The organism is Streptomyces asiaticus (genome assembly GCF_018138715.1).
Taxonomy (GTDB): domain Bacteria; phylum Actinomycetota; class Actinomycetes; order Streptomycetales; family Streptomycetaceae; genus Streptomyces; species Streptomyces asiaticus.
Genome location: NZ_JAGSHX010000006.1, coordinates 9,549,284 through 9,604,951 on the forward strand (window position 1 = coordinate 9,549,284; position 55,668 = coordinate 9,604,951).

General features: G+C 71.6%; 51 protein-coding genes, 4 pseudogenes and 1 riboswitch (2 of these 56 only partly in view). Of the genes and pseudogenes, 25 read left to right on the top strand and 30 right to left on the bottom strand.

All coding sequences use genetic code 11. The features are described from left to right. A protein-coding gene (locus KHP12_RS47815; RefSeq protein ID WP_210608908.1) for a carbohydrate-binding protein crosses the window boundary here: on the bottom strand, positions 1–705 show its 5' portion. 1,977 nt of this gene lie to the left of the window's left edge; the window shows 705 of its 2,682 coding nt (coding positions 1–705); it begins with the start codon at positions 703–705; its stop codon lies beyond the left edge, outside the window. Positions 706–1,086: 381 nt separating this feature from the next. Between KHP12_RS47815 and KHP12_RS47820 the strand changes: the two genes are divergently transcribed. The 3 genes and pseudogenes from KHP12_RS47820 to KHP12_RS47830 form a co-directional block, all read left to right on the top strand. Next, positions 1,087–1,704: a TetR/AcrR family transcriptional regulator gene (locus tag KHP12_RS47820; RefSeq protein ID WP_210610326.1), complete on the top strand. Its 618-nt coding sequence runs from the start codon at positions 1,087–1,089 to the stop codon at positions 1,702–1,704. Then, a pseudogene (locus KHP12_RS47825) lies at positions 1,701–1,906 on the top strand (ferredoxin). The gene KHP12_RS47820 and the pseudogene KHP12_RS47825 overlap by 4 nt, the downstream one beginning before the upstream one ends. A 52-nt stretch (positions 1,907–1,958) precedes the next feature. Then, positions 1,959–2,105, top strand: a pseudogene (locus KHP12_RS47830) (cytochrome P450); the annotation flags it as partial. Here KHP12_RS47830 and KHP12_RS47835 read toward each other — a convergent pair. Genes KHP12_RS47835 through KHP12_RS47845 form a run of 3 tightly spaced genes read right to left on the bottom strand, consistent with a single transcriptional unit; the run spans position 2,072 to position 4,478 of the window. After that, the gene (locus KHP12_RS47835) at positions 2,072–2,374 is read right to left on the bottom strand and encodes a non-oxidative hydroxyarylic acid decarboxylases subunit D (RefSeq protein WP_210608906.1); all 303 of its coding nucleotides are present in this window, start codon (positions 2,372–2,374) and stop codon (positions 2,072–2,074) included. The pseudogene KHP12_RS47830 and the gene KHP12_RS47835 overlap by 34 nt on opposite strands. Positions 2,375–2,428: 54 nt before the next feature. After that, positions 2,429–3,853: a non-oxidative hydroxyarylic acid decarboxylases subunit C gene (locus KHP12_RS47840; protein WP_211834683.1), complete on the bottom strand. Its 1,425-nt coding sequence runs from the start codon at positions 3,851–3,853 to the stop codon at positions 2,429–2,431. A 31-nt stretch (positions 3,854–3,884) separates the two neighbouring features. Further along, a complete protein-coding gene (locus KHP12_RS47845) occupies positions 3,885–4,478 on the bottom strand; it encodes a non-oxidative hydroxyarylic acid decarboxylases subunit B (protein ID WP_086883726.1) in 594 nt (197 codons plus the stop codon). Between the two features lie 151 nt (positions 4,479–4,629). On the opposite strand from KHP12_RS47845, the gene KHP12_RS47850 reads away from it, so the two are divergent. Beyond that, positions 4,630–5,520: a helix-turn-helix transcriptional regulator gene (locus KHP12_RS47850; protein ID WP_211834684.1), complete on the top strand. Its 891-nt coding sequence runs from the start codon at positions 4,630–4,632 to the stop codon at positions 5,518–5,520. 118 nt (positions 5,521–5,638) lie between these two features. Here KHP12_RS47850 and KHP12_RS47855 read toward each other — a convergent pair whose 3' ends face one another. Next, positions 5,639–7,699: a phosphocholine-specific phospholipase C gene (locus KHP12_RS47855; RefSeq protein WP_211834685.1), complete on the bottom strand. Its 2,061-nt coding sequence runs from the start codon at positions 7,697–7,699 to the stop codon at positions 5,639–5,641. A 395-nt stretch (positions 7,700–8,094) separates the two neighbouring features. On the opposite strand from KHP12_RS47855, the gene KHP12_RS47860 reads away from it, so the two are divergent. Beyond that, on the top strand, positions 8,095–8,913 hold the full coding sequence (locus tag KHP12_RS47860) for a SigB/SigF/SigG family RNA polymerase sigma factor (protein WP_086883729.1): 819 nt from the start codon (positions 8,095–8,097) through the stop codon (positions 8,911–8,913). Between the two features lie 87 nt (positions 8,914–9,000). Then, positions 9,001–10,113: a CapA family protein gene (locus KHP12_RS47865; RefSeq protein WP_086883730.1), complete on the top strand. Its 1,113-nt coding sequence runs from the start codon at positions 9,001–9,003 to the stop codon at positions 10,111–10,113. 37 nt (positions 10,114–10,150) lie between these two features. On the opposite strand, the gene KHP12_RS47870 is transcribed toward KHP12_RS47865, so the two are convergent. Genes KHP12_RS47870 through KHP12_RS47890 form a run of 5 tightly spaced genes read right to left on the bottom strand, consistent with a single transcriptional unit; the run spans position 10,151 to position 15,341 of the window. Next, on the bottom strand, positions 10,151–11,158 hold the full coding sequence (locus tag KHP12_RS47870; RefSeq protein ID WP_245010016.1) for a lysylphosphatidylglycerol synthase transmembrane domain-containing protein: 1,008 nt from the start codon (positions 11,156–11,158) through the stop codon (positions 10,151–10,153). 21 nt (positions 11,159–11,179) lie between these two features. Then, entirely contained in the window at positions 11,180–12,397 is a 1,218-nt protein-coding gene (locus KHP12_RS47875) for a glycosyltransferase 87 family protein (protein ID WP_086885518.1), read from the bottom strand. Further along, on the bottom strand, positions 12,394–13,884 hold the full coding sequence (gene mptB, locus KHP12_RS47880) for a polyprenol phosphomannose-dependent alpha 1,6 mannosyltransferase MptB (RefSeq protein ID WP_244203346.1): 1,491 nt from the start codon (positions 13,882–13,884) through the stop codon (positions 12,394–12,396). Before mptB ends, KHP12_RS47875 begins: the two co-directional genes overlap by 4 nt. A 21-nt stretch (positions 13,885–13,905) precedes the next feature. Then, positions 13,906–15,147: an NAD(P)/FAD-dependent oxidoreductase gene (locus tag KHP12_RS47885; RefSeq protein ID WP_208653235.1), complete on the bottom strand. Its 1,242-nt coding sequence runs from the start codon at positions 15,145–15,147 to the stop codon at positions 13,906–13,908. Further along, positions 15,144–15,341 (bottom strand): ferredoxin, encoded by a 198-nt coding sequence (locus tag KHP12_RS47890; RefSeq protein WP_086885529.1) that lies wholly within the window; start codon positions 15,339–15,341, stop codon positions 15,144–15,146. Before KHP12_RS47890 ends, KHP12_RS47885 begins: the two co-directional genes overlap by 4 nt. A gap of 349 nt (positions 15,342–15,690) precedes the next feature. Here KHP12_RS47890 and KHP12_RS47895 point away from each other — a divergent pair, with 349 nt between their 5' ends. Continuing rightward, positions 15,691–17,619 (top strand): FUSC family protein, encoded by a 1,929-nt coding sequence (locus tag KHP12_RS47895; RefSeq protein WP_211834686.1) that lies wholly within the window; start codon positions 15,691–15,693, stop codon positions 17,617–17,619. 38 nt (positions 17,620–17,657) lie between these two features. Here KHP12_RS47895 and KHP12_RS47900 read toward each other — a convergent pair whose 3' ends face one another. Beyond that, positions 17,658–18,737, bottom strand: a complete 1,080-nt coding sequence (locus KHP12_RS47900; protein ID WP_211834687.1) for an NlpC/P60 family protein — start codon at positions 18,735–18,737, stop codon at positions 17,658–17,660. A gap of 60 nt (positions 18,738–18,797) precedes the next feature. Next, positions 18,798–20,303, bottom strand: coding sequence for an AlkA N-terminal domain-containing protein (locus tag KHP12_RS47905; protein ID WP_211834688.1), 1,506 nt, complete (start codon positions 20,301–20,303; stop codon positions 18,798–18,800). A gap of 351 nt (positions 20,304–20,654) precedes the next feature. Between KHP12_RS47905 and KHP12_RS47910 the strand changes: the two genes are divergently transcribed. Together KHP12_RS47910 and KHP12_RS47915 are read left to right on the top strand one after the other, a co-directional pair. Continuing rightward, complete coding sequence (locus KHP12_RS47910; RefSeq protein WP_086885522.1) at positions 20,655–21,083, top strand: VOC family protein; 429 nt, start codon at positions 20,655–20,657, stop codon at positions 21,081–21,083. Positions 21,084–21,238: 155 nt separating this feature from the next. Continuing rightward, on the top strand, positions 21,239–22,144 hold the full coding sequence (locus tag KHP12_RS47915) for a hypothetical protein (protein ID WP_211834689.1): 906 nt from the start codon (positions 21,239–21,241) through the stop codon (positions 22,142–22,144). Positions 22,145–22,148: 4 nt separating this feature from the next. Here KHP12_RS47915 and KHP12_RS47920 read toward each other — a convergent pair whose 3' ends face one another. After that, positions 22,149–23,000 carry a bifunctional 5,10-methylenetetrahydrofolate dehydrogenase/5,10-methenyltetrahydrofolate cyclohydrolase gene (locus KHP12_RS47920; protein ID WP_211835009.1) on the bottom strand — a complete coding sequence of 284 codons (852 nt, stop codon included), beginning with the start codon at positions 22,998–23,000 and terminating at the stop codon, positions 22,149–22,151. Between the two features lie 49 nt (positions 23,001–23,049). Further along, a riboswitch (ZMP/ZTP riboswitch) is annotated at positions 23,050–23,136 on the bottom strand. Between the two features lie 165 nt (positions 23,137–23,301). Between KHP12_RS47920 and KHP12_RS47925 the strand changes: the two genes are divergently transcribed. Then, positions 23,302–23,538: a hypothetical protein gene (locus KHP12_RS47925; RefSeq protein WP_086885525.1), complete on the top strand. Its 237-nt coding sequence runs from the start codon at positions 23,302–23,304 to the stop codon at positions 23,536–23,538. Positions 23,539–23,609: 71 nt separating this feature from the next. On the opposite strand, the gene KHP12_RS47930 is transcribed toward KHP12_RS47925, so the two are convergent. Continuing rightward, complete coding sequence (locus KHP12_RS47930; RefSeq protein WP_211835010.1) at positions 23,610–24,545, bottom strand: LysR substrate-binding domain-containing protein; 936 nt, start codon at positions 24,543–24,545, stop codon at positions 23,610–23,612. A 140-nt stretch (positions 24,546–24,685) separates the two neighbouring features. Between KHP12_RS47930 and KHP12_RS47935 the strand changes: the two genes are divergently transcribed. After that, on the top strand, positions 24,686–25,804 hold the full coding sequence (locus tag KHP12_RS47935) for a diaminopropionate ammonia-lyase (RefSeq protein ID WP_308016672.1): 1,119 nt from the start codon (positions 24,686–24,688) through the stop codon (positions 25,802–25,804). Between the two features lie 35 nt (positions 25,805–25,839). Next, positions 25,840–26,847, top strand: a complete 1,008-nt coding sequence (locus KHP12_RS47940) for a hydantoinase/carbamoylase family amidase (protein ID WP_086884135.1) — start codon at positions 25,840–25,842, stop codon at positions 26,845–26,847. Positions 26,848–26,859: 12 nt separating this feature from the next. Here the strand turns inward: KHP12_RS47940 and KHP12_RS47945 are convergent, their stop codons facing one another. Together KHP12_RS47945 and KHP12_RS47950 are read right to left on the bottom strand one after the other, a co-directional pair. Beyond that, entirely contained in the window at positions 26,860–27,600 is a 741-nt protein-coding gene (locus tag KHP12_RS47945) for a type 1 glutamine amidotransferase domain-containing protein (protein ID WP_037957674.1), read from the bottom strand. Positions 27,601–27,679: 79 nt separating this feature from the next. Further along, on the bottom strand, positions 27,680–28,507 hold the full coding sequence (locus KHP12_RS47950; RefSeq protein WP_086884134.1) for an endonuclease I family protein: 828 nt from the start codon (positions 28,505–28,507) through the stop codon (positions 27,680–27,682). Positions 28,508–28,733: 226 nt separating this feature from the next. Here KHP12_RS47950 and KHP12_RS47955 point away from each other — a divergent pair, with 226 nt between their 5' ends. After that, positions 28,734–29,441 (top strand): ribonuclease H family protein, encoded by a 708-nt coding sequence (locus tag KHP12_RS47955; RefSeq protein WP_086884133.1) that lies wholly within the window; start codon positions 28,734–28,736, stop codon positions 29,439–29,441. Between the two features lie 13 nt (positions 29,442–29,454). Here KHP12_RS47955 and KHP12_RS47960 read toward each other — a convergent pair whose 3' ends face one another. After that, positions 29,455–30,303: a maleylpyruvate isomerase family mycothiol-dependent enzyme gene (locus KHP12_RS47960; protein ID WP_308016671.1), complete on the bottom strand. Its 849-nt coding sequence runs from the start codon at positions 30,301–30,303 to the stop codon at positions 29,455–29,457. Between the two features lie 86 nt (positions 30,304–30,389). Further along, the gene (locus KHP12_RS47965) at positions 30,390–31,352 is read right to left on the bottom strand and encodes a zinc-dependent alcohol dehydrogenase family protein (protein ID WP_211834691.1); all 963 of its coding nucleotides are present in this window, start codon (positions 31,350–31,352) and stop codon (positions 30,390–30,392) included. Positions 31,353–31,491: 139 nt separating this feature from the next. On the opposite strand from KHP12_RS47965, the gene KHP12_RS47970 reads away from it, so the two are divergent. Together KHP12_RS47970 and KHP12_RS47975 are read left to right on the top strand one after the other, a co-directional pair. Further along, positions 31,492–32,127, top strand: a complete 636-nt coding sequence (locus tag KHP12_RS47970) for a TetR/AcrR family transcriptional regulator (RefSeq protein WP_208653153.1) — start codon at positions 31,492–31,494, stop codon at positions 32,125–32,127. A 93-nt stretch (positions 32,128–32,220) separates the two neighbouring features. Beyond that, positions 32,221–32,886: a squalene/phytoene synthase family protein gene (locus tag KHP12_RS47975; RefSeq protein ID WP_167442659.1), complete on the top strand. Its 666-nt coding sequence runs from the start codon at positions 32,221–32,223 to the stop codon at positions 32,884–32,886. Positions 32,887–32,931: 45 nt separating this feature from the next. Here the strand turns inward: KHP12_RS47975 and KHP12_RS47980 are convergent, their stop codons facing one another. Continuing rightward, the gene (locus KHP12_RS47980; protein ID WP_167442658.1) at positions 32,932–33,585 is read right to left on the bottom strand and encodes a hypothetical protein; all 654 of its coding nucleotides are present in this window, start codon (positions 33,583–33,585) and stop codon (positions 32,932–32,934) included. Between the two features lie 202 nt (positions 33,586–33,787). Here KHP12_RS47980 and KHP12_RS47985 point away from each other — a divergent pair, with 202 nt between their 5' ends. The 3 genes from KHP12_RS47985 to KHP12_RS47995 all read left to right on the top strand — a co-directional run bounded on the left by KHP12_RS47985 (position 33,788) and on the right by KHP12_RS47995 (position 36,988). Further along, positions 33,788–35,023 carry a cytochrome P450 gene (locus tag KHP12_RS47985; RefSeq protein WP_086884127.1) on the top strand — a complete coding sequence of 412 codons (1,236 nt, stop codon included), beginning with the start codon at positions 33,788–33,790 and terminating at the stop codon, positions 35,021–35,023. A gap of 79 nt (positions 35,024–35,102) precedes the next feature. Further along, positions 35,103–35,750, top strand: a complete 648-nt coding sequence (locus tag KHP12_RS47990) for a TetR/AcrR family transcriptional regulator (RefSeq protein WP_244203144.1) — start codon at positions 35,103–35,105, stop codon at positions 35,748–35,750. Positions 35,751–35,878: 128 nt separating this feature from the next. Next, positions 35,879–36,988, top strand: coding sequence for a zinc-binding dehydrogenase (locus KHP12_RS47995; protein WP_208653152.1), 1,110 nt, complete (start codon positions 35,879–35,881; stop codon positions 36,986–36,988). 50 nt (positions 36,989–37,038) lie between these two features. Here KHP12_RS47995 and KHP12_RS48000 read toward each other — a convergent pair whose 3' ends face one another. Beyond that, complete coding sequence (locus KHP12_RS48000) at positions 37,039–37,830, bottom strand: aminoglycoside adenylyltransferase domain-containing protein (RefSeq protein ID WP_211835011.1); 792 nt, start codon at positions 37,828–37,830, stop codon at positions 37,039–37,041. Positions 37,831–37,929: 99 nt separating this feature from the next. Between KHP12_RS48000 and KHP12_RS48005 the strand changes: the two genes are divergently transcribed. Then, on the top strand, positions 37,930–39,324 hold the full coding sequence (locus KHP12_RS48005) for an MFS transporter (protein ID WP_308289542.1): 1,395 nt from the start codon (positions 37,930–37,932) through the stop codon (positions 39,322–39,324). A 38-nt stretch (positions 39,325–39,362) separates the two neighbouring features. Here KHP12_RS48005 and KHP12_RS48010 read toward each other — a convergent pair whose 3' ends face one another. The 4 genes from KHP12_RS48010 to KHP12_RS48025 are packed head-to-tail and all read right to left on the bottom strand — an operon-like array spanning position 39,363 to position 43,970. Further along, complete coding sequence (locus KHP12_RS48010; protein ID WP_211834692.1) at positions 39,363–40,130, bottom strand: hypothetical protein; 768 nt, start codon at positions 40,128–40,130, stop codon at positions 39,363–39,365. 52 nt (positions 40,131–40,182) lie between these two features. Then, positions 40,183–42,411: a xanthine dehydrogenase family protein molybdopterin-binding subunit gene (locus KHP12_RS48015; RefSeq protein WP_086880356.1), complete on the bottom strand. Its 2,229-nt coding sequence runs from the start codon at positions 42,409–42,411 to the stop codon at positions 40,183–40,185. Between the two features lie 9 nt (positions 42,412–42,420). Beyond that, positions 42,421–43,404 carry an FAD binding domain-containing protein gene (locus KHP12_RS48020; protein ID WP_086880357.1) on the bottom strand — a complete coding sequence of 328 codons (984 nt, stop codon included), beginning with the start codon at positions 43,402–43,404 and terminating at the stop codon, positions 42,421–42,423. Next, positions 43,401–43,970, bottom strand: a complete 570-nt coding sequence (locus KHP12_RS48025; protein ID WP_086880358.1) for a 2Fe-2S iron-sulfur cluster-binding protein — start codon at positions 43,968–43,970, stop codon at positions 43,401–43,403. Before KHP12_RS48025 ends, KHP12_RS48020 begins: the two co-directional genes overlap by 4 nt. Positions 43,971–44,277: 307 nt before the next feature. On the opposite strand from KHP12_RS48025, the gene KHP12_RS48030 reads away from it, so the two are divergent. Then, entirely contained in the window at positions 44,278–46,827 is a 2,550-nt protein-coding gene (locus tag KHP12_RS48030) for an ATP-dependent Clp protease ATP-binding subunit (RefSeq protein WP_211834693.1), read from the top strand. A gap of 291 nt (positions 46,828–47,118) precedes the next feature. Continuing rightward, the gene (locus KHP12_RS53710; RefSeq protein WP_167442385.1) at positions 47,119–47,295 is read left to right on the top strand and encodes a DUF6480 family protein; all 177 of its coding nucleotides are present in this window, start codon (positions 47,119–47,121) and stop codon (positions 47,293–47,295) included. 148 nt (positions 47,296–47,443) lie between these two features. On the opposite strand, the gene KHP12_RS48040 is transcribed toward KHP12_RS53710, so the two are convergent. Then, on the bottom strand, positions 47,444–47,677 hold the full coding sequence (locus KHP12_RS48040; RefSeq protein WP_086880360.1) for a hypothetical protein: 234 nt from the start codon (positions 47,675–47,677) through the stop codon (positions 47,444–47,446). 153 nt (positions 47,678–47,830) lie between these two features. Between KHP12_RS48040 and KHP12_RS48045 the strand changes: the two genes are divergently transcribed. Both KHP12_RS48045 and KHP12_RS48050 read left to right on the top strand, forming a co-directional pair. After that, positions 47,831–48,346 carry a DUF6328 family protein gene (locus tag KHP12_RS48045; RefSeq protein ID WP_086880387.1) on the top strand — a complete coding sequence of 172 codons (516 nt, stop codon included), beginning with the start codon at positions 47,831–47,833 and terminating at the stop codon, positions 48,344–48,346. A 40-nt stretch (positions 48,347–48,386) separates the two neighbouring features. Beyond that, positions 48,387–49,865 carry an aminotransferase class I/II-fold pyridoxal phosphate-dependent enzyme gene (locus KHP12_RS48050; RefSeq protein WP_211834694.1) on the top strand — a complete coding sequence of 493 codons (1,479 nt, stop codon included), beginning with the start codon at positions 48,387–48,389 and terminating at the stop codon, positions 49,863–49,865. Between the two features lie 78 nt (positions 49,866–49,943). Here KHP12_RS48050 and KHP12_RS48055 read toward each other — a convergent pair whose 3' ends face one another. Further along, positions 49,944–50,966 (bottom strand): NAD-dependent formate dehydrogenase, encoded by a 1,023-nt coding sequence (locus tag KHP12_RS48055; protein ID WP_211834695.1) that lies wholly within the window; start codon positions 50,964–50,966, stop codon positions 49,944–49,946. A gap of 309 nt (positions 50,967–51,275) precedes the next feature. On the opposite strand from KHP12_RS48055, the gene KHP12_RS48060 reads away from it, so the two are divergent. After that, entirely contained in the window at positions 51,276–52,253 is a 978-nt protein-coding gene (locus tag KHP12_RS48060; RefSeq protein WP_211835013.1) for an iron-containing redox enzyme family protein, read from the top strand. Between the two features lie 223 nt (positions 52,254–52,476). Continuing rightward, on the top strand, positions 52,477–53,529 hold the full coding sequence (locus KHP12_RS48065) for an acyl-CoA dehydrogenase family protein (RefSeq protein WP_211834696.1): 1,053 nt from the start codon (positions 52,477–52,479) through the stop codon (positions 53,527–53,529). Positions 53,530–53,538: 9 nt separating this feature from the next. Here KHP12_RS48065 and KHP12_RS48070 read toward each other — a convergent pair whose 3' ends face one another. From KHP12_RS48070 to KHP12_RS48080, 4 genes and pseudogenes are all read right to left on the bottom strand, one after another. Continuing rightward, on the bottom strand, positions 53,539–54,063 hold the full coding sequence (locus tag KHP12_RS48070) for a hypothetical protein (RefSeq protein ID WP_246648948.1): 525 nt from the start codon (positions 54,061–54,063) through the stop codon (positions 53,539–53,541). Positions 54,064–54,168: 105 nt separating this feature from the next. Continuing rightward, positions 54,169–55,035 carry a sugar phosphate isomerase/epimerase family protein gene (locus KHP12_RS48075; protein ID WP_086880364.1) on the bottom strand — a complete coding sequence of 289 codons (867 nt, stop codon included), beginning with the start codon at positions 55,033–55,035 and terminating at the stop codon, positions 54,169–54,171. Further along, a pseudogene (locus KHP12_RS52045) lies at positions 55,032–55,271 on the bottom strand (inositol 2-dehydrogenase); the annotation flags it as partial. The pseudogene KHP12_RS52045 and the gene KHP12_RS48075, both read right to left, overlap by 4 nt. 15 nt (positions 55,272–55,286) lie before the next feature. Next, positions 55,287–55,668, bottom strand: a pseudogene (locus tag KHP12_RS48080) (2-keto-myo-inositol dehydratase) (its annotated part continues 33 nt past the right edge of the window); the annotation flags it as partial.

Here is a 55,668-nt window from a genome sequence, read left to right on the forward strand (position 1 = left end):
CAGGTAGTAGTTGCGGTAGTTCTGGTCGCCCATGCACAGCGGGGTGCAGCGGTAGTTGCCGCCCGTGAAGTCGAGGGCGCCGTCCGAGGTGGCGGTCACCGTGCCGGTCTGCTGGCTCCATGGATTGGAACCGGCCCACAGATGGACGGTGGCGCCGGTGAAGTCGCCGTCCGGCAGATCCGGGTCGTCGATGTGCTGATCGGTGGAGGAGCGCTCGGCCACCGCCCAGGACGGATTGAGCGGATCGGAGCCGGAGTTGGGCCAGCGGCCCTCCATGGCGCGCTCGCCGTCCAGGAACAGCGCGTTCTCGCTGCGGTCGAGCGGGAGGTCCACATCGGCGGCCACCAGACCGCCGCCCGCGTCCTTCCACCCGGTCACCGCCCGCGTCCCGTCGACGGTGACCGGCCCGTCCCCGTACGCCGCCAGGGTGACCGGGGCGTCGGCGCGGCCCGAGGGCGGGGCGACCCGCTCGCGGTAGTTCCCCCGGTGGATCACACAGGTGTCGCCGGGCCCGACCTGCTCGGTGCAGCGGCCGATGGTGCGGAACGGATGGCGCGAGCTGCCGCTGTCGTGGTCGGTGCCCCAGGTGGCGACGTGATACGTACGCCCCTCGGGCCGTCCCTCGGCCGATGCGGCGCCCGGCAGCGCGGTCAGGACCGCCGCTGCGGCGGCGACCACGGATATGCGCCTGAGCGCGGGTCTCATCTACAGCCTCCCCGGTTGAGATTCGACCGCAACGTAGGAGAAACATCGGATGAGGTCAACGGCTGGGGAGGGAATGGCCGGAGGAGCACCCTGGGACTAGGGGATATTTATGGGCGTAGTGGCCGCTATCCCATCGGGGGTTCAGTGACAGATCCGATGTCTCCGCGCTTCGATGAAACCCCGGAGGTGCGCCTCTCCCCGAGGGCCGGCTGATCGCCGTTTTCCCGAGGGCCCGGCCACCCGCCGCCGCTCTTCAATCAGTTGCTTTATTTAATTCACGCGCTTTAGGGTGGCCGCGACAGCTCACAGGAACCACGGAGACTGGAGGCCACGGTGACCGACGCACGCACCGTCCGCTCCGCCGGGACCCGCGAGGCCATCATGGCCGCGGCGGAGCGGCTCTACGCCGAGCACGGCCTGGTCGCGGTGTCGAACCGGCAGATCAGCGAGGCGGCCGGACAGGGCAATGTCGCCGCGGTCGGCTATCACTTCGGCACCAGGGCGGATCTGGTCCGCGCCATCATGCGCAAGCACTCCGAGGCGATCGAGGAGATCCGGCGGCGGATGGCGGAGGAGACCCGCGGCAGTGAGGAGGTCCGGGACTGGGTCGCCTGCCTGGTGCGCCCCGCCACCGAGCACCTGGCCACCCTGGGCGTCCCCTCCTGGTACGCCCGGTTCGCCGTCCAGGTGATGACCGACCCCGTGCTGCGGGCGATCGTCACCGACGAGGCCCTCACCCGGGAGCCGCTGCGGGAGACCCTCCACGGCCTGGGCGGCTGCCTGGACGCCCTGCCCGCCGAGGTACGGGCCGAACGCGGCGACATGGCCCGCCAGTTGATCACCCACACCTGTGCCGAACGGGAGCGCGCCCTCGCCGAGGGGACCAGTACGCGCCAGCCGTCCTGGTACGACACGGCCGGTGCGCTCACCGACGCCATCACCGGTCTGCTCCTCGCCCCCGTCACCCGCCGTTCCCCAGCCAAGGAGGCCCGGACATGAAGATCACCGTCGACGAGGAGAAGTGCTGCGGCGCGGGCCAGTGTGTGCTCATCGCGCCCGAGGTGTTCGACCAGCGCGAGGAGGACGGCGCATCGTCCTGCTGCTCGACGCCGAGCCCGCCGACGGGCAGCACACGGCCGTCCGGGAGGCCGCGAGTGTCTGCCCGGCGGCCGCGATCCAGCTGAGCGAGTCTCGGGACTGATCAACGGGGGCCCACTCCCGACCGGCCCTCGGAGGAAGACCGTGACCACCTCCCGCTGGCCCGGATGGAGCTCCAGGTGGTCTACCCCGCCCTGTTCCGCCGCGTCCCCACCCTGCGGATGGCGGCGGACCTGGCGGACATCCCGTTCACGTACGACGCGGTGATCTACGGAGTGTACGCACTCCCGGTCACCTGGTAGCCGTTCCGGCCTCGGGCCCTGAGCAGCGGCGGAACGGCCGGGACCTCCGGCGCGGCACCGATGTCCTCGGGCGTCAGCATGAACTCCTCCGGGTAGGCGTCGCGCCGGGTGCGCCGTGCGGGCTCGCTGGTGCGCCACATGTACAGGCACCGTGCGCACTGGAGCACCTCCCAGACGCCGGGGACGGGGGAGCCGGTGATGTGCTCGATCGTCTCGTGGGCACAGCGCGGGCACGGGGAGGCCGGGCGCGGGGGAGTGGTGTCGGACATCCGAAGTCCTTCCGTGAGGTGGGGTTGGGGTGGGATGGGGTGTCGGTGGTGTGGTCAGCGGGTGGCGGCGAGCTGCCGCAGCCGGGTCAGCCACTCGGCCGTCTCGGGTAGATCGCGCACCTGGGTGCCGTAGTTGCCGCGGTTGTCGGGGGCGACGGGGGTGGTGGCGTCGATGATGAGCTTGTCGGTGATACCGGGCGTGCTGGCCTGCGGGGCCAGCTCCAGCACCGACAGATTGGGGATCCGCACCAGATCGCCCGCCGGGTTCATCTTCGTGGACAGCGCCCACATCACCTGGGGGAGGTCGAACGGGTCGACGTCCTCGTCCACCACGATCACGGTGGCGGCGTAACCGAGGCCGTGCGGAGTGGTCAGCACCCGCATGCCGACCGCCTTGGCGAAACCGCCGTAGCGCTTCTTGGTGGACACGATGACCACCAGCCCGTGGGTGTACATCGCGTTGACCGCCTGGACCTCGGGGAAGTCGCGGCGCAGCTGCTTGTACAGCGGCACACAGGTGTTGGCGGCGATCAGATAGTCCACCTCGGTCCACGGCATGCCGAGGTAGAGGTGCTCGAAGATCGGGGCGGTGCGGTAGGAGATCCGGTCGATACGGATCACGGGCATGTTCCGGCCGCCGGAGTAGTGGCCGGTGAACTCGCCGAACGGCCCCTCGATCTCCCGCCTCCGGCCTTCGATGACGCCCTCGATGACCACCTCGCTGCCCCACGGCACGGGCAGCCCGGTGAGCGGGGCCCGGGAGACCGGGGCGGGGGCGCCGCGCAGGGCGCCGGCCAGCTCGTACTCGTTCTGCTCGTACTCCATCGGGGTGGAGGCCACGATGGAGATCACCGGCTCGTTGCCGAGCGCGATGGCCACGGGCAGGTCCTCGCCCCGCTCCTCGGCGGTGTGCAGATGCTGGGCGATGTCATGCATCGGCACCGGTTGGATGGCGAGCGTGCGCCTGCCCTTGACCTCGATGCGGTAGATGCCGACGTTCTGCTTGCCGCTGTGCTGGGGGTCGGCGGGGTCCTTGGAGATCACGGCCGCCTTGTCGATGTAGAAGCCGCCGTCGCCGTCGTTGAGCCGGATCAGCGGAAGCACCCGGAAGATGTCGGCGTCCTCGCCCTCCAGGGTGTTCTCGGCCCACACCGGGTTCTCGCGCCACTCGGGGGTCACCGGGAAGGTGTCCCAGCGGCGGATGAACTCCTCCACCTGCTCCTTGGTGCCGGTCTCCTTGGGCAGGCCGAGCGCGAGCGCGTGATTGGCCCAGGAGCCGTGCACATTGAGCGCGATCCGCGCGTCGGTGAAGCCCTTGACGCGGTCGAAGTACAGCGCGGGGGCGTGGCCGCCCAGGCGCGGGGCCGCGTTCGCGGCTGCGGCGATGTCCGGCTCCGGCATCACCTCGTCGTCGATGTGCAGCAGCTGACCCTCCTTCCGGAGGGCGTCGAGGAAGCCGCGGAAGTCGTCGTAGGCCATGGGAACTCCAAGTAGGCGAGGGGCGGGGGAATCAGGCGGCGGTGGGCTTCGGGCCGCGCGCGGCGCGCATGCCCGCCCACCGCTTGGCGGCGGGCGCGGGCAGGTCGAACTGGTCCAGGAGGCGGGCCGTGAGGTGGTCGACGATGTCGTCCACCGACCGGGGGTGGTTGTAGAAGGCGGGCATGGGCGGGACCATCCGCACGCCCATCCGGGAGAGCGCCAGCATGTTCTCCAGGTGGATCTCGCTGAGCGGGGTCTCCCTCGGTACCAGGACGAGCCGGCGCCGCTCCTTGAGGACCACGTCCGCGGCGCGGCCCACCAGCCCGTCGGCGTATCCGGCCCGGATCCCGGCGAGGGTCTTCATCGAGCACGGCGCGATGATCATGCCGTCGGTGCGGAAGGAGCCGGAGGAGATGGTGGCGCCCTGGTCCTCGGGGGAGTGGGTCACATCGGCGAGCCCGGCCACCTCACGGGCGGACCGGCCGGTCTCCAGCTCGATCGTGGTGCGCGCCCAGCGGCTGAGCACCAGATGGGTCTCCACCCCGGGCAGCTCGGCCAGCGTCTCCAGCAGCCGGACGCCGAACACGGCACCCGTTGCTCCTGTCATGCCCACGATCAATCGCACGGTGGCGCGCTCCCTCGGCTGCTTCGGGTGGAATGCTCTCGATGGAAGGGGAAGCGGTGACCACGGGGACTCTTTCGGTCACCCGTTCACCACAACGCACTCCACGCTAGATGCGGACCAGGGGACACCAGCCGTACACTGAAGACGCGCTATGGACAGAAACGGACACCGTGATGTCACCGAGGTTCCGTTCCGGCCCTCCGTGGGAGCCCCGCCGGGAGCGGTCGTGCTGGACTTCCCCGGGCTCGCCGCCCGCGCCCGGAGCCATGGCCTCGATGTCCACGCCCCGATGCGGCTCGCCTTCCACCAGCTGATCACCGTACGCTCCGGGACGCTGCGCTGCTCGGTGGACTTCACCGAGCACGAGCTGACCGAGGGCGGCTGGATGTGGGTGCGCCCCGGGCAGATCCACCAGTTCCGGTCCGCCCTCGGCGCGGCGGACGGTGCCGCCGTGCTCTTCCCGCCCGGCTATCTCGGCGCCGCCACCGCCGCGGTCGCCCGGCTGGACCGGCCCGCGTCCCGGTCCCCGCTGGTGGTGCCCGAGGGCGCCGACGCCGAGGCCGTCCGGGGCGTCCTGGATCTGCTGGAGAGCGAGTACCGGACGGTGTCCGGGCCGCTGGAGGCGCATGTCGAGGTGGTGCGCCACCTCGTCGCCGTCCTCGTGCTGCGGCTGGCCCATCTGCCCGGCGCCCGGAGCGCGGACACGGCAGGCAGTGCGGCGTTCCGCCGCTTCCAGCAGGCCGTGGAGCGCGACTACACCCGCACCCACCGGGTCGAGGACTACGCGGACCGGCTGGGCTACAGCGTCCGCACCCTGACCCGGGCCACCCGCGCCACCGTCGGATGCGGCGCCAAGCGGTTCATCGACGACCGGGTGCTGCTCGAGGCCAAGCGGCTGCTGGTGCACACCGATCTGTCCGCCACGGCCATCGGCGAGCGGCTCGGCTTCCCGGACGCCACCGTCTTCACCAAGTTCTTCCGGCGGCGCTCGGGCGAGACCCCGGCCGGGTTCCGCACCCGCGCCTCGGGCGCGCGGCGCTGACGGCCCGAGCGTCATATCTGAGGCTGACGGCCCGAGCGATGGGCGAGGGGGAGAAGCACCGCGCGCCCGCCCGGCGGGGAGCCGGACGGGCGCGCGACGAGGGACCGGTGGCGGAGGCTCAGTCCGCCGAGAGCGCGGGGTCGCTCATCCCCGCACGGCCGGTCTCCACATGCCCGGCCAGCCGGCGCAGATAGCCACTGTCGTGGTCGGAGACCACCGACACGTCGTACCACTGGTGGCTGCGTCCGGTGCGGGCGGTGTGCACCACCCGCGCGCCCGGCCGGAGCCGGTAGTTCACCGGCTTCTCCTTGTGGTAGCCGTCCGTGACGGTGAGCCGCACCGTCGCGTCGCCCTGGTTGACGAGGGTCAGCTTGACCTCCCCGGTCGCCCGGTCGTGACGGGCGCTCACCTCGGGGCCCTCGCCGCCGGCGTGACCGGTGAAGTGACGCAGGAAACCGGCCGGACCGTGCACCTGGAGGTCATAGGCGCCGTTGTCCGCCGAGGAGCGCTGCCAGCTGCCGGACAGCCGGTTGCCCGCCTCGACGGTGTAGCCCCACGGCCCGCCCTCATGGCTCGCGGAGGTCACGTGGAAGTGCGCGGCGGTGCCCTTGCCGTGGTGGACGAAGTCGACCCGCAGACCGCCGTCGGCGCCGGTCGTGGCATCGGCCGACAGGTCGTACGGCAGCGGCCTGGCCGGGCGGAGCCCGGACTCCTGCCGGGGCAGCGAGGGGTTCGCCGGGAGCGCCGGCACATAGTCCGGGTGCCGCTCGTTGTCCTTGGGCCGGTAGCCGCTGGTGTCCGGCAGGGCCGGGACCTTCACATCGGTCCGGGAGAAGTCGAAGGCCTCGGTCAGATCGCCGCACACCGCCCGCCGCCACGGCGAGATGTTCGGCTCCTCGACGCCGAAGCGCTGCTCCATGAGCCGGATGACCGAGGTGTGGTCCAGCGTCTGCGAGCACACCCAGCCGCCCTTGCTCCACGGCGACACCACCAGCATCGGCACCCGCTGCCCCAGCCCGTACGGGCCCGCGGGCTGCGAGGAGGAGCCGGCGTACAGCTCCCCGGTGGTGTCCACGGTCGAGGCGCCCCGCTTGGCGGCGGGCGCGTACGGCGGCACCACGTGGTCGAAGAAGCCGTCGTTCTCGTCGTAGGTGAGGAGCAGCGCGGTCCTGCTCCACACCTCGGGGTCGGAGGTGAGCGCGTCCAGCACCTGGGCGATGTACCAGGCGCCGTAGTTGGCGGGCCAGTTGGGGTGCTCGGTGAAGGCTTCGGGGGCCGCGATCCAGGAGATCTGCGGCAGCTTGCCGGCCTTCACATCGGCCCGCAGGACGTCGAAGAAGCCGTCGCCGTTCTTGGCGTCGGTACCGGTGCGGGCCTTGTCGTACAGCGGGTCGCCGGGCTTGGCGTCGCGGTACTGGTTGAAGTACAGCAGCGAGTTGTCGCCGTAGTTGCCGCGGTAGGCGTCGTCGATCCAGCCCCAGCCGCCCTTGGCGTCGAGCCCGTCGCCGATGTCCTGGTAGACCTTCCAGGAGATCCCGGCCTTCTCCAGGCGCTCGGGGTAGGTGGTCCAGCCGTAGCCGGCCTCCGCGTTGTCCAGCACCGGGCCGCCGCCCTTGCCGTCGTTCCCGGTGTAACCGGACCACAGGTAGTAGCGGTTGGGGTCCGTGGAGCCGATGAACGAGCAGTGGTAGGCGTCGCAGATGGTGAAGGCGTCGGCCAGCGCGTAGTGGAACGGAATGTCCTCGCGGGTCAGATACGCCATGGTGGTGGCCGACTTCGAGGGCACCCACTTGTCGTACGCGCCGTCGTTGAACGCCACATGGCCGTCGCCCCAGCCGTGCGGCAGGTCCTGGAGGAACTGGAGCCCGAGGTCGTTCACCTCGGGGCGGAACGGCAGGACCTCCTTGGAGCCGTCGGACTGGTGCCACACCGGCTTGCCGCTGGGCAGCCGCACCGGTCGCGGATCGCCGAATCCCCGTACCCCGCGCAGGCTGCCGAAGTAGTGGTCGAACGAGCGGTTCTCCTGCATCAGCACGACGATGTGCTCGATGTCCCGCAGGCTTCCGGTCCGGCGGTTCGCCGGAATCTCCGCGGCGCGGGCGATGCTGGCGGAGAGGAGGGACATGGCCGTGCCGGTGCCGGCAAGTTGCATGAATCTTCGACGGTCTATGGAGGTCATGACGCTCCGGTCTCCTGTGGCGTTCGAAGGGAAGCGGGGGAACCGGTGCAGTCTCTTCCGCCAAGCCGGTACGGACAACGGCACATGGGCGAAACGGCGGGAAAGGCTGCGTAAATCTTGGCCGCGGGCCGCAACCTTGTCGCGACCCCTCCCACATGCCCGTACGGGCCGCGCACCGGACCGATGTGACGCATAACGCACCCTATGGACCCGCATCCATGGGGGCGAACTCCGTTTCGCTGTGCCGAGGAGGGGCACGCGCACAGTGTGCTTCGGACCGGAGGCACGCCATGGGAGCAGCCCGGCTGCGCAAGGCGTGTTCACGGTCGCCCGAGTTGTCCGGATTGTCAGAGCCTGTGGTGACACCGATACGACAGCCCAAGGGAGACCAGCCCATGACGTCCGCACGAGCACACCCCCGAGCACACCCCCGAGCACACTCCAAGCACGCACACGACGACGCCCCCGACACCTCCGCCGACTTCCGCCGGATCGCCGATCTGCCGGACGGTCAGGAGAAGGAGACCCTGCGGCAGGATGTCGTCCGGGCCTGGATGCCGATGGCCGAGCGCATCGCCTCACAGTTCCGCAACCGCGGTGAAAGCTCCGAGGATCTGCGGCAGGTGGCCATGGTCGGCCTGGTCAAGGCGGTCAAGCGCTATGAGCCGGACCGGGGTTCGGCCTTCGAGAGCTACGCCGTCCCGACCGTGGTCGGCGAGGTCAAGCGGCACTTCCGCGACCATATGTGGGGTCTGCACGTCCCGCGCCGGGTCCAGGAGCTGCGCAACCGGGTCCGCACCGCCATCCAGGAGCTGACCCGTTCACCGGACGACCGCTCGCCCAGCGTCAAGGACATCGCCCGGCACACCGGCATGACCGAGGAGGACGTCCTCGTCGGCATGGAGGCGCTCGACAGCTTCCGCACGCTGTCGCTGGACGCCGCACTGCGCGGCGCGGACGACGGCTACGCGCTGGTGGACACCCTCGGCGCCACCGAGTCCTCCTATGAGCGGGTGGTCCAGCGCGAATCCCTCAAGCCGTGCCTGCGCAGGCTTCCCGAGCGCGAGCGGGAAATTCTCTACCTGCGGTTCTTCTGCGACGAGACCCAGAGCCGGATCGCCGATCGGCTCGGCATCTCCCAGATGCATGTCTCCCGGCTCATCAACCGCACCTGCGCCCGTCTGGGGCAGGAGGTCGGAGCCCGTGCCGCGTGACGCCCACGCCCTCGGCCCTGACGCCGCCCCTCCGGGTCCCCACCCCGGGCACGATCACTCATGGCGACGCGCGCCTATCGTTGAGGTATGCACGACACGGCGGTGACGCTGTTCCTCTGCGGCGACGTGATGCTCGCCCGCGGGGTCGACCAGATCCTGCCGCATCCGGGCGATCCGGAGCTCCATGAGCCCTACATCCGTGACTCCCGTGCCTATGTGGAGCTGGCCGAGGAGGCCAACGGCCCGATCCCGCGCCCGGTGGACTTCTCCTGGCCCTGGGGCGACGCCCTGGCGGTGCTGGACGAGGAGGCGCCCGGGGTGCGGGTGATCAACCTGGAGACGAGCGTCACCCGCAGTGATGAGTTCGCCCCGGGGAAGGACGTCCACTACCGGATGAGCCCGGACAACCTCCCCTGTCTGACCGCGGTCCGGCCCGATGTCTGCGTCCTGGCCAACAACCATGTGCTCGACGCCGGCAGGCGCGGGCTCGACGAGACGCTCGACTCCCTGGCCGCCGCCGGGCTCCGGGTGGCCGGAGCGGGCCGTGACGCGGCCGCCGCGCGGCGCCCCGCCGCCGTCCCGGCCGGGGACCACCGCCGGGTGCTGGTCTTCTCGTTCGGCGCGGCCTCCAGCGGCATTCCGGGCCGGTGGGCCGCGACGGAGGGGCGGTCCGGGGTCGACTTCCTGCCCGAGCTGTCGGACGCCCGCGCGCACGCGATCACCGTCCGCGTACGGCAGCTCAAGCGCCCCGGCGACCTCGCCGTCGCCTCGGTGCACTGGGGCGGCAACTGGGGGTACGGCGTCTCACCGGACCAGGTCCACTTCGCCCACGCCCTGATCGACGGCGGTGTAGACCTCGTCCACGGCCACTCCTCCCACCACCCCCGCCCCCTCGAGGTGTACCGCGGCAAGCTGGTCCTCTACGGCTGCGGCGACATGGTCGACGACTACGAGGGCATCGGCGGCTACGAGCGGTACCGCGACGATCTGCGGCTGCTCTACTTCCCCGAGCTGGACCCGGACACCGGCCGTCTGCTGAACCTGCGCATGGTGCCCCTGCGGTCACGGCGGATGCGGCTGGAGCGCCCCGGCCACGAGGACGCCGCATGGCTGGGCGGAACCCTCGACCGGGTCGGGGCCTTCCTCGGCTCGCACATCGACGTCCGGCCCGATGACGTCCTCACCCTGCGCGGGCCCTGACCCCGCCGGACCCTGCGCGGGCCCTGACCCCGCCGGGTCAGACGATCTTCCAGCGGACCAGTCCGCCCAGCACCAGCGCCCCGGGGATCAGCGGCAGCCACACCGTGATGAAGCGGTACGCCAGCACCGTGGACGTGGCCGACTCGACCGGCGCCCCCGCCGCCACCAGCGCGATGACCAGCGCCGCGTCGACCGAGCCGATACCACCGGGGGCGGGGACGACGGCGGCCACCGCCGTGGCGGCCAGATACGCGAGCATCACATGGGCCGGCCGCACCTCGAGCTCCAGCGCCAGCGCGACCGCCACCAGCCCCGTCGCCTGGAGCAGCGGAAACGCCAGCGAACCACCCCACAGCGCCAGCGCCCTGGACGGCCGCATATGCAGCGAACGGGCGTCGGCCAGCGCGGTGCGCAGGAACGTCACCACGAGCCGGCGCACCGGACGGATCAGCGCCACCCCGGCCACCAGCACCCCGGCCGCCGCCACCACCCCGGCCACCACCGTCCCGCTCACCGACTCCGGGAGCAGCGGGCCCAGCCGCAGCGCCTCGGGAAACGCCACCAGCAGCACCAGCAGCAACCCCACCCGGGCCGTGGCCTCCGCCAGGAAGTACAGGGCGAGCGCCGCCGAGGAGCGGGCGGGCGGCAGCCCGCAGCCCGTCATGAACCGGATGTTGACCGCGCTGGCGCCGATCCCCGACGGCAGCAGGTGGTTGGCCGCCCCCGCGGCGAACTGGGTGGCGAACAGCCGCCTGGCCGGCAGCCGCTCCAGCACCGTGCCCTGCCGGGCGAACGACACCGCCACCCAGCCCAGCCCGGTGGTCGCCACCGCCGTCAGCAGCCAGTACGGATTGGCGGTGAACATCTGACGGGCTCCGGAGCCGATCAGCGACCGGTGCTGGACCACCCAGACGGCCACGACGAGCAGCGGCAGCAGACACAGGATCTGGCGCAGCGGCAGCCGCCGGTACAGAGGCCGGCGCCCCGCCTGCTCCGCGGGCCGGTCCAGGGGCTGCTCCGCGGGGCGCGGCATCGCTTCAGGCATCGGTCCGGACACTCCTGTCGGTCATGGGATACGTGCCGGATATGGCTCTTGACCCAGCATCGTCGCGGAACGCGCACCGCGCAGCGGGAGCGCGATCAGCAGGCCGAGGCAGATCCACACATAGGTGTTGCTGCCGAGGAAGCCGTCCACCCCGGTGGAGTCGAACCGCCACAGCCACACCACACTGCTGCACAGCAGCACGTACACCACCGCACCGACCTGGAGCAGCAGCCTGCGCCGGGCCGGTGGCGCGTCCGGCCGCAGCCCGCTGTCGACCAGCACCGCCAGGGCCGGAATCAGCCACACCAGATGGTGCACCCAGGTGATCGGGCTGATCAGACAGGCGGTCACCCCGGTCAGCGCGAACCCGGCCCGCTCGTCCCCGACGGCCACCGCGCAGCGCACCCGGTGCGCCCAGACGGCCAGCACCGCGAGCACCCCGAGCGCCCACACCACCCCGCTCGGCGGCACCGGATCGAACAGCCGGGCCAGCACCCCTTCCCACGACTGGTTGGAGACGTAGGAGAGCACCCCGATCCGGTCGGTGTCCCACAGCGCCTCGGTCCAGTAGACCCGTGAGGCCCCGGGCGCCACCGCCAGGGCCAGCAGGGTGGCGGCCGCGGCGGTGCCCGTGGCGGTCGCGGCGGCACGCCACCGCCGGGTGATCAGCAGATAGCCGATGAAGATCGCCGGGGTGAGCTTGATGGCGGCGGCGAGCCCGATGCCGCAGCCGGCGAACCGGCCATGCCCCGTGGACAGCAGCCAGGCGTCGAAGAACACCAGCACCAGCAGCAGCAGATTGACCTGCCCGAAGCTGAAGGTGTCCCGCACCGGCTCCAGCAGGACGAACAGGCAGGCCGCCACCACGAAGGCGAACCACTTGTTCCAGCCGTGCCGCCGGACGATCGGCCCGATCAGCCAGGTGAGCAGGATGGCCGAGGCGGCCACGTTGAGCACCATGCTCAGGGTGATCGCGGCCGGCCAGGTGAACAGGGCCATCGGCAGCATGCACAGCGCGGCGAAGGGCGGATAGGTGAAGCCGTAGTCCGCCCCGTCCGCGCCGGGGATGGTGAAGTCGTAGATACGGCCGTCCCGCAGCCAGTGGCCCACGGCGTCGTAGTAGACGTTGAGGTCGAACCAGTGCCGGTGCAGCGGGACGAAGGCCAGGAACAGCGCCACCGCCACGGTCAGGGCGAGCGCCAGGACCAGCCGTCCACGCGATGTGGTGGGCCCCGTCATGCCGAACGCTCCGATCGGTGGCCGCCGGAGACGGCGGGCAGCGCGTTGCCGGTGGCGAACCCCGGCGTATGCCGTACGCACCACAGCGCGCACACCGCCAGCGCACCCCCGCACACGGCGTACGTCAGCTGCCGCGAATCCGGCGCGAACCCATTGGGCAGCACGGCCAGCGCGAGCACCCCGCTCCCGGCCACCACCGCCTTGCGCACCGTTCCGCCGGGACCGGCCGCCGCGATCACGAACAGCCCCCACAGCACGTACCAGGGCCGGATCGCCGGGCCCAGCACGGCCACCGCGATCAGGCTCAGCCCCAGCGCGTACACCGGCCGGGGCCGGGGCGGGCGCAGCCAGGCGGCCCCGATGGCCACGGCGGTGGCCAGCAGCCCCAGACCGTGCCACGCGGGCGCGGCCAGCGGCGCCAGTCCGCTGCCGACGGCCTCCAGCAGGGCGCCGGTGGCGCGGCCGAGCGTGCTGGTCAGCGCCCAGTTGTCCGGTGAGGCCGGGATGGTGAGCGCGGAGATCCAGCCGTAGCCGGTGCCGGTGACGGCCGTCGCCACTCCCGTGGTGGCCAGGGACAGCGCGGCGGTGGCCGCCACGGCGCCGACGCGGCGCCTGCGGCCCTCCACCCGGCGCGCCCACAGCGTGGCGACCGCCAGCAGCCCCAGCGCGGCCGGGGCCTTGACCAGGGCGGCGAGCGTGACCAGCACCGCGCCACAGGCCGGCCATCGGCCCGTCGCGGCCACCAACCCGGCCCCGAGCAGCCCGAGCATCACGGCATCATTGTGCGCCCCACCCACCAGATGCAGCAGCAGGAGCGGGTTGAGACCGCCCAGCCACAGGGCGGCGCTCGGGTCGGTGCCGCAGCGGCGGGCCAGAACGGGCAGTGCGAGCACCATCAGCGCCACCCCGAGCAGCGCGATCAGCCGCAGCCCGATCACCCCGAGCGACGGCTCGGCGCGCGAGGCATGAGCGATGGCCGATTCGAAGGCCAGCGAGACCGGGCCGTACGGCGTCGGGGTGTGCTGCCACACCGGCGCCACCTCGTCCGCCAGCGGCCCGCCGAGGCGGATGGGGCCGTGGGTGTAGACGTCGATGCGGGCGTGCACCATGGCGCCCTGGGCGAGGTAGCTGTACACATCCCGGCTGAACAGCGGCGGCCCGGGCAGCAGGGGAGCCGCCCAGGTGGCGAGCGTGATCAGCAGGGAGCGGGGGCCGGGCGGCTTCGGCCCGCGCACCTCGCGCCCCAGCAGCCACCACGCCGCGATCAGCAGCACCAGCCCGAAGTAGGTGCTGATCAGCCCGAGCGCCTCTCTCCCGGAGTCAGGGGTGAGGGCGTTCCCCACCGGTAGCGCTCCGGCCGTCGCTCCGCCCGCTGCCAGGGCCAGCGACCCGGCGAGCCCGAGGAGCCGGCAGTGACCAGGAGCGACGGCGACACGTTGAAGGAGAAGACGACGGACCAGCACCTGGCCAGCCTCGCGAGAGCGCATGGCCGGAAATTGACGTCGCGGTCACCGGAGACTGGCCGAGAGGTGTCGGCCGGGCCACACCGCCTGGGGAGCGGGCAGGATCGATGCCCACGGTGCCCGGTCAACCACGAGTTGACGCAGTTTGCGCAGCTCGCAGGGGCTGTTCCAGCCGAGGACCCCGACCACCCGGCCCCGGTGTCCATAGGCGACGACGAAGTGGCCGCCCTCGAGCTCGCCGTGGAGCACGGCGAGTTCGGCGTCGGCGGGGAAGATGCCGTACGCCTGGATATGGGCGTCGTACTGATCGGTCCAGAAGTACGGCACGGGGGCGAACGGCTGGTTCTCGCCGAGCACGTTGTGGGCGACGGCCCGCGCCTGTTCCGTGGCGTTCAGCCGGTGTTCCAGCCGCATCCGGCAGCCGAAGTGGTTGTTGTGCCACGAGGCGACATCACCGGCCGCGTAGACGCCCGGCGCCGCGCGGCAGGTGGGATCGCATTCGACACCGTTGCGCAGCTCAAGGCCGGATCCGGCCAGCCAGCCGATCGCCGGGGCGGCGCCGATGGCGACCACCACGACATCGGCGTCCAGCAGTGTGTCGTCGGTGAGTTCGAGACCGGTCACCCGGCCGCCGGACTCGAAGAACCGCCGTACCCCGGTGCCACAGCGCATGGACACCCCGTTCTTCTTGTGCAACTGCCCGACCAGGGCGGCTATCCGATCGCCGAACTGCCGCCGCATCGGCACCGGCCGGGGGTCGATCATGGTGACGTCCAGCCGCATCCTGCGGGCCGCCGCCGCGGCCTCCGAGCCGAGGAAGCCCGCGCCGACCACCGCCACCCTCGCACCCGGCTTGCGGCGCAGATCGGCGCGCAGGGCGAGGGCGTCGTCGAGGGTGCGCAGCAGATGCACCCCGGCCAGATGGTGGGCGCCGGGCAGGCTGTTGGGGGTGACACCGGTGGCGATGACCAGGGCGTCGTAGGAGACGCTGGCACCGCCGTCCAGCACCACCCGGCGGGCGGCGGTGTCCAGGCCGCTGGCGGAGCTGCCGAACAGCAGCCGCGCGTCGAGGGCGGACAGCTCCTCGTCGGTGCGCAGCTTGATCCGGTCCGGCTCCCAGGTGCCCGCCAGGATCTGCTTGGACAACGGCGGGCGGTTGTAGGGGGTGTGGGGCTCGTCGCCGATGAGGGTGAGCCTTCCGTCGTACCCCTCGGTGCGCAGTGTGACCGCCGCGGTGAGCCCCGCGACCGAGGCACCCACGATCACGACGTTCCGCGGTGTGCTCACGAGTCGGCCAGGGCGATCGCCAGGGCGGGGCAGACGGCGGCCGCGTGACGGACGTCGTCGTGCAGCTCAGCCGGCGGGCGGTCGTCGAGGAGTACGGCGAGACCGTCCTTGTCCCGCTGGTCGAACACGTCCTGGGCGGCGAGGACGCACTGTCCCGAGGCGACGCATTTGTCCTGATGCAAGGTCACCTGCATGGCGTTCTCCGGCACTGGGGATCAACGGAAGGCGGTTACCAGACGAATGTTCGGCAACGGGCGCAAGGGAGGCTAGTTCTCCCGCGTACCCAGCACAACACGCTCCGCAAGAAGCTGGCCACGGAGCGAGACATATGAGCCTGGCATGTGCACCCCGAACAGGCCGACCGGCCGGTCCGGGAAGACTGTACAAAACACCAGGTCATACCCGGGTCCACGGGCCGGGGGCGGTTTTTGCGCGGGGTGGGGCATCAGCGGCTCACATGGCGGAAATACGCAGGTTACGAAAGTTCCGCATTGCTCACGTACGGTTCGAAGAGCCCCACGATTTCCACCTCACGGAGGATCCTTGCGCGCGCTCCGCACACCGCCCGACTGGCTGACGCACCCCCTGCGCGGAGTGCGGGCCCTGCGGGGGCCCGTGCCCTGGGCGGCCGTGGTCCGCGGGGCCCTCGGCGTGGGACCGGTGGTGGCCGTCGGCGTGGCGTCGGGACACACCCCGTTCGGGATGCTCGCCGGGCTGGGGGCGATGTTCGCCCACATCAACGACCGCCCCGCCACCCGTGCCACCCGCGTCGTGCGCATCGGCCTGCCCGCCCTCGCCGGGGCCCTCGGGCTGCTGACCGGGGCCTGGCTGGGCACGCTGGGCCTCGGCATCTGGATCGCGCTCGCCCTCGCCGCGGTCGGACTGGTCTCCGGCGCGATGAGCGCCATCGGCCCGGTCTGCTCCTCCGCCGGGGTGCAGCTGATGGTGCTCGCCGTCGTCGGCGCGGGCATGCCCCTCCCGGTGGCCCCGCCGGCCCGGGCGGGGCTGCTGCTCATCGGCGCCGCATGGGTGATCGCCATGGCCGCCCTGCTGCCCCGCGTCATCCCCTCGCGCCAGGCCGCGCCCTCCGGTGAACGGGAGGCGGTGGCCGCCGTGTACGACGCCCTGGCCGACCTGATGACCGCGGTCGGCACCGACGAGGGCCAAGCCGCCCGGCGCAAGCTGACCGCCGCCTACGACGCGGCGTACGAAGCCCTCTACGCCCACCGTCTCCCCCTGCACCGCGTCGACGAGGAGGAGCGGCGGTCGCGCGACCGGCTGGCGGTGGCCGGAGCGCTCAGTGAGGGCATCCTGACCCTCCTGTGGGAGGACGAACCCGTACCCGAGCGCATCGCGCGCACCCCCGCCCAACTGGCCCGCTCGGTACGGACCGGACTGCCACCGGGCCGGCTGCCCGCCCCGGTGCCCGACACCGCGGGCAATGTGGCCATGCACCGGGCCGTGCTGCTCGCCGCCCGGGTGTTCGACGGCGAACCGGCGCCGCCCGTCGGCGCGGTGGTCCCCGGTCACCGGCAGCGGCTGCGCCGCGCGCTCGGTCCGGCGGGCCGGGAGTACGCCGCCCGGGTGGCCCTGTGCGTGGGCGTCAGCACCGCCCTCGCCCAGCAACTGCCTGGCGCGCACTGGTACTGGCTGCCCGCCACGGCTGCCTTCCTGGTCAAGCCCGACATGGGCCCGCTGGTCTCGCGGGCCCTCTCCCGCGCCCTCGGCACCGCCGTGGGCGTGGCCGTCTTCGGCGGCCTCGCCACGCTGCTCGCCCCGGGCGCGGGCGACCCCGGCATCTGGCCGGTGGCCGTCGCGGCGGTCTGCTCCGCGCTGATCCCCGTCTCCGTACGCCACTTCGCCCTCCAGACCGCCGTGCTCACCCCGCTGCTGCTCTCCCTGGTCTACCTCGGCGGCGACACCGACCCCGGGTTCACCCGGCTCACCGACACGCTGCTGGCCTGCGGTGTGGTCCTGGCGGCCGGGGCGCTGCCCGGGCTCGGCGGCCCGCACGCCCAGGTGTCGGTACGGCTGTCGCTCGCGGTCCGCGCCACCCGCGACCACCTCGACCGGGTGCTCACCGCCGAGGCGCCGTACGCCACCCGGCTGCGGCTGCGCCGCGAGGCCTACCGCGCGCTCGCCGACGCCCGCCGCGCGGTGGAGGTGGCCAGTGCCGAACACCCGCCGTTCGGACGGGACCTGGCGGCCTGGGCGCCGGTGGTGCTGGCCCTGGAGAAGATCGTGGACGCGGTCACGGCCTGCGGCGTACGGCTCGACCAGGGCGCCCCACAGCCCGATCCCGCCCTCGCGGCCCGGCTGCGGGCCGCGCTGTCCGACCTGGCCGACGCCGTCGCCGCCCGCCGGCCCCCGACGGACCTCGTCCTGCCCGCAGGGGCTGCGGTGGGCGACTGCGCGACCATCGCGGATGTCACCGCCGGGCTGCGCACGGTGCGCGACCTGGCGGCCGGCTGATCCCGTTCACCTCCCAGGCGACCGCCGGCCGACCCCGTTCACCTCCCCGGCGGCGGATTGCCCGGCGCGCAGAGCGGCACACCGTCCTGCCACGCGCCGCCCTTGAGATAGATGTTGCTGATCCATCCCTGCCGGTCGGAGAGATAGCTCCAGGCGTCGTTGGTGTAGCCCTCGGCCGTCACCTGCTCGGCGGGGACCTGGCACTGGACCCGCACCTGGCTGGGCCCCTGAAGCGTGGTCACGGCCGGTGAGCCCTGTGCGGGGTCCCGGTGGACCCGTACGTCATCGCCCCAGGTGTTACGGAAGTCGACGTTGTCGCCGTAGCCCCCGCCCTGGTCGGTGTCGCATTCGGGAATGCCCTCGAGCCAGGCGCCGCCGCGGACGTAGATGTTGAACACCCACGCGTTGCGGTCCGGCAGATGGGCCCACGCGTTGTTGGTGACACCGTCCGCGGTGACCTCCTCGCCCCGCGCCTGGCAGTCGACGCGTACCGTCGTCGGCTTCGCCGGCGCGTCCGTCGCCTGGGCCTTCGAGGACGGACCGCTGCGCGCTGTGACATCGGTGCCCCACGTCTGGCGCTGCGGTCCGGCGCCGTCACCGGGTGGACGGCCCTGACCCGGATCCCCGTCACACGCCGGGACACCCGGAATCCACTCCGGCCCCTTCACACAGATGTTGCTGACCCAACTGCCGCCGTCGTCCGGCAGATGCGACCACACATCGCTGGAGTAGCCCTCGGAGGTGACCCGCTCGGCACGCCGCTGGCAGTCGACGCGGATCCCCGTCGGCCCGGGGAAGGTGGAGTGCACCGCGGAGCCGATGGACGGCTCGGTGTGGGTGCGCACATTGGTGCCCCAGGTGGACTGGGGCGCGTCACCACCGCCGCCACCACCCGCGCCACTGACCCGCACGGCACCGGTGTAGTCGTCATGGCTGCGCAGCGGGGCCACCCGGCTCTCCTCATCGGACTGCGGGGCCTCGGCGATCTGCCCGTTGCCCAGATAGATCGCGGTGTGGTGGATATTGCCCGCGGTGCCGAAGAACACCAGATCGCCGGGGCGCGGCGCGCCCTCGCCCTGCCCGGCCGTCATCCGCACCGGCCACGAGGCGTTGTACATCTGCTCCGCCTGCGCACGCTCTCAGCGGCATAAAGGGGCCGCGGGTGTCTCCCGGCGGGGTCACGCGGGCCGGGGCCGCGGGGCGTTCCAGAGGTGGTGCATGGCGTACGAGCGCCAGGGCCGCCAGCCCTCGGAGTCCTCCAGATGGGCCCCGGCGCCGCGGGCCCCGGCCCGTACGGCGACATCCGACTCCAGCAGCACATCGGGGTCGCTCAGCGCCCGCATCCTGATGTAACCGGACGTCCAGGGGCCGATGCCGCGCAGCCCCAGCAGCTCCTTCTCGGTCCGGTCGCGGTCGGCGCCCGCGTCCAGCCGCACGGTGCCGTCCGCGAGCGCGGTGGCGAGCGTGCGCAGCGTGGCGCGCCGGCTCTCCACCGTGCCGAGCTCGGCGAACGGCGCCTCGGCGAGATCCTCCACGCTCGGGAAGAGATGGGTCAGCCCGCCGTCCGGCCGCTCCAGGGGCTTGCCGTACGCGGCGATCAGCCCATTGCCCAGCACCCGCCCGGCGGCCACCGAGACCTGCTGGCCGAGCACGGCGCGGAGGGCGAGCTCATGCGGGTCGGCGGCGCCCGGCGAACGCAGCCCCGGCCGCGCGGCCACCAGGGGCGCGAGGGCGGCATCGGCGCCGAGGCGCTCGGCGACCGCGTACGGATCGGCGTCCAGGTCGAACAGGCGCCGGATCCGCTGGATGGCGGTGGTCAGATCGCGCAGCTCGGTCAGGCGCAGCCGGCACTCCAGCCAGCCGTCGCCGGGCCGTTCGTCGACCTCGACGATGGCGCAGGCGTGCGGCAGCCGCAGCGTGCGGCGGTAGGTACGGGCGCCCGGTGCGCCCGCCATCTCCTCCAGGCCGATGAGGGCACGCCGGGCGAGGTAGTCGAAGACCTGCGTGGTGTCGTACGGACCGCGGTAGGCGAGCCGCAGCGGCACCCCGGCCGTTCCGCCGTTCGTCCCACCGTTGGTCCCCAGCACCCCGCCGGGCGCCCCCGTGGGCCCGGACAGGGCGGACTTCTCCGGCCGGGCGGCGCGCAGCTCGGTGGGGGTGGCGGCGTAGACCTCGCGCAGGGTGTCATTGAACTGCCGGACGCTGGAGAACCCGGCCGCGAACGCGATCTCCGAGGCCCGCAGCGCGGTGGTCTGGAGCAGGATCCGCGCGGTGTGGGCGCGCTGGGCGCGGGCGAGCGCCACCGGCCCGGCACCGAGCTCGGCGGTCAGCTGCCGCTGCACCTGCCGGGCGCTGTACCCGAGCCGCGCGGCGAGCCCGGACACCCCTTCCCGGTCCACCACCCCGTCCCCGATCATCCGCATGGCACGGCCGACGGCGTCCGCCCGCGCGTTCCAGTCGGCGGAGCCGGGCACGGCGTCCGGCCGGCAGCGGCGGCAGGCCCGGAATCCGGCGCCCTGTGCGGCGGCCGAGGTCGGGAAGAACCGGACGTTCTTGCGCCGGGGTGTGGTGGCGGGGCAGCTCGGCCGGCAGTAGATCCCGGTCGTGGCGACACCGAAGAAGAACTCGCCGTCGAACCGTGCGTCGCGGCTGCACACCGCCTCGTACCTGCTGTCGTCGCTCATCACACCTCCACTGTGCGCCAAGGGAGAGGAGGCGTGCTGGCGGAAATCGGACATGACGCTCGCCCCCCGGGTGCCGCCGGGGAGTGACCAGGTGCCCGGGTCCCGGATGGGCTTGTGCGCGGCGCGGAGATGGCGCGGGTACTGACCGCCGGGGCCGGACACGCGGGCGCTGCTAGAGTCGGCGACGTGACTGCCGGGTCGGCCATGGGCCACGCACGAGTGAGGCGCCCGGCCTCGGCGTGAGCCCGAGGCGGGCCAGAGGCCCGCCCCTTCCTCCGTGTCCTTCCTCCTGGCGCCCGTCCGTGTGGCGCCTGTTCCAGCGGATTCCACGATGCGGAGACACCACCACAGATGTCACACCACGCCCAGCCCCAGCACGACTCCGAGCCCCCGGCCACCGCCGTCCAGCTGAATCACACCGCCGTCTACGCGCACGACCGGGCGCTGTCCGCCGAGTTCATCGCCGCGATTCTGGGGGTGGAGGTCGGAGCCCCGTTCGGCCCGTTTCTGCCCGTCGATCTCGGCAACGGCGTGACACTCGACTACTACGAGAAGCGCGACGAGCCCATACAGCCGCAGCACTACGCGTTCCTCGTGCCCGACGAGCGGTTCGACGCCATGATCGCCCGCCTGGAAGCGGTCGGCGTCACCTACTACGCCGATCCCCACCACAACGACCCCGGTCGGATCAACCGTCTCTTCGGCGGCCGTGGCGCGTACTTCGACGATCCCAGTGGCCACAACATGGAGATCATCACCCGGCCCTACATCCGCCCTTAGCCACCGGCCCCGGCCACCGGCCCTGGCCACGGGGGGCATGCGCCACAGGGGGCGTCCGAAAGGGCGCCCCCGCCGGGCCGTACACCCGCGCGGCGCCCGGCCGGCTACCCCTCCTGCTGAGGAGAACGGTCACCGTCGTCCCCGTCGCGCTCTTCGTGGTCCTGGCCGCCACGCTGGACCTGCGGGCGTCGTTGTACGCGGTGGTCCCGCTGAGCCTGCTCGTGGGCGGCGCGGTCTGGCAGGACACCGCCGACCACGCCCTGGCCCGCAGTCCACGAGCGCTGCTGCGCGCGGACCGCCGGACCGTATGGACGCTGCCCGGCACGCGCGCCGTCGCCGAACCCCGCCGTGCCGCCGCCGCGGTGGTGTGCCTCCTTCCGTTGCTGGCGATGTTCCTGGGCGAACAGGTCAAGACGTACTACCCTCCGGGGATGACGCCGCCCTCCCACAGCGAGGAACTGGTCACCGGCCGGGACTGGTTGCTGGCGTCGCTGAGCAGCGCCGATCCATCCGTGCCACGAGATGCGATCGCCTCGGCGCTGTCCCCGCTCGTGGTCTGTCTGATGCTGCCCGGGCTGGCCATCACCCGCATCACCCCGGACGACGAACGCTACCGCTCCCTGCCCGAGGCCTGTGAGCTGCTGGACGAGCACATGGCCGCGCGGGCCATCCCCCGACCGCGACTGTCGACCCGGGAAGCCTTCAGCCACGGGGAGTCCCGCTGTTACTGGACCACCGACGGCGATGTGTCGCCCAGAATCGACCTGGTGGTCACCATCGGGCAGGCGGAGGCGGGGCAGAGCGCCGTCCAGGAAGCCGTGATGACGTTCCGCAACGCGGACACCATCAGCGGAGAACACGGCTGGGGCCGCAGGTCCACGCTCGACCTCGGGCAGGAGGTGGCCTGGTGGCGATGGGACGGCGGCGGTCAGGTGCTGGTGCGCCAGGCCAACGTCGTCCTCAACATGGACATGCACGGACCCGGCGCCGACACACGGCTGCCCGCCTTCGCCGAGGAGGTGCTGCACCGGGCGCTGACAGGAGCCCGGCGCGGCGGCTGACCGCTCAGCAATCCGCCCGTACGCCGGTCAGACCCGTCTGCCGCCGGGCGGCGTCCACGGTCTGTGCCAGCAGGACGGCGATGGTCATGGGCCCCACCCCGCCCGGCACCGGGGTGATCAGCCGGGCACGCCGACACGCGGAATCGAAGTCGACGTCCCCGACGTTGCCGGGGTTGTACCCGGCGTCGATCACCACGGCGCCCGGCTTGATGTCCTCGCCACGGATGAGCCGGGGCCGGCCCACGGCCGCCACGACGACATCGGCTTCCCGGAGTGCCGCGCTCAGGTCGGCGGTCCTGGAGTGGCAGTACGTCACCGTCGCGTCCCGGGCCAGCAGGAGCATTCCCACGGGCTTGCCCAGGATCGGACTACGGCCCACCACCACGGCGCGCCGCCCCGCGAGCTCGACGCGGTACTCGTCCAGGAGGCGCATGATGCCTCCCGGAGTGCATGACGCGAACCCCGGCAACCCGAAGCTCATCGCCCCGAAGGAGCTCATGGTGACGCCGTCGACATCCTTCTCGGGAGCGATGGCCTCGAACGCCGCCCGCTCATCGATATGAGCCCCGACGGGATGCTGTAGCAGGATGCCGTGCACTTCGGGGTCCTGGGACAGGGAGCCGAGGGTGGCGACCAACTCCGAGGTCGTCGTGGCGGCAGGCAGGGCGACGAACCGTGACGCTATCCCCGCCTTGGCGCAACGGGCGCGCTTCATACGGACATACGTGGCCGAGGCCGGATCCTCGCCCACCAGCACCGTTGCCAGACAGGGGGTGATTCCCGTGCGTCGAGCGATCTCCGAAGCATGGCCCGCCGCTTCCGCCACGATGCGCCGGGCGAGACCGGCGCCATCCATGAGCTGGGCCGTCTGTGTCGAGGACAAGGTCGCCTCCCAGGCGTTACCGACTACTCGCCCAGGCGCACGGCATCGACCCGATCGTCAGGCCGCTCCCCGGTGGTGCTCCACCTCAGCGCCAGTCACGGCCCGACACCACTGTAGGACACCCCGGACGGTCTTCGTCGGGCGTTTTTCTTCCCCTTTCCCGCCGCCATCCACCAGGCGTTTCCCCGCGGATGAGCGAATGCCACCCCTGGCCGGACCATGATCCGATGCCCCCTAGACTGTCTCGCAATCCTCACGTTGATCGGAGCACGACATGCGTCGCCTTGCCCTTGCCCTCCTGGCATGTTCAGCCCTCACACTCGCCGGGTGCGCGCAGGACTTTGACCGGGGCCCTGACGGGACCGTCACCGACAAGGTCAAGGACGGGAAGAAGTTCTACCTGGTCGTGGATCCGGCCAAGGGCGGCGAGGAGAAGAAGTTCCGGGTCAGCAAGTACGACTACCACGACTGCAACCGTGGCTCGAAGTACCCCAAGTGCGTTGACGACTAAAGGTCATTGAGCCCGAGCGTACTCCTCGTCGGCCCCGACCGTCCGCGGTCGGGGCCGACGATGTTTCCGTTTCACCCGTCGGCCGAGGCGGCCACGTCCGCGGCCGCCTGCCGCAGCGCGTGGCGGCAGGCCATGATCGCTGGGTGTCGGGTGCGGCCCCGGCGTACGGCGGTGAAGACACGGCGGGTGCGCCGGCCCCGGGGGAGCTGTCGCAGCGCGACGGTCGGGGGCGCTCCGTTCCATACGAGGCTGGGGAGCAGGGCGGCGGCGTGGCCCTGCTCGACGAGGCGGAGGTGGATCAGGAGGTCCGTGGTCTCGAACCGCACATCGGGCTCGAAACCGGCGTTCCGGCACAGGGTCATGGCCCAGTGGCGGGCGGCCGTGCCCTCGGGCTCCATGGCCCAGGGAAGGCCGGTGAGCGAGCGCAACGAAGCCGTGGGGCCGCCCTTGGGGCCGGGCCCGGTGTCGCTCCGCTCACCGGCCCGTGCGGGCAGGGAGAGGTGGAGGGGGTCATCGAACAGATCCTCCTGCTCCAGACCGGGCGGCCGCGGGTTGGGGTTGCCCGGGTACTCCTCGGCGACGACCAGGTCGAAATCGCGGGCCTGAAGCGCGGGGATGGCCGTTTCCGGTGGCATCTGCGTGATGTGCGCTCTCAGGCCGGGATGACGGTCGCGCAGCAGGCTCAGCATGCCGGGCACCAGGGCGAGAGTGGCCGTCTGGAACGAGGCGATGCGCAGGGTGCCGGTCAGATCGGTGAGGGAAGTGGCGATGTCCGCCTCGGCGTGCTCCAACCGCTCCAGCACCGCCTCGGTATGGGCGACGAGGATCTCGGCCTGCTCGGTGAGCCGCACCCGGCGGCCCACCGGCTCCAGCAGCCGGACACCGACCTCCGCCTCCAGCTGGGACAGCTGCTGGGAGACGGACGACGGGCTGCAGGAGAGGGCGGCGGCGACGGCCGCGAGGGTGCCGCGGTGCTTGAGCTCGCGCAGCAGACGCAGTCGGTGCAGGTCGAACGCGGGGTTCCCGCTCTCCTCGCGGTGAAGAGCTCAATTGCTGTGAAGGGCGCACTATTCGTCGGTTCTGCCGGTGAATAGAGATGGGAAACATTCGCTGGACCGATGGGAGGTGCGGGCCGCACGCTGGCCACGTGCCCGCATACGCTTCCTCCGTCGCCGAGCCGCCGTGGTTCGCCCGCCCCGCCGCCCGGGGCTGGACCTGTCCGCCCGCCCCCACCGAGGTACGGGATTTCCACGCCTCCCTGTCCGGTTACGCCCCCACCCCGCTGACCGAACTCCCGCCACTGGCAGTCGAATTGGGGGTTGGGCGGGTCTTCGTCAAGGACGAGTCGTGCCGTCTGGGCCTGCCCGCCTTCAAGGCCCTGGGCGCGTCCTGGGCCGTGCACCGCGCCCTCGCCGCGCGGGCCGCACGCGGCGATGCCACCGCACCCGTCGTCCTGGTGACCGCCACCGACGGCAACCATGGCCGCGCCGTGGCCCGGACGGCGCGCCTGCTCGGCCACCGCGCCCGGATCTTCGTGCCACGAGGTGTCCATCCGGAGGCCGTGGCGGCCATCGCCGCGGAGGGGGCGGAGGTCTCCCAGGTCACGGGAGCGTACGACGAGGCCGTGCGCCAGGCGGCCGAGGCGGCCGAGGCGGGTGCGTTCCTGGTCCAGGACACCGCCTGGCCCGGCTATGAACGGATACCGGGCTGGATCGTCGAGGGCTACTCCACCCTCTGCGCCGAAATCGACGAGCAACTCGCGGCCGCCGGAGCGGGGACGCCCGGCCTCATCGCCATTCCGATGGGCGTGGGTTCGCTGGCCCACGCTGTCGTCACCCACTACCGCAGCCGTCCGGGCGGGCCGCCCACGGCGCTGCTGTCGGTGGAACCCACGGCCGCCCCCTGCGTCATCGAGAGCCTCATCCGTGGCGAACCGGTCAGCGTCACCACCGGCGAGACCATCATGGCCGGACTGAACTGCGGCACCCCTTCCAGCATCGCCTGGCCCCATCTGCGCGACGGTCTCGACGCGGCCATCGCCATACCCGACGCCGCGAGCGCCCGCGCGGCGGGTGACCTCGCCCGGCTCGGCATCTCCAGCGGCCCCTGCGGCGCCGCCTCACTCGCCGGGCTGCGCGCCGCGCTCGCCGGCGACGGCGCCGACGAGCGCCGCGCCGCACTGGGCCTCGGCCCCGCCTCCACCGTGGTGCTGCTGAGCACGGAGGGCGCCGCGGCCAACCCAGCCACCACCACCGCGGACATCTGACCCCATCCGCATCCGACCCCCATGGGAGAACGAACATGACGGGTCCCACCCCCGACGCGATCACCGTCAACGGCCACCGACTGTGGCAGTCGCTGATGGGCCTCGCCGAGATCGGCGCGTACGACGACGAGCGCACCGGTCTGCGCGGGGTGAACCGTCTGGCGCTCACCGACGCCGCCGGGCGGCGTCAAGTCATCGGGTGGATGGAGCAGGCCGGGCTGACGGTCCGGATCGACCGGATGGGCAACATCTACGGCCGCCGCGAAGGCACCGACCCCACGGCTGCCCCCGTGCTGACCGGGTCGCACATCGACAGCGTGGCCACCGCCGGTGCCCCGCCGTACGCCTACGTCGAGTGCCACATCGAACAGGGCCCGGTGCTCGCCGAGAACGATGTCCAGATCGGCGTCGTCACCGGTGTTCAGGGCATCTCCTGGCAGGAGATCACCATCCACGGCCGCGCCGCCCACGCCGGTACCACCCCGACCCGTCTGCGCGCCGACGCCGGCCTCGCCGCCGCCCGGATCGGCGTCCATCTGCGGGCCATGGTCGACTCCGGCACCTACGGCGAGCTGCGCGCCACCGTCGGCCACCTGGCCGTCCACCCGGACCTGACCAACATCGTCCCGGCGCGTGCCGAGCTCACCGTCGATCTGCGCAACCCCGACGACGTCCGGATGGCCCGCGCCGAGGAGGACCTCGCCGCCTTCCTGTGCACCCTGGAGAACGGCACGCCGGGGCTCACACTGACCGCTCGGCGCATGGCCAAGACCGCGTACGTCCCCTTCGACGAGAGCGTCCAGAAGGCCATCGCCCAGGCCGCCGACGACCACGGCCTGGAACACATCTCCCTGCTCTCCGGCGCCGGACACGACGCCCAGGAGATCGCCGCGCTCTGCCCCACGGCGATGGTCTTCGTACGCGGTGAGTACGACGGGATCAGCCACAACCCCCGCGAGTACTCCACCCCCGAAGCGTGCGCCCACGGTGTCGACGTCCTCGCCACCACCTTGCTCCGGCTGGCCACACAAGGCCCGTCCTGATGGGTGTGCCGGTCAGGTGAGCATCGCGGCGAAGCGCCGCGCGAAGAGGTAGGCGTCGCCGGGCCAGCGGGCGGAGAGGTAGTTGCCGTCCCTTACGACGAAGGCGGGGGTGTCGTCGGTGGCCGTGCCACGGCGCCGCAGCTCGATGGGCCCGCGTTCGAACTGGGCGGGGTCGTCGAGAGCGGCCACGACCTCGTCCTGGACGTAGGCCGGGTACGTGCGGTAGTAGCGGCCACGGCGCCAGGCCGTGAGGTAGTACGCGGTCCGCTCCATGTAGCCGGGCAGACAGGTGGTGCGCCGGTCGGCGAGGAGGCCGCGGCCGGTGTCCGGGTCGCGGGTGCGGGCCAGGGCGAGGACACCGTGGCATATGGCACCCACCGGGCGGTCCAGCCGCCAGAACTCCGCGATCTTCTCGCGCAGCAGGCCGGAGCCGAGGTACTGGCGCATCCCGGGCGCGTGGCCGCCGGGCAGGATCAGCCCGTCGTACGCCTCGGGCCGGAGGTCCGCCCAGGCCACGGGGTGGCGGAAGGCGGCCTCGCCGGTCAGCTGCCCGTAGAACTCCCTGGGCTCGGGCTCCGCGCCGAGTTGCCCGAAGAGCACTCCGGTGAGCAGCAGCGGATCGGCCGCGGGTGGACCGTCGCCGTGTTCGGTGGCGAACACCACCTCATGGCCGAGGTCGGTCAGCAGCTTCCAGGGCACGGCCACCTCGGTGACGTCGAAGTCCCGGTCGGGCAGGGGGAGGAGGATACGCACGAGGACTGCCTACCACAGGACCGGCGCCCCCGCCCCGGCGCGTCTTGGTACCGGGGCAGGGGCAGGGTCGGGAGCTGGGCTACTTCCAGATGGAGTCGACCCACTCCGGGTGGTCGATGAACGGGTTCCGGTTGTGCTGGAAGCGGTCGTAGATGACCTCGTTGCGGTTCTTCTCGAAGTCGTCGGGCGGGTCCTCGGCGCTCCACTTCTTCAGGACGGAGAGACGGCCGATGTTGGGCGCGGAGCCGTTGTCGACCTTGTCGTTGGGCTCGAGGTCGGGGAAGCTGTCGTCTCCGTCGTAGCGGACGGCCATGTAGAGGATCATCCGGGCGACATCGCCCTTGACCTGGTCACGCGGTTCGAAGGAGTCGTCGTCGGTGCGGTTGCCCGGGGCGTCGGGCACCTCCTCGCCGCCGTTGTCGAAGTCCTTGTTGCCGCGGGTGCTGTTCACCTTCACATTGGCCGGGCGCAGATGGTGCAGATCGGTGCCGGGCCCGGTGGCCGTGCCGAAGTCGCCGTGCGACTTCGCCCAGACGTGCTCGCGGTTCCAGTCGTCGGGGTCGCTGCCATTGGCGTCCTTGGCCTGGGAGCGGCCGGAGTAGAGGAGGATGACGTTCGACGGGTTGTCCGGGTCCTCGTCCGTGGACTTCAGCGCGTCCCACACCTCGTCGTAGGACAGCTTGGTCTGCTCGCTGATGATCGTGTGCAGCGCCGCCTTCAGCTCCGGGCCGCTCTTGCCCGTCGCGTCCTGGTAGTAGTCGTCGGGCGCCTGCACGGCCGCGGGCCGGGTGGTGTCCGCCGTGGCCGGTGTGTCGGCGGCGGCGACCGAAGGGGCGGCCACACCGGCCGCGGCCACGACGGCCAGCAGAGGAAGGCGCCGTGACCGGCGCGCGCGATGAGTGGACATGATGTGGGGGGTGTCCTCTCCGAGACGAGTACCCGGACCGCCAACTGGCGCCGCGGGTACGGATGTTCAAGGCACAAGCTCTCGGAGACTCGCATGTGTGACGCCCGAACGCGTGTACGTGATGTGCCCGTTCCGCGTGAATCCGGTGAACGCCCTGGAGCCGCGGAGGGGGCCGGCCGACGGGTCTGCCGTCGGGCCGGATCGGCGGAGCTGGCAGTATCGGCGTATGGCTGAACAGATCATCGCCGCGTGTGACGGGGCATCGAAGGGAAACCCCGGGCCCGCGGCCTGGGCATGGGTCATCGCGGGCACGGACGGTGAGGTGGAGCGCTGGGAGGCCGGGCCGCTGGGCACCGCGACCAACAACGTCGCCGAGCTGACCGCGCTGCGCGAGCTGCTGGAGTCCACCGACGCGGGCGTGCCGCTGGAGGTGCGCATGGACTCCCAGTACGCGATGAAGGCGGTCACCACATGGCTGCCCGGGTGGCGGAGGAAGGGGTGGAAGACCGCCTCGGGGTCGCCGGTGGCCAACCGCGAGCTGGTGATGCGCATCGACGAGCTGCTGGACGGCCGCACGGTGGAATTCGTGTACGTTCCGGCGCACCAGATCGACGGTGACCCGTTCAACGCGGCCGCCGACCGGGCGGCCAGCCACACGGCCCGTACCCAGCAGCCCGTGGGCACCTCGCTGGGCTCCGCCCTGCCACCGCCCGAGACCCAGACGGGGACGCGCTCGGCCGGTCGTGGTGGCACGGCGCGCCCGCGTACGGCGGCGGCAGGGGGGCGGGGCACCGCCGCGAAGAAGAGCACCGGCTCAAAGGGGTCCATCAAGGCGAAGTTCCCCGGCCGGTGCCGCTGCGGTACGCCCTACGCCAAGGGCGAGAGCATCAGCAGGAACCCCGACGGCTGGGGCCATCCGTCCTGCGCCACCTGAGCCACGGGGTGGCTCAGGGTGGCGAGAAGAGCGCGGGGAAGCGAGGTGCGAGCCAGGGCTTGCGGCCCCAGGTCAGGACGCGGCCCCTGGCGACGGCGCTCCACGGCCCGAGGCGGCCCAGCGCCATGAGGAGGAAGGCCACGGGCTCGGTGAGGATGGTGCAGTCCGGGCGACTCGGCGGGTGTGGTGTGACGGTCACCGCACCGTCGGTGAAGGTGGCGCCGAAGCAGGCGCCACCCCTCAGGCGGATGGCGTAGCGGGCGGTGAGCCCGGCGGCGGCCGTGGTGTCGAGCACCCGTGGCATGGCCGTGATCAGGAAGGGCAGGGTCAGCTCGACCCGGGCCCGGTTGAGCATGTGCGGGCGGCCCAGCGCACGGGCGAGGTCATAGCCGTGGCCGAGCATATGGGTCAGCAGATAGGACCCCAGTACCTCCAGGCTCATCGGGCCCATCGGCGTGACCAGCTCGCCGTGTGATGCGTATGACGTAGGTGCCGCGTTTGACGCGGGCCTGGCCGCCGACTCGAGGAAGGCTTCGGCCTGCTCCATGATCATGGCGGCCAGATGCTCGGCCCGGCGCTCGGCGAACGCGGCGAGCGCGCGCTGGTTCGCCTCCGCCAGCCCCTGCGGTGTGCCGTCCCCGTAGCCGCGCTCCTTCCCGTCCGCGAGGTGTGCCATCAGCTCATTGGCCTGCGCCAGATGCGCCGCCGCCTCCCCGACCGTCCACCGCGACCCGGGCACCGGAGCCCCGGTGTCGGACGCGCCGCGCAGCGTGGCGGCGATGTCGGCCGCGGTGGCGCGTATCGCCTCGTCCAGCCCCGCGGGCCACGTGCCGCCGTCGCTCTGCCCGTTCACCGATGCCACGCGCCCTCCCCACACCCTGGCCGGGAAGATCCCCCGGGATACGTACGGTGCCATGTGACCCACGGCCGCTGGTATCGCATCGCGGGTTACGGTGTCAGTACGATCCTGCCGAACACCTCGCCGGTGTCCATCTTCCGGTGCGCCAGCACGGCTTGCTCCAACGGCAGCAGCTCATGTATCACCGTGCGCAGTTCGCCGCGGCTCGCGGCGTCGAACTGCTCGGTCCGCACGGCACGACGATCGGACTCGGCCACGGTGTCGGAGCTGAACGTGGCGAACGACATGGACTTCTGGAACGCCGCCATCATCGTCATGCCGAAGTCCTCCGGTGGCATGCCTCCCACCGCGCCGACGGCCACCATGCGACCGTTCGGATGGAGCTTGGCGAAGAAGGACGGCATGTCCGCACCGGCGACGATGTCGATGATGACGTCATAGCCGGAGGGAGCGTCGTCGCCTCCCGCGCCGGAGCGGTCCAGCACATGGGTGGCGCCGAGCTTGCGCAGCCGATCGCCACGCTCGGCCGACGACGTCGTGACCGCCACCGCCCCGGCGCCGCCACGCGCCGCGAGCTGGACCGTCATGATCCCGAGGCTACCGGCCGCGCCCCGCACCAGCACCGACTCGCCGGGAGCGAAGTGGGCATGGGACAGACCGAAGTGGGCCACGACTCCGGAGCTCCCCAGCGTCACCGCGTCGACAGCGGAGAGGCCCGCGGGGAGGGGGAGGATCTCCTCGACCGCGGCGATCGCCTGTTCCACGTAGCCGCCGCCCACGCCGGTGAACGCCCACACGCGCCGCCCGACCCATGACGTATCGACGCCATCGCCGACCGCGGTCACGGTGCCCGCCACCTCGCTGCCGGGGATATGGCCTTCCTGGAAGCCATAGGCGGCGAGAGTGCCCCGCCGGATCACGGCGTCGGAGCCGCCGACACCGATCGCCTCATTGGCGATCAGCACCTGTCCGGCGGCGGGAGTCGGGACGGGGAGGTCGATCACTGCCAGACCTTCGGGAGGTCCGAACGCCTGGATCGCGACTGCCTTCAAGGTCGTCTCCTTGCTCTGGGATGGACGGGGTCGGTGGGATCGACGGGATCGGTGAGCTCGACGGGCTCGACGGGAGCGATCGGAACCGGTCCGAGGGACGCTAACGGACGCCCCCGTCCACTTGGCTAAAGTGAGAGCGGTGACCGACCGTTTGCCTCACACGCTGCGCTCCGACGCCTCGGACAACCGGGAGCGCATCCTCGACGCGGCCCGCGCGCTGTTCGCCACCGAAGGGCTGAAGGTGCCGATGCGGGAGATCGCCCGGCACGCCGGGGTCGGCCCCGCCACGCTGTACCGCCGTTTCCCGACCAAGCAGATGCTGGCCACCGAAGCTTTGACGGACGAGATGCGCGTATGTCGCGCCATCGTCGACGAGGGGCATGGCGAGCCGGATCCGTGGCGCGGCTTCTGCCTCGTGATCGAGAAGACCTGTGAGCTGCACGCCCGCAGCCGGGGCTTCACCGAAGCCTTCATGTCGACCTTCCCCGATGCGATGGACTTCGCCGCGGAGCGCGCATACGCGCTGAGGTCGATGGCCGAACTGGCCCACCGCGCCAAGGAAGCGGGCCATCTGCGCCCCGACTTCGTCCTGGACGACCTGGTCCTCATGCTGATGGCGAACAGGGGGATCCACACCGCGTCGAAGGCCGCCCGGGTGGCGGCATCCCGGCGCTTCGCCGCGCTCGTGATCCAGGCATTCCACGCCTCACCGCAGCACTCACCGCTGCCGCCGGTGGCACGCTTGGCACCCGCGGCGCCAGGCAAGATCACCTGAAGACGCGGCTCAGGGCCGGCCGGCCCGCGTAGTGGTCTGGCGGTCGGCCGACAGCGGCCCCGTCGCGGAGCGCGCCGGGCCTGCGCGGAGTGGGTGAAGGAGGTGCGTGACGGCCTGGCCGGTGGCGAAAGCGAGGATCCCGCCGTAGGGCCGCTGCTGCACACCGTCTCCGCGCACCCCGGGATGCGCGGCCGGGTCGAGGACTTCCTCGACGCGGCCGCCACGGAGCTGGAGTTCACCGGATTCGCCACCGAAGTGGACTACCAGCGCTACGTCGACGCCTACGCTCTCCCGGCGTTCATGCTGATCGCGGGCCTGATCGCCGGGGAGGATCCGGCGACGGACTACCGCGAGGCGTGCCGTGTGTACATCGACGGCAGCCAGCGCCTGGACTTCGTCAACGACCTGGCCGAGGACCTCGCCGACGGGCGCCTGAATCTGGTGCGGGAGACGCTCGACGCTCACGGTGTCACCCGCGCCGACCTGGAGAACGCCTGGGACACCGCCGCGATCCGCGGCCTTCTGGCGCAGCTGCTCGGCGAGGCCCGTGAGTGTCTGTCCACCAGCCGGAGCATGGTCGGCCTCGCACCGCCCGAGGGCCGACCGCTCTTCCGCGCCATGATCGAGATCGAGCTCCTCATGGCCACGGCAGCCGCCACCAAGGGCCCCGGCCTTCTCCGCGCCCCCGCCCGTCCGCCGCTACCGGCCACCGCGCGGGTACTGCTCCGGGAGCGCCGCAGCGTCCGTCACCTGCGCTGACCCCTTGTCGTCCGTGGCACCCTCCGCGGCATCTTCCGTGGCATCTCAGGAAGCGCGCGCCTCGCCGGACTCGCCCGCATCGGCGGCCGCATCCGTGGTGGCCGCCGAATAGAAGACGGACTTCTTCTGCTTGGTGCGGTGTGCTTGCCCCTTGGCGACGAGTGATTCGAGAGTGCCACGCACGACCGTGGGCTTGATCTCACGCTCCGGAAGAGCCTTGCTCAGCGCGGCGGTCACCTCTGCCGCCGAACGGGGCTCGCCGTGCTGGGCGAGGTCATTGCTCACAAGCTCCCGAAGCGTGGGCACCCCCGTTTCCCGCACCCGCTGACGACGTGGACGGCTTCCGCCCGACTCCGCCGCCCCCTTCCGCTTGCCACCGGCCGCGTTGGCCTTCTTCCTCGCCTTGCGCGTGGCGGACAGCGCCGCGACCTCTCGTTGCGCGTCCGGTTCCCCAGAGCCACTGACGCCACCGCTCTCCGTCGCGCCACCGGCGGCATCGTCACCAAGGGTCTGCCGCATGCTGAGCAGCAGCGCCCGGTTGTCCTCCAGCACCGCCAACTGCTCTTGCAGCGCCGCGATTTCGGCGCTGAGACGTTCGCGCTCGGCGGAGTTGCGCTCCAGGTCGGCCGCGACCTGAGCCGCGTACTGGGACTTCAAGTTGGCGTTCTCGGCAGGAGTGTCCACTACGAGCTCCCTCATCTGGGCCCATTGCACGTTGGTGGTGGATGGTACATCCGTGTGAATGCCACATGCCTCTGACGGCCTATCAAGCCGTGGCTCCTCCGGTAGTCGCCGTTCGGGCTCGAAGTTTCTTGTCCCGGTAAGGTGACGCTCGTAAGGTGATATCCGTAAGGCTATTCAAAAGGCAGTCCTCAACCCCTCAACAACCGAGGAAGGCGAGATGACGACCACCACATCCGGGACCGCTTCCGCCGAGGAAGCACCGTTCTTCCCCGCCCCGCGCAGCTGTCCGTTCAGCGCGCCTCCGCAGCACACCGCGTTCCGGGAAGCGGGCGGGCTGCACAAGGTCACCATCTGGGACGGCTCCACGCATTGGCTGGCCACACGGCACGCGGACATCCGGGCCGTCCTCTCCTCCCCGTCGTTCAGCGCCGACGTACGCCACCCGGACTTCCCGCTGGTTCACTCCAACCAGCCCGAACACGAGGGCGGTCTGTTTCTGCGGCTGGACGACCCCGAGCATGCCCGGCTTCGGCAGATGCTCACCAAGGAGTTCAGCGTCAGGCGCACTCAGGCGATGCGCGAACAACTGCTGCGGATCACGGATGAACTGATCGATGGCATGCTCGCCAAGGGCGGTCCGGTCGACTTCATCCAGGACTTCGCGCTGCCCCTGCCCTCGCGGGCCATCTGCCTCATCCTCGGTGTCCCTTACGAGGACCACGCCCTCTTCGAGCGGCACGCCAACGCCGGGACGGACCTGGACGTCAGCCACGAGGAGCGCGCCCGTACGCAGCGGGAGGCGTTCGCGTACTTCGAGGCCCTCGTGGAGCGGAAGCGCCGTGAGCCCTCGGACGACATGATCAGCCGGTTGCTGGAGCATCACACGGGGCCGGACGGGTTCGCGCCCGAGATGTTGCCGGTCCTGGTCGGGATTCTGGTCGGCGCCGGGCATGAGACCACCGCCAATATGCTGGGCCTGGGCACGGTGGCGCTCCTGGTCAACCCCGAGCAGCGGGACCGGCTGCGGGACCGCCCGGAGTTGGCGCCGAGCGCCGCGGAGGAGATGCTGCGCTACTGGAGCATCGTCTCCACCGATCCGCGGCGTGTGGCCCTCGAGGATGTCGAGGTGGGCGGGCAGCTCGTCCGCGCGGGGGAGGGGGTCATCGTCTCGCTGATCGCGGGGAACCGGGACCCCCGTGTCTTCGGCGCCAACGAGGGTGAGAGCCTCGCGGACACGCTCGACATCGGGCGCGACGCCCGCCGCCACGTGGCGTTCGGGTTCGGCTCCCACCAGTGCCTGGGGCAGAACCTGGCGCGGGTGGAGATGCAGGTCGCCTGGCCACGGCTCTTCGAACGCGTTCCCGGGCTGCGGCTCGCCATCGCCGAGGACGAGCTGCCCTTCAAGAGGAACTCCATCGTCTATGGGCTCACCTCCCTTCCGGTCACCTGGTGAGCGGCGTGCGGAATCGCACCGCATCACCGGTCCTCCGGCTCCGCCGGGCAAGGCATCGACGTACCGCAGAATGTGACGCATGAACGAGGACACCGCCACCGACACCACACGTAGGCGCAATCCCCGTGGCCAGGGGGACCGGCTCCGCGCGGAGATCCTGGCCGCCGTGGCGCGGCTCCTCGACCAGAAGCTCAGCGGAAACCCCCTGCCGGTGTCCCTCCGGGAGGTGGCACGCGAAGTCGGCATCGCCGCACAGAGCATGTATCTGCACTTCGCCGACAAGGACCAGCTCGCCCGCGCCGTCGCCGAGGACGGCTACCAACGTGTCGTCGCGGCCATGCGCGACGCCGACGCCCAGGCAGCTGCCCAGGGGGCCGACGCCGGTGAACGCCTCCGCGCCCAGGCGCACGCCTTCTGCACCTTCGCCCGCACCGAGCGCGGTGTCATCCGGCTGATGTTCGGCCATAACTCGTCCAGCTTCGGTGAACCCGGCCCGATCCACCCGGCCCGTCTGCTGTGGCGGCAATGGGTCGATGCCATCCACATCTGCGAGGCGGAAGGGCTGCGCTGGCCGGACGGCGCCGAACAGACGGTGATGCTCCTGTGGTCCGCCCTCTTCGGCCGTTTCGCCCTGTGGACCTCCAGCTTCGGGCGGCAGGACGCGCGGGAGCTCGCCACCTTCGCCGACCGCGTCGTCGACGCGCTGCTGCGCGACGCGCACCGCTGACCGGGTAGGGGAACGCGGCGTGTGCCGCATACGGCAGACTGCGTGCGGCATCATGATCACTCGCTGTTCCCGTACCGGCGGGTGATCGGCCCGCCGCCAACCGGCCAAGCACGTGAAAGGAACCACGGATGACCTTGGACGCACGACCGATACGCACCGGCACGGACTCAACGGCAGGCGCGGTGGCGGACGACCTCCCGGCCACGATGCGCGCCGCGCGGTTCGACACGGCAGCGGGCACGTTGAAGGTCGAGGATGTGCCGGTGCCACGGCCGGGAGTGGGCGAGGTCGTGGTCAAGGTGGCCGCGTGCGGCATCTGCCAGTCGGACCTGAGCCAGCTCGACGGCCATATCCCGCCCCGGCTGCCGGTGGTCACCCCCGGGCACGAGGCATCGGGCGTGGTGGCGGCGGTCGGCGACGGCGTCGGGCACTGGAAGGCGGGGGACCGGGTGGTCCTGGGCGCGGGGAAGGCGTGCGGTACGTGCCCCGCCTGCCGGTTCGGCGGTGGTACGAACACCTGTGAGGACCTCCAGGTGATGGCCTTCCACTACGACGGGGCCTGGGCCGAGTACGTCCTGACCGACGCCACCACGCTCATCACCGTGCCCGACTCCGTACCCCTGGAACACGCCGCCGTGCTCGCCGACGCCGTCTCCACCCCGTACGGCGCCATCGACACCGCCCAGCTGCGGTCGGCCGAATCCGTGGGCATCTGGGGGCTGGGCGGTCTGGGCACCCACCTCGTGCAGCTCACCCGCATCTGTGGAGCCTCCCCGATCGTCGCCCTCGACCCCCTCCCCGCCGCGCGCGAGCGCGCCCTCGCCCTCGGCGCCGACTTCGCGCTCGACCCGACGGACGGTGACACCAAGGTCAGGCTGAAGGAGATCACGGGCGGCAAGGGCCTGGACGTCGCCTTCGACTGCGTCGGCCGTACGCCCTCCTTCACCCAGGCGGAGCGTGCCCTCGGGCACCGGGGCCGTCTGGTGCTCGTCGGCATCTCGCCCGATCCTCTGGCCGTGGGCCCGGAACGCCACTTCGTCCGCAACCGCCATACGGTGATCGGACACACCGGGTATCGCATGGAGCATCTGGAGGACCTGGTCGAACTCACCGCCCGGGGCCGTCTGGACATCTCCGGGTCGGTCAGCGCGATCCTGCCCCTGGAGGAAGTGAACGAGGGCATCCGGCGGTTGCGCGAGCGGGAGGGCAACCCGATCCGCATCCTGCTGCGGCCCTGAGCGCGAGGCTCAAGTGAACGCGGCGGCGGCGCGGGGCCGCGGGCCCCTCCTCAGGCCCCGGCCGCCCGGGCGGTCTGATCGACCCGTGCGCGTACCCAGGCCAGGAAGGCCCGCACCTCGGCGGTGGGCAGCGGGAGCGCGGCGGAGCGTGGGCGCTCGAAGCTGCGCACCGCGGCCTCGATGAGCGGCCGGAACTCCCCCTCGGCCAGGGCGACTTCCCGCGCCGCCGTGCGCTTGGCCGTCCAGCGGCCCGTACGGCAGAACACCACCGAGCGGCAGCCGTTGAGCACACGGTTGTCGGCGAGGTGACCTTCGCCGTCGCTGTGCTCACGGACGGAGGCCCGGATCGCGGCGAGCAGATCCGGGCGATCCGGTGCGGCGACCACCTCCCGGGCCGGGCGGCCGAACAGCGTCAGCCCGGTCTGGTGGGCGACGGAGCGGTCGATGACGTACCAGAAGGCCGGGGACCGAGCCGCTTCGACGTCGGCCCGGTGCGGCAGCAGCGGGCCGGTGTTGAGGTTCAGAAGGTACCCGGCAGCACCCGAGGGACGGCGGACGAAATCCGTTCCGTAGACCACCAGTTCCAGTCCCGCCGCCGGGCAGGCCAGTTGCGGGTGGGCGAGGGCCCCGGCCAGGTCGTGCAGAGCGGGTCCGGGCAGTGCGGGCTCCACGACGACCGTCACATCGACGTCGCTGCGCCCATGCCGGTAGTCCCCGAGCGCGAGGGAGCCGACCGCGAGGACACTCACCAGATGGGGCCCGCACACCGTGCGGGTGCGCCGGACGAGTTCTGCCAGATAGGGCCGCAGTTCGGTGGGGAGGGACCGCGGATCCTCGCGCATGTGAACCACGTGCCCAGTATCCCTTCCCGCCATGTGGGTCATTCATCCCCTATTGTGCCGTTTGTTGTAGAGCCTTCGTGAGCGGGATGGAGTCGGGACGTGGCCTTCGTGTCCGGCATCGGGTCCCTGGTACCGCTGCTGGCCGTGTGTGCCGGGTACTTCATGGTCATCCTGGATGTGACGGTCATCAACGTGGCCGTGCCCGTGATCGGCCGGGAGCTGTCGGCCTCGCTCACCGGCATCCAATGGATCACCGACGGGTACACCCTGGTCTTCGCCGGGTTCCTGCTGAGCGGCGGTGCGCTGGGGGACAGGCTGGGAAACCGCCGGATCTTCTGCACCGGCGTGGTGGTGTTCACCATGTCCTCGGCCGCGTGCGCCTTCGCGCCGAGTGCCCCCTTCCTCGTCGCCGCCCGGGTGGCGGAGGGCCTCGGCGCGGCGCTGATCGTGCCCGGCTCGCTGGCCCTGCTCCAGCAGGCGTATCCGGCTCCGGCCGCCCGCTCGCGGGCCTTCGGGGTGTGGGGCTCCGTCGCGGGGATCGCGGCCTCGGCGGGACCGCTGCTGGGCGGGCTGCTGGTGTCCACCGTGGGCTGGCGGTGGGTGTTCCTCATCAATCTGCCCGTCGGCGTCGCCTGTCTGGTCCTGACGCTGCGCCGCGTGGCCCCCTCCGACCGGCTCACCACCCGGCCCCTCGACTGGCCGGCGCAGTGCTCCGTCGTGGCGGCGGTGGCCCTGCTGACCGCCGCGCTCAACGAGGCGGGCCGGCGCGGATGGTCCGATCCGGCCGTCCTCGCCGGGGTGGGCCTGTCCGTACTGGCCGCCACGGCGTTCATGGTGCGCGAGCGACTGGCCCGCTTCCCCGCCCTGCCGACGAGCCTGCTGCGCTCCCGTGCGCTGGGCGGCGGAGCCGTCATCGGCCTGCTGTTCAATTTCGGCTTCTACGGCATGGTGTTCACCGCCAGCCTGGACTTCCAGCACCAGCGCGGCTACAGCGCCCTCGTCACCGGCCTCGCGCTCTTCCCCGCGGTGGCGATGACCATGTTCGCGTCCATCCTCTCCGGGCGGCTGGCCCGCACGACCGGCGACCGTCCGCTGGTGTGCACCGGCATGCTGCTGGCGGCCCTGGGGCTGGCGGGCTGGGTCGCGGCGGGAGCCGAGCCCGCCTACCCGCTGCTGGTGGTCCCGATGATGGCAGCGGGATTCGGCACCTCCTTCGCGCTCACCGGCTCCGCCTCCACCGTCATGGGCGCCGCGCCCCCGGCGTACTCGGGGACCGCCTCCGCCCTGTTCAACACCACCCGTCAGCTCGGCAGCGCCACCGGCGTGGCGCTCGGCGGCACCCTGCTCGCCACGGCCGCCGACTACGGCGAGGGGCTGCGCACCAGCATGGCCATCGGCGCCCTCGCCTATCTGACCGCCGCGGCTCTCGCATGGTTCTGCGTACCGCCCACGTCCCGGAACGGGGCACCCGATGCGGAGGCCCACACGGGCTGAGCGGTCCACAAGGTCTCTCCCCCCGCCTCACCGACTCACTACGCGGCTCCCCCGGCGAAGCCATAGTGAAGCCCGCGGCCGGGGACCGGCAGTCCCGCGGGCAGGCGTGCACCGGAGAGTTCGGGCACGGCGACGGCGCCCCAGTCCACGCCCCCGTCCGCGAGGTGCGGGCCGAGGTCGAGCGAGCCCACCTCCGCGCCGTCCACATAGGCGGTCAGGGTGGGTTCGCCACCGATGCCGCCCTCGGCCAGCGTGAACCACTTGTCGCTCGCCCAGCGGATCTCATCGGCGTCGGACGCGACGATGGTCGCGCTGTGCCGCACGGAGCCGCTCCATGCCTCGTCCTCCATGACGTAGAAGCTGTACGTGCCCTCCGCCGCGGGCTTGTCACCGACACCGAGGAGCACGGCCAACTCGTCCAGCCCGGCCTGTGTGTGGCGGTCGGGACCGGCCGCGCGTATCCGGGCGTACAGCTTCTCCGCCTCGATATGCCGCCGTTCGACAGTGCTCTCGTCCTCCCCGTACCCCTTCATGACGTCGGGGTTCATGTCCAGGCACGCCTCCCAGTAGGAGATCTGCTGGGCAAGCCGCCCGGTCAGCAGGGTCAGAGCCGCGACATCATCGGGGTGCGCCTCCACGGCGGCGCGCAGCCAGGGCTCTTCGGGCCAGGTCGGCTCGCCGTCCCCGGGCTCGGCCGGGTCCGCTGCCGTCAGGCACAGCAACCGCCCCAGCCGCAGCGCGGCTTGGGCATCGCCCGCGGTCGCCGCGCTCCGCAGCCGTGTGAGGGTCTCGTCGGTGATCGTCATGGGACGACGCTACGCCCCACCACCGCGCGGCCGACGGGATACGCCCAGGGAGTCAGACCATGGCCGGCAGTCCGGGCAACAGCTTCTCGATCGTGATGGGGAAGTCCCGCACACGCACACCGGTGGCATTGAACACCGCGTTGGCCACCGCCGCACCGGATCCGCAGATGCCCACTTCACCGATGCCCTTCGCGCCGAGGTCATTGGCCTTGTCGTCGTATCCCTCGAGGACGACGGCGTCGATGTCGGCGGGGATGTCGCCGTGGACCGGCACCAGATACCCCGCGAAGTCCCGGTTGACGAAGGCGCCGGATCGCGAGTCGACGACGGCCTCCTCCTCGAGGGCCGCGCCGACGCCCCAGATCATGCCGCCGATCAGCTGCGAACGGGCCGTCTTCGGGTTGAACACACGGCCCACCGAGAACACGCTGAGCATCCGCCGCAGACGGATCTCGGCGGTGTCCGCGTCGACGCCCACTTCGGCGAAATGGGCCCCGTAGGTGTTGATCGAGTAGTCCGAGTAGTTCGGATCGTCGCCCATGAAGCGGGTCTTGCCCTCCGCCTCCACACCGTCGGGATGGTGGCGCGCGACGATCTCGCGCAGCGCCTCGGACGCATCACCGATGGCCACGTTGCCGTCGGAGAACACGGCGTCCGCCGGGTCCCTGCCGTGCAGCGGGGAGCGTGTGTCGCCGCACGCCGCGTCCAGCAGTTTCGTGCGCAGGGCCGCGCACGCCCGATGCACCGCGGTGGACGAATTGGTGGCGCCCCACGAGCCGCCGGACCCCCAGCTGGAGGGATGATCCGAACGTCCGAGGTCGATCCGCACCCGTTCCAGCGGGAGTCCCAGTCCCTCGGCCCCGACCTGGGTGAGGATGGTGTAGGTGCCCGTGCCGATATCGGTCATGTCCGTCTGGATGACGGCGGTGCCGTCCGGCTCCAACCGCACCCGCACCGTCGTCGGCCCCTGGAAGTGTCCCCGGATGGCGGCCGACATGCCGTAGCCGATCAGCCACCGTCCCTCGCGCACACTCGCGGGCGTGGCCGGGCGGTTCTCCCAGCCGAACCGGCGCGCGCCCTCGCGCAGGCACTCCACCAGGTGCCGGTCGCTGTACGGCACGTTCCGCTCGGGATCGACGGTGGGCTCGTTGCGGATCCGCAGCTCGACCGGGTCCATCCCGAGCGCGTCGGCCAGCTCGTCCATCGCCGACTCGACCGAGAGCATGCCCGGCGCCTCGCCCGGCGCGCGGACGTCCGTCCCACGCGGCAGGTCGAGCGCCGTCAGCCGGTGGCTGGTCAGCCGGTGGGGTGCGGCGTAGAGGCTGCGGACGGTGGCGGCGGTCTGCTCGGCGTACTCGACGTCGGGGTTGGTGTGCATGGTGACGTCGTGGGCGATCGCGGCCAGCTGTCCGTCGCGCCCCGCGCCCAGCCGGACCCGCTGGTTCGATGTGGGGCGCATGCCCACGAGCTGGAAGACCTGCTGCCGGGTCAGTGTGAGCTTGACCGGCCGGCCCAGTGTGCGGGCGGCGAGCGCCGCCAGGATCGTCTCGGAGTGGATGCCCAGCTTGGAGCCGAAGCCGCCGCCGACGAAGGGCGTGACGATGTGCACCCGCTCCGGATCCATCATCAGGGTGGCGGCGACCGAGTCCCGCGCCGCGTCGGTGATCTGGCAGCTGACGTAGACGACCAGGTCCTCGCCGCGCGGTGCCACCATGGACGCGTTCGGTTCGATCGGCAGCGAGAACTCGTACGGCGTCGTGTACTGCTCGTCGACCTTGACCTCCGCACCGGCGAACCCGGCGTCGAAATCTCCGACCGCGGTGTCGGTGGGGAGACCGGCGTTGACCGTCTTCGGGATGTAGGTGTCGTCCTCGAACTCGCCGAAGTCGAACCGGCCCCGCCCGGCGCGGTATTCGACCTCGACCAGGTCGGCCGCGTCCCGGGCCTGCTCGAAGGTCTCGGCGACGACCAGTGCCACCGGCTCGCCGTAGAAGTGGACGTCCGGACCGGTCAACATCGGCTGCGCGCGCCAGTATTCGAAGGGAATGGACTCGTCGCGGGGGCCCTGCGCCGGGGCGTTGAGGTAGGTCATCACCAGCTGGACACCGGGCGCGCCTTCCGCGTTCTCGGTGTCGATCCGGGTGATGCGGCCCTTGCCGATCGTCGCGCCGACGATGAAGCCGTAGAGCGGCTGACCGGCCTCCCAGTGCTCGTAGGCGTAGGTGGCCCGGCCGGTTGCCTTCAGCGGGCCGTCGACGCGGTCCACAGCTTGCCCGATCATCCCGCCTCCTCAGCTCGCCCCGGCCGCTTGTGCCAGCGTGCGGCAGAGTGTGCGCTTGGCCAGCTCGATCTTGAAGTCGTTGTCGCCCCGCCCGACCGCGCCGCGCAGCGCCGCCTCGGCGGCGGCGTGATAGGTGTCCATCCTGGCCGGACGGTCGGTCAGCGCGTCCTCCGCCTCGACGGACCGCCACGGCTTGTGCGCCACACCGCCGAAGGCCACCCGCGCCTCCCGGATCGTTCCCTGGCCGGTCGAGACGATGGCCGCCACCGAGACCAGCGCGAACTCGTACGACGCCCGGTCGCGCACCTTGCGGTAGATCTGCCGGCCCGGCAGGGGCGGCGGCAGCAGCACGGCCGTGATCATCTCGTCGTCACCCAGTACGTTCTCGATGTGCGGCGTATCGCCCGGCAGCCGGTAGAAGTCCGTGATGGCGACGCGGCGCTCCGAACCGTCGGCCCGGAGCAGCTCGATCTCCGCGTCGAGCGCGGTCATCGCGACGGCCATGTCCGAGGGGTGGGTGGCGATGCAGGACTCGCTCGCGCCGAGGATCGCGTGAATCCGGTTGAACCCGCCGATCGCCGCGCACCCCGATCCGGGGTTGCGCTTGTTGCAGCCCGCGGCCGTGTCGTAGAAGTAGGGACAGCGCGTGCGCTGCACCAGATTGCCCCCGGTGGACGCCTTGTTGCGCAGCTGGCCCGAGGCGCCCGACACCAGTGCCTCGGACAGCACCGGGTAGCGGGTGCGCACGCGGGGATCGGCCGCCACATCGGAGTTCCGCGCCTGGGCGCCGATCCGCAGTCCACCGTCCGGCAACTCCTCGATGTCCCGCAGCGGAAGCCGGCTGATGTCCACCAGATGGCTGGGATACTCGATGTCGAGCTTCATCAGGTCGAGGAGATTGGTGCCGCCGCTGATGAACTTCGCGCCCGGCTGGGCCGCCGCGGCGACGGCGGCCCGGGTGTCCGTCGCCCGCTCGTAGGTGAAGGACTTCATATGGCGCCTCCCTCCGCGCTGTCGCGGATGGCCGCGACGATGTTCGGATAGGCGGCGCACCGGCAGATGTTGCCGCTCATCCGCTCGCGGATCTCGTCATCGGTCAAGGCGACCCGGGGCGAGGACACGTCGGTGGTGACATGGCTGGGCCAGCCGGCCCTCACCTCGGCGAGCATGCCGACGGCCGAACAGATCTGGCCGGGGGTGCAGTAGCCGCACTGGAAGCCGTCACGCTCGACGAAGGCCCGTTGCATGGGGTGCAGATGGTCGGGGTCGCCCAGGCCCTCGATCGTCATGATCTCGTCGTCCTCGTGCATCGCGGCGAGTGTCAGGCAGGAGAGGACGCGCCGACCGTTGATCAGCACCGTGCAGGCGCCGCACTGCCCGTGATCACACCCCTTCTTGGTCCCGCTCAGGCGCAGATGTTCGCGCAGCGCGTCGAGCAGCGAGGTCCGCGGATCCACCTCGAGCTGCCGCACCTGGTCGTTGATGTTCAGCTTGATCGCCGAGGGTGGGGCCGGCTCGACCTGGTCCCGCCGCATGGCGTGCGTATCCGAAGCGCTCATCACGGCCCGCCTTCCTCGCTAGGTGCAGGTGTCACCCCGGATGTGCGGCGCGACTGTTGGGCACGCTCCCTGCCTACAGGCTCTCCCAAGAAGGCGGACGCCGCACCGCGAGGATATTGGTGACGGTGTGTTCATCATCGATGACTGAATGTATGGCCGGTGGTGTCGGGTGCCGTCGCCACTCGCGCTCCGGCGACCGCAGGTGTAACAGGGGCGCCTCCCGGGCACCCGCGCCCGGAAAGGATCAAGCCTCTCAAGAGAGCGGGCCCGGTCCGGACACCTGGCCGGGACCGCGGAACGGAAGGCCATGAGCAGCGGTTTCATGGGTCCGGGTGACTTCGGTCCAGATCCGTTCGAGGAATTCATGGCGCGATTCCTCGGCGGCGGACCGCGCCCCGGCCTCCGCCATATCGACATCGGCCGCCTGATGAGCGACCCTGCCCGGCAACTCGTCGCCGACGCGGCCACCTACGCCGCCGAGCACGGCAGTGCCGATCTGGACACCAAGCATCTGCTGCGTGCGGCGCTTGCCACCGAGCCGACCCGGGGGCTGCTGGCGGGGGCGGGCGCCGACACCGACGCGCTGGCCGCGGAGATCGACCGGATGAGCGGCGAGGGGCCGCGGCGGACCCAGCTGTCCGTCACCCCCGCGGTCAAGCGCGCCCTGCTGGACGCACACGAACTGGCCCGTACGAACGGCGCCTCCTACATCGGCCCCGAGCATGTGCTCGGGGCGCTGGCCGCCAACCACGACTCCACGGCCGGCCGCATCCTCAACTCCCTGCCCTTCGACGCCGCGGCGGGCCGGGGCGGACCGCAGAGCGCACCGGGCCGGCCGTCGGTCAGCGGGACGGCCGGTCAGCAGTCCGGCCGACGGCAGGACACGCCCACCCTCGACAAGTTCAGCCGCGATCTGACCGACCTCGCCCACGCGGGGCGGATCGACCCGGTCATCGGCCGGGAGCAGGAGATCGAGCAGACCGTCGAGGTGCTGTCCCGCCGGGGCAAGAACAACCCCGTACTGATCGGCGACGCCGGTGTCGGCAAGACCGCCATCGTCGAAGGACTCGCCCAGCGCGTGGCGGAGGGAGACGTCCCCGACATCCTCCTGGGCCGCCGGGTGGTCGCCCTGGACATGTCCGCGGTCGTCGCCGGCACCCGTTACCGCGGCGACTTCGAGGAGCGGCTGAGCGGCATCATCGACGAGGTCCGCACCCACTCCGAGGAGCTCATCGTCTTCATCGACGAGCTGCACACCGTGGTCGGCGCGGGCTCGAGCGGCAGCGAGGGCGGGTCCATGGACGCGGGCAACATGCTCAAGCCCGCCCTGGCCCGTGGCGAACTCCATGTCATCGGCGCCACCACACTGGAGGAGTACCGCCGCCACATCGAGAAGGACGCGGCGCTGGCCCGGCGCTTCCAGCCCATCCTGGTCCCGGAGCCCTCCGTCGCCGACGCGGTGGAGATCCTGCGTGGCCTGCGCGACCGCTACGAGGCCCATCACCAGGTCCGCTTCACCGATGAGGCGCTGCTCGCCGCCGTGGAGCTGTCCGACCGCTACCTCACCGACCGGTTCCTGCCCGACAAGGCCATCGACCTGGTGGACCAGGCAGGCGCCCGGGTGCGGCTGCGCTCGCGTACCAAGGGCACCGACACCCGCAGCCTGGAGCGCGAGGTCGAGCAGCTGACCCGGGACAAGGACCAGGCGGTGGCCGCGGAGGAGTACGAGCGGGCCACCCAACTGCGCGACCGCATAGGCGAGTTGAACCGCCGGATCGAGGCCGACGGCGGCACCGAGCCCGACGACGGGCAGAGCCTCGAGGTCACCGCCGAGAACATCGCCGAGGTGGTCTCCCGCCAGACCGGGATCCCGGTCAGCAGCCTCACCCAGGAGGAGAAGGCCCGCCTGCTCGGCCTGGAGGAACACCTGTCCGAGCGGGTCATCGGGCAGGACGAGGCCGTGAGCGCCGTCGCCGAGGCGGTGCTGCGCTCCCGGGCCGGTCTCGCCGACCCCGGCCGCCCCATCGGCAGCTTCCTCTTCCTCGGCCCGACCGGCGTCGGCAAGACCGAACTCGCGCGGGCGCTGGCCGAGGCGCTGTTCGGCAGCGAGGACCTGATGGTCCGGCTGGACATGAGCGAGTACCAGGAGCGGCACACCGTCAGCCGGCTGGTCGGCGCCCCGCCCGGGTACGTCGGCCATGAGGAGGCCGGGCAGCTCACCGAGGCGGTGCGCCGCCGCCCCTACGCGCTGCTCCTGTTCGACGAGATCGAGAAGGCGCATCCGGACGTGTTCAACACCCTGCTCCAGGTGCTCGACGACGGCCGGCTCACCGACGCCCACGGCCGTACGGTGGACTTCCGCAACACGGTCGTCGTGATGACCAGCAACCTCGGCTCCGAGGCCATCGGCGGGCGTGGTGCACTCGGCTTCGGGACCGCGGACGCCGAGACGGACGAGCAGGCCCGGCGCGAGCGCGTCCTGCGACCGCTGCGCGAGCACTTCCGGCCCGAGTTCCTCAACCGCATCGACGAGATCGTGGTCTTCCGGCAGCTCACGGACGAGCATCTGCGCCAGATCACCGATCTGCTGCTGGAGGAGACCCGCCGTCGGCTGCACGCCCAGGACGTCACCGTGGAGTTCACCCCGGAGGCCGTCGACTGGATCGCGCGGCGGGGCCATGAACCGGCTTACGGTGCCCGGCCGCTGCGCCGCACCATCCAGCGGGAGGTGGACAACCGTCTGTCGCGACTGCTGCTGGACGCCGAGATCTCGTCCGGCGACCGGGCCCGGGTGGAGGTCGCGGACGGACGGCTGGTGTTCCACACCGACACCGCCTCGAACGCCGGGCAACCGTGACGCCCGCGGTGTGCCGCGAACGCCGGGCCGTGCCCGGCCGCTCCTCCGCCGTATGGGCTGTATGAGCTGTATGGGCCGTAAGGTGGGAAGGGTCCACCGGGGACGGCGCCCGAAACGGGGTGGCGGACCGGGGGAGCCGGCGCGCCGCGGGCGGAAAGGAGCGCATCGGACATGGACCAGCAGAACCCGCACCCTGACCGCACTCCCGGACCTGCCGGATCTCCCGGGCCTCCCGGAACTCCTGCGACACCCGGGCCTGCGACACCCGGATCTCCCGGACTTCGGCCGAGTGTGGGCGTGCCGCCGGGCGAGACCCCACCGGCCGAGGGCGGCCTCTCGGAAGCGGGCCCCCGCGAGACGTACAACCCCACGAAGGGCTGGTCGAAGGGCCCCACGATCGTCATTTGGCTCTTTGTGGCGTTGTTCGTGACCTTCTGCATCGCGTTCGCGATCGCCGTGCTGGGGTGACCTGGGGCGAGCCCTTGGGTGACCTGGGGCGAGCCGGGGTGAATGCCACCGGCCGCCCCCGTCGCGGTATGCCACGGCCCCCGAGGGCCAAGCCCTCGGGGGCCGTCGGAGATCTTTCGATCAGCTAGGAGATGTTTCCATCAGCGGATCAGCTGCCGAAGCGGGTCTTCAGGAGCTGCTTGCCCAGCTCGGCTCCCTTGCGGCTGTCCGCCTGGGCCTTGCGGAACAGCTCCGCGACCTCGGTGTCCTTGTCCCGTTCCGCGTCCTGGATGTAGGTCTCCATGCGCAGCGCGTTGCTCAGGCATGCCTCGACGTACCAGACGAGGTTGTAGTCCTTGTCCTTCGTGCCGGTGGCCTCGCCGGTCTCGGCGGTGTGGGTCATGGTGTCTCTCTCCTTTCCACTGACTGGGGGCCGAGTGCCCCTGACGGCCTGGGTGATGCATGGATCGGCCGCCCTCGCGCCGCTGATCGCGGGTGATGTTCGCTTTTCGAAGTGGCTGGGAACAAGGGGGTGGACGCGAAGGAGGCCACGCTGATGCACGACGACCACGAAGCGCCGGGAAACGGCGGCCGTGAGGCTCGGTCCGGCCGTGTGGAGACCCGCGAGGAGCGGGCCGACCGCAAGTGGGCCGAGTTGCTCCAAGAGGTGAGGGTGACGCAGACGGGCGTGCAGATTCTGTTCGCGTTCCTGCTCACGGTCGCCTTCACCCCGCGCTTCCACGACCTGGGCCAGGTGGACCGGGCCATCTACGTCGTGACCGTCCTTCTGGGGGCGGCGGCCACCGGCGCGTTGATCGCACCCGTCTCCTTGCACCGCATCGTCACCGGACGCCGGCTGAAGCCGGAAACGGTGGACTGGGCCTCCCGTTTCACCGTGGCCGGGCTGGTGCTGTTGCTGTGCACAGTGGCGTCGGCGCTGCTGCTCATCCTGCGTGTCGTCGTGGCCGATGTCACCGCGTTCTGGCTGGCGGCCGCGGCCCTGCTCTGGTTCGTGATCTGCTGGTTCGTACCCGCGGCGTGGCTTTTCCACCGCTCGCGCAAGCAGCGCTGAGCAACGGTTTTCTCCGCAGGTGGAGGGGGACTCGTCCGCCATGGATCACACGCAGGCTCCGATTCTGGAGGCCCTGGCTCGCTACCACGAGCGTGGGGCCCTTCCGTTCACTCCGCCCGGGCACAAGCAGGGCAGGGGCGCCGACCCGGAGGTCGTCAAGGTCCTGGGGGACGAGGTGTTCCGCGCCGACCTCCTGGCCTTCGGTGGCCTTGACGACCGGCTGGGGTCAGGTCGTGTGCTGGAGCGCGCGGAGGAGCTGATGGCGGATGCGGTGCGCGCCGAGCACACCTTCTTCTCGACCTGCGGCAGCTCGCTCTCCGTCAAGGCGGCGATGCTGGCGGTGGCCGGCCCCCACGAGACGCTGCTGGTGGGCCGGGACGCGCATAAATCGGTGGCCTCCGGCCTGATCATCTCCGGTGTCCGGCCGATCTGGGTGGACCCCGAATGGGACGGTGCCCGCCATATAGCGCATCCGCCGTCGGCCGCGTCCTTCGAGCGGGCATTCGACGAGCACCCGGAGGCCAGGGGCGCCCTGGTGACCAGCCCCACTCCGTACGGATCCTGCGCCGACCTGGAGGGGATCGCCGAGGTCTGCCATCGGCGTGGCCGCCCGCTGATCGTCGACGAGGCGTGGGGAGCGCATCTGCCGTTCTGCTCCCAGCTGCCGAGCTGGGCCATGGACGCGGGTGCCGATGTCTGCGTGACCAGCATCCACAAGATGGGCAGCGGTCTGGAGCAGGGCTCGGTGTTCCACCTCCAGGGCGACCTGATCGAGCCGGCCGTCCTGAAGTCCCGCGCCGATCTGCTCGGCACCACGAGTCCGTCCGTCCTCCTCTACGCGGGAATGGACGGGTGGCGTCGGCAGATGGTGCTGCACGGCGAGAAACTGCTCGGCGCGGCGCTGCGCCGGGCACATGCGGTGCGCGACGAGATCGCGGCCATCGACGGACTGCATGTGGACGGGCCCGCGGACTACGTGGGCCCGGGTCTGGGCAGTGACTTCGATCCGTTTCCGGTCGTCATCGACCTCACCGGACTCGGGGTGAGTGGCTACCGGGCGGCCGACTGGCTCCGGGGACAGCACGACGTCAACGCCCATCTGGCCGACCACCGGCGGATCAGCACCCAGCTCACCCACGCCGACGACCCCTCGACGACCGGTGCGCTGCTGACGGCGCTGCGCGAACTGGCCGGCCACGCGGAGGATCTGCGGCCCGCTCCCGAGGTGGCCGTACCGACGCCGGACGAGTTGCGGATGGAGCAGTCCTGTCTGCCGCGGGACGCCTACTTCGGCGCGGTGGAGGACGTGCCCGTGGCCCGTGCGTCCGGACGGGTGGCGGCCGAGATGATCACTCCCTATCCGCCGGGTATACCGGCCGTGCTGCCCGGCGAGGTGCTGACCCAGCCGGTCCTGGACTATCTGCGCTCCGGGCTGAAGGCCGGGATGAACCTCCCCGACGCGGCCGACGCCGGGCTGGACACCATCCGGGTCCTGGTCGAAGGGACCGGAGCCGACTGACACCCGGGCGCCGAGCCGACTGACACCCGGGCGCCGAGCCGACCGACGCCCGGGCGCCGACCGATGTACGGGCACAGGTCAGCTCGAGGTGGGGTCGACCAGGACGTAGTCGGAGGGGAGCGGCTGGTCCCCGAGGTGAGCGCGGAGGATCTCCTCGACACCGGCGGCGATGCGCTTCTGCGCCTCGATCGTCATGCCCGAGCAGTGGATGGTCATCGCATGCCGGGGCATGGTCCGCCACGGGTGGTCGGCCGGGGCGGGCTCGGGATACCACGTGTCGCCCGCGTACCCGGCCAGGTGGCCGCTCTCCAGCGCCGCCACCAGGGCGTCGGTGTCCACGGTCGCGCCACGGGCGGTGTTCACCAGCCAGCTGCCGGGTTTCATGGCGTTCAGCCGCTCACGGTCGAAGAGCGCCTTGCTGCCCGCCATCAGCGGCAGCGCCAGGCAGATCACATCGGACTCGGCGACGAGGGCGTCCAGCCGCGCGTACGTGACGCCCAGTGTGGTCTCCTCGGCTGGGGAGCGCCGGTGGTTGGCGTAGTACAGCATCCGTACGTCGAACCCCTTGAGGCGCAGCGCGGTACGGGCGCCGATCGCGCCGAGTCCGACCAGCCCGACGGTCTTGCCCTCCAGGTCGTGTGCGTCGCGGGAGACCTCCGCCACGTCCCAGCGGCCCGCCACGGCCTGCTGGTACCCGGGGATCAGATTGCGCACCAGGGCGAGGATCTGCATCACGTTGTGCTCGGCCACACTGACCACGTTGCTCTCGGTCACCTCGGTGACCCGGATGCCGTGCCGCCCGGCCGCCTCCATGTCGATGTGGTCGGAACCGACACCGGCGGTGATGACCAGCTTGAGCTTCCTGGCCCGCTCCATGCGCTTCTCATCGAGGTAGAGGGGCCAGAAGGGCGTGGTGATGAGCACCTCGGCGTCGGCGAGCTGGGCGTCGGCCTCCTCGCCGGTGTCGGAGGTACCGACGATCTCGTGCCCCTGTTCCGCCAGGAAGGGGCGCAGGCCCAGGACGTTCTCCGCCGTGGCGAGCACCTCCGGGTGTTCTTCCTCCGCCCGTTCTCCCGGGTACAGCACTGCGAGGATCTTCATCAGCGACGGCCTGCGCATAGTGGGCGCACGCTCACCGGACGACTTCCCCGGCGCCCGGCGACATCAATGGATCAGTGCGAAGTACCCGTGAAATCCCATGGCAACCGGGTCCGCGACCATGGGGCACCCACCGAGGCGAGGCGTGGGCCGAGTGGGTGGCATGGTCCGGTGGCGTCGTCCACGCCGCGATTGCGGCAGGTGGTATGGGGAACCCGGCCCACGAAGGCGAAGCCGAGGCCCACCACGACAGCGGCGGACGGAGCAGAACGAACGGTGAGCGAAACGCATCCCGCGACGACGACCCGGCCGATGCCCCTGCCCACGGCACGGGGAGAGGTGTCCGGCGCGCTCGTCGACGCCCTCGTACGCGAGCCCGGCGGGGCGACGCTGCCCGACGGCCGGTCGCTCCGGGAAGCCGATCCGTACGGCGACGATCCGCAGCTCGCGCTCTACATGTGTTACGAACTCCACTACCAGGGCTTCTCCGGTGTGGACGACGCATGGGAGTGGGACCCTGAGCTGCTCCGGATGCGGCAGGCGCTCGAGCGGCGCTTCCTGGACGCGCTGCGCTCCGACGCCACCACGCACGACGCCCCGGACGCCGCCGTGTCCGGGCTGCTGGTGGAGCCCGCCGATGGCACGGGCGTGTCGCACTTCCTCCGGGACGAGGGCGAGCTGTGGCAGCTGCGTGAGTACATCGCGCATCGGTCGCTCTACCAGCTCAAGGAGGCCGACCCGCATGTATGGGTCCTGCCACGGCTGCGGGGCCGGGCCAAGGCGGCGATGGCGGCCGTGGAGTACGACGAGTTCGGGGCCGGGCACGGGGACCGGGTGCACGCGGAGCTGTTCGCCGATCTGATGGCCGATCTGGGTCTGGACCCGGCGTACAACCACTATCTGGACGCCACGTCGGCGTGGATGCTGGCGGTGGTCAACATGATGTCGCTGCTGGGCCTGCACAGAGCGCTGCGCGGCGCCCTGGTGGGGCACTTCGCCACCGTCGAGATCACCTCCTCGCCCGCCTCCGACCGGCTGGCCCAGGCACTGCGACGGCTGGGCGCGGGCGAGGCGGCGGTGTTCTTCTACACCGAGCACGTGGAGGCCGACGCCGTACACGAGCAGGTCGTACGCCATGGCGTGATCGACGACCTCCTGAAGCGCGAACCCGGGCTCGCCGCGGACGTGGCGTTCGGTGTCGATGCCACCGTGTTCCTGGAAGACCGCTTCGCCGATGAGGTTCTGGACACCTGGCGGAAGGGCCGGTCCTCACTCCGCGTCCCGCTGTGATCCCGGCCGCCCCACCTCCTCGGACTTGGCCGGATCCGAGGCCCGCCGCCCCGAAGACCAGCAGCCCCACGACGAGGGTGCGCCCTCGTTCTTCCATCGGTGGAGCGGTGACCGCAACGAGGTAGGCTGCGGGCTCGTGAGCGCGAAGCCGGACGGGAACACGGGAACGGACGCGGACCGGGGTGAAGAGGGCCGTGGACCTCGCTCTCGACCGGGAGCCGTCATGACCGCCCCTGCCACGACGCTGATCGAGGCGGCCCGGCGCCTCGCCCGTGAGGTGCTGGCGCCCGGCGCCGAGGCCGCCGACCGCGAGGGCGTCTCCCCGGCCGCGATCGCCGAGGTCAAGAGGTCCGGGGTGCTCGGGGTGAGTGGCCCGGCGGCGTACGGCGGGACGCGGGCGCCGGACGCGGTGGCCCGCGAGATCGCCGAAATCCTCGCGGGGGCGTGCTGCTCCACCTACTTCGTCCAGGCCCAGCACCACAGCCCGGTCAGGATGCTCGCCGCCTCCGGCTCACCGGCGCGCGAGCGGCTGCTGCGGCCGCTGTGCGACGGCACGCTGCTGTCCGGTATCGCCTTCTCGCATCTGCGGGCCTTCCCCCGCACACCGGTGCGGGTCACCCGGGTCCCGGGTGGCAGGCGCTTCGACGGTCGGGTGCCGTGGTACACCGGCTGGGGCCTGAACGATGTGATGCTGCTCGCCGGGGTCACCGACGACGGCGAGGCGCTGTTCGCCTTCGCGGACGCCCGTGAGCAGCCCGGGCTGCGGCCCACGCCGCCGCTCGAGCTCGCCGCGCTGACCGGCACCCGCACGGTCGGCCTGGAGCTGGACGGCCTGGTGGTGCCCGAGGAGGCGGTGGTCTGGAGCCGTCCCTACGAGGAGTGGGCGGTCGCGGACCGGCCGAAGAACACCAACCCCAACCCCGCCGTGTTCGGCGTGGCCGGCGCGGCCCTGGAGCTGCTGGAGGCCGCCGGGGACGCGGAGGCGAAGGAGACGGCGCAGGTGCTGGGCGAGCGGCTGCGCGAGGTGCGCCGGGAGGCGTACGCGCTGGTGGACGAGGTTCCCCCGGGCGAGCGCCTGGCGGACCGGCTCGCGGTGAAGACCCGGGCCTACGCCGTGCTGCGCGCCGCCACCACCGCGGCGATCGTGGCGGGCGGCGGCAGGGCCTTCGGCCTCGGCAGCCCCGCCCAGCGGCTGGCCCGGGAGGGCCTGTTCCTGGTGGTGCAGGGTCAGACCGCGGATGTCCGCAGCGCGCATCTGCGGGCGCTGCGCGGCTGACCCGCCCGCCTACTCCAGGCCGGAGGCGCCGAGGATGCCCCGGGTGGCCGTGTCGTCGAGATCCCGGCCGAGCAGCCGCAGGATCTCCGTACCGTGCCGCAACGTGCCCGCCTCGAGGGAGCGCCGGGCACCGGTGTCCAGCTCGTGCCACAGCAGCGGATCCGCGATCAGGACGCCCAGGTCGAGCGTCACCCGGTGGCCGTAGGCGTCGCACAGGCGCAGACGAGTGGCGATCCGGCCGTCCCGCCACACCCCGGCCAGGGCGTCGGTGCGCACCCGGCGGACGCGTACGGGCCCCCGTACCGTCAGCCGGCCGCCGCCCGCCGTCACCCGCGGTGGCCGCAGCACGGCGAACACCGCCACCGCGAGCAGGGCCCACAGATCGGCCCGCGCCACGGTGAGCCCGCCCGAGGCCCAGTCGAGCACCGTCGTCGCTCCGGCGAACGCCAGCGCGAGCCACACCGCCCACCGCGCGTCCGCACGCCGACGGCGGCCACCGGGCGTCCGGGCGGGCCGGTCCATCAGCCCTTCCATACGGGCACGCTAGGCCGGGCGCAGGGCGAAAGGAGCGCACCCTGACGCTCCTCTTACGCCGCTCTCGCCACCTTTGACGGAGTTCTTGCGCCCGGCCGCCGTGTCTTACGCCGCGAGCTCCTTGCGGATGCGGTTCAGCATGAAGGCGGAGGACTCCCGCGCCCGTTCCTCCCAGGCGAAGACGCAGGAAGTGGCGACACCGTCGAAGTTCAGCTCGCGGAGGGTGCCGAAGAAGGTGTCCCAGTCGACCTCGCCCTGGCCGATGTCCAGGTGCTGATGGATACGGGCCGGGGTCCGGGGCGGGTTGAGGATGTAGCGCAGCCCGGAGGAGCCCTTGTGGTTGAAGGAGTCCGCGATGTGCACATGCTGGAGCTTGTCGCCCGCGTAAGCCATCATCGCCGCGATGTCCGCCGTCGGTTCGGCGCCGGAGAGGTGGAAGGTGTGCGGAGCGCAGTAGAGGTAGTTCACCCACGGCTTGTTGATGGCGCGGACCAGGTCGACCGCGGGGGTGTTCTCCTCGCAGAAGTCGTCCGGGTGGGCCTCCAGGTTGAGGGCGATGCCCTCGCGTTCGAAGAGCGGCAGCAGCTCCTCCAGCGAGCGCCAGAAGGCGGCCTCGCTCTCGGCGGCGCGCTCGGGGCGGCCGTTGAACTCCGAGTTCATCAGCGGACACTCGAGGTCGGCGGTGATCTCGATCATCCGCTTCCAGTAACGGACGGCGGTCTGCCGCTCGGTCTCGTCGGGCGAGGACCACGTGTACAGCGGCAGCACGGAGGAGAGCTGGACACCGTGCGTGCGCAGGGCCCGCTTCAGCTCCGCGACGCGCTCGTCGTCCGCCCTCGGGTGGAGGAAGAACGGCATGAAGTCGTCGCGCGGGGACAGCTCGATGTATTCGTAGCCGAGTTCGGCGACCGTGCGCACCATCTCGTCGAGCGGCAGCGCGCGGAGCATATAGGGGTCGAGGGCGATCTTCACGAGGTGGCTCCGTAGCATGCGGGTCGGGGCTTCATGTCGACGGTGATCATCTGGCCGCCCGACTCCAGGGACTCGACGGCGGCATCGGTGATGACGGTGGCGGCGTAGCCGTCCCAGGACGACGGGCCGGTGGGTTCGGCGCCCGCCGCGACCGAGGCGATCCACTCGCGGAACCCCGACGTGGACGCCGTCCCGACGGCCGCCGGGTCCGGCAGCCTGACCAGGCCGGCACGTCCTTCGCCGCAGCCGGCCAGGTGCTCACGGGTGCTGACGGCGATGGGCAGTCGTATGTCGTACTCGTCCAGCAGGAGCTTGCCCAGCCGGTCGGCGTGCCCCCGCGACGGCGGTCAGCTCGGCCACCTTACGCACGTGGGCGAGCGTCTCGTCCCAGGCGTCGGGGCGGTGCAGCGCCCCGAACGCGGTGCCGCCGCAGACCCGCAGACCGCGCGCGTCGAGCTCGGCCTTCAGCCGCCGCGGGTCGGTGGGCAGGTAGCCGTACGGGCCGAGCTCCAGCCACTGGTAGCCGGCCGCGGCCAGCTCGTCGAGGAAGCGGGTGTACGCCACCTGGTGCTCGTCCTCGGGGAACCAGACGCCCCAGGAGTCGGGGGCGGAGCCCAGGCACAGATTGCCCGT

Coding starts and splice junctions, on each gene's coding strand:
- KHP12_RS47820 (WP_210610326.1), top strand. CDS start 1,087: ATGGCCGCGGCGGAGCGGCTCTACGCCGAGCACGGCCTGGTCGCGGTG.
- KHP12_RS47835 (WP_210608906.1), bottom strand. CDS start 2,374: ATGTCCGACACCACTCCCCCGCGCCCGGCCTCCCCGTGCCCGCGCTGT.
- KHP12_RS47840 (WP_211834683.1), bottom strand. CDS start 3,853: ATGGCCTACGACGACTTCCGCGGCTTCCTCGACGCCCTCCGGAAGGAG.
- KHP12_RS47850 (WP_211834684.1), top strand. CDS start 4,630: ATGGACAGAAACGGACACCGTGATGTCACCGAGGTTCCGTTCCGGCCC.
- KHP12_RS47855 (WP_211834685.1), bottom strand. CDS start 7,699: ATGACCTCCATAGACCGTCGAAGATTCATGCAACTTGCCGGCACCGGC.
- KHP12_RS47860 (WP_086883729.1), top strand. CDS start 8,095: ATGACGTCCGCACGAGCACACCCCCGAGCACACCCCCGAGCACACTCC.
- KHP12_RS47865 (WP_086883730.1), top strand. CDS start 9,001: ATGCACGACACGGCGGTGACGCTGTTCCTCTGCGGCGACGTGATGCTC.
- KHP12_RS47870 (WP_245010016.1), bottom strand. CDS start 11,158: ATGCCTGAAGCGATGCCGCGCCCCGCGGAGCAGCCCCTGGACCGGCCC.
- KHP12_RS47875 (WP_086885518.1), bottom strand. CDS start 12,397: ATGACGGGGCCCACCACATCGCGTGGACGGCTGGTCCTGGCGCTCGCC.
- mptB (WP_244203346.1), bottom strand. CDS start 13,884: ATGCGCTCTCGCGAGGCTGGCCAGGTGCTGGTCCGTCGTCTTCTCCTT.
- KHP12_RS47890 (WP_086885529.1), bottom strand. CDS start 15,341: ATGCAGGTGACCTTGCATCAGGACAAATGCGTCGCCTCGGGACAGTGC.
- KHP12_RS47900 (WP_211834687.1), bottom strand. CDS start 18,737: ATGTACAACGCCTCGTGGCCGGTGCGGATGACGGCCGGGCAGGGCGAG.
- KHP12_RS47905 (WP_211834688.1), bottom strand. CDS start 20,303: ATGAGCGACGACAGCAGGTACGAGGCGGTGTGCAGCCGCGACGCACGG.
- KHP12_RS47910 (WP_086885522.1), top strand. CDS start 20,655: ATGTCACACCACGCCCAGCCCCAGCACGACTCCGAGCCCCCGGCCACC.
- KHP12_RS47920 (WP_211835009.1), bottom strand. CDS start 23,000: ATGGATGGCGCCGGTCTCGCCCGGCGCATCGTGGCGGAAGCGGCGGGC.
- KHP12_RS47925 (WP_086885525.1), top strand. CDS start 23,302: ATGCGTCGCCTTGCCCTTGCCCTCCTGGCATGTTCAGCCCTCACACTC.
- KHP12_RS47940 (WP_086884135.1), top strand. CDS start 25,840: ATGACGGGTCCCACCCCCGACGCGATCACCGTCAACGGCCACCGACTG.
- KHP12_RS47950 (WP_086884134.1), bottom strand. CDS start 28,507: ATGTCCACTCATCGCGCGCGCCGGTCACGGCGCCTTCCTCTGCTGGCC.
- KHP12_RS47955 (WP_086884133.1), top strand. CDS start 28,734: ATGGCTGAACAGATCATCGCCGCGTGTGACGGGGCATCGAAGGGAAAC.
- KHP12_RS47980 (WP_167442658.1), bottom strand. CDS start 33,585: ATGAGGGAGCTCGTAGTGGACACTCCTGCCGAGAACGCCAACTTGAAG.
- KHP12_RS47985 (WP_086884127.1), top strand. CDS start 33,788: ATGACGACCACCACATCCGGGACCGCTTCCGCCGAGGAAGCACCGTTC.
- KHP12_RS47990 (WP_244203144.1), top strand. CDS start 35,103: ATGAACGAGGACACCGCCACCGACACCACACGTAGGCGCAATCCCCGT.
- KHP12_RS47995 (WP_208653152.1), top strand. CDS start 35,879: ATGACCTTGGACGCACGACCGATACGCACCGGCACGGACTCAACGGCA.
- KHP12_RS48000 (WP_211835011.1), bottom strand. CDS start 37,830: ATGCGCGAGGATCCGCGGTCCCTCCCCACCGAACTGCGGCCCTATCTG.
- KHP12_RS48010 (WP_211834692.1), bottom strand. CDS start 40,130: ATGACGATCACCGACGAGACCCTCACACGGCTGCGGAGCGCGGCGACC.
- KHP12_RS48015 (WP_086880356.1), bottom strand. CDS start 42,411: ATGATCGGGCAAGCTGTGGACCGCGTCGACGGCCCGCTGAAGGCAACC.
- KHP12_RS48020 (WP_086880357.1), bottom strand. CDS start 43,404: ATGAAGTCCTTCACCTACGAGCGGGCGACGGACACCCGGGCCGCCGTC.
- KHP12_RS48025 (WP_086880358.1), bottom strand. CDS start 43,970: ATGAGCGCTTCGGATACGCACGCCATGCGGCGGGACCAGGTCGAGCCG.
- KHP12_RS48030 (WP_211834693.1), top strand. CDS start 44,278: ATGAGCAGCGGTTTCATGGGTCCGGGTGACTTCGGTCCAGATCCGTTC.
- KHP12_RS48040 (WP_086880360.1), bottom strand. CDS start 47,677: ATGACCCACACCGCCGAGACCGGCGAGGCCACCGGCACGAAGGACAAG.
- KHP12_RS48045 (WP_086880387.1), top strand. CDS start 47,831: ATGCACGACGACCACGAAGCGCCGGGAAACGGCGGCCGTGAGGCTCGG.
- KHP12_RS48050 (WP_211834694.1), top strand. CDS start 48,387: ATGGATCACACGCAGGCTCCGATTCTGGAGGCCCTGGCTCGCTACCAC.
- KHP12_RS48055 (WP_211834695.1), bottom strand. CDS start 50,966: ATGAAGATCCTCGCAGTGCTGTACCCGGGAGAACGGGCGGAGGAAGAA.
- KHP12_RS48060 (WP_211835013.1), top strand. CDS start 51,276: ATGCCCCTGCCCACGGCACGGGGAGAGGTGTCCGGCGCGCTCGTCGAC.
- KHP12_RS48065 (WP_211834696.1), top strand. CDS start 52,477: ATGACCGCCCCTGCCACGACGCTGATCGAGGCGGCCCGGCGCCTCGCC.
- KHP12_RS48070 (WP_246648948.1), bottom strand. CDS start 54,063: ATGGAAGGGCTGATGGACCGGCCCGCCCGGACGCCCGGTGGCCGCCGT.